Raw genomic sequence first — 57,671 nt, 5'->3', positions numbered from 1 at the left:
CATCTGCCAACACTGCTTTGAGTGCCAGCACATGATCGGATGTTTTACCATAACGCAATGACCCCTGACCGGAGGCATCGGTATTGATCATGCCACCTACAGTTGCGCGGTTACTGGTGGAAAGGTCGGGCGAAAAGAAAAAACCGTGGGGACGAAGTGCATCATTCAGCGCATCTTTCACCACCCCGGCCTGAACACGCACCCATCCTTCTTCAGTGTTGATCTCAAGGATATTGCGCATATGGCGGGACATATCGACAACAATATGCCGGGTCAGCGACTGGCCGTTAGTGCCAGTGCCGCCGCCACGTGCGGAGAATTTAATGTCAGCGAACGCTGCGTCTTTGCACACCTTCCCCAACAGGGAAATGTCTGAGGTTGAGGTTGGAAATACCACCGCCTGGGGAAGAAGCTGATAAACCGAGTTATCCGTTGCGACGGCAAGGCGGCTGGCGTAGAACGTTTCCATTTCTCCCTGGAAACCTTTCTCTTTTAATGCATCAAGAAACCGCCCGACAGTGGGGTCAAGCGTATGCTGGTGTGACAGTGCTGGTAACATCATGCTCCCTGAAGCCATGTTGGAGTCCGTTCTCCTTCTACCCAAATTACCTGAAAATGCAATATTCAGGTTGTTTGGGTATTTATACGGTCTCTGGCAATCTTATGAATGAACGACTGCCATCACTTTACCTCACTCAAAAGAAGCATCAAAGCGTTTCTAGGTGTTCTGAAGCCTAATAAAAACAACAACACAAACGTTTACGTGCTACCGGACAAATTGATGAAAAATCCGGGGTGTCACCACCAGCAACCACACCGAAATCGCCCAGACAGAGGCGCAATTCAATGCCACAATCACCCAGTTCACCGCATAACGTGACGACACATAATTTTCTGCGAGCACAATGGTCAGTATGCCACCAGCTGCAATCAGGAAAAACGTCAGCTTGTCAGAACGGTGAACAGCCGTCACGTAGTGTGGGAAAGCCTTAAGCCATAGCAAAGCACTGTAAACCCCCAAACAACACGCGGCCAGATAAACAATGTGGGGGTTATGAATTGCTATACCCACTGTTCCCGTAACCACAAACGCACCTAACCAGAATCGGGCAGATGTCAGCACTTTTTTCTGGTTGGCATACCGCCAATCATTTACCCGTTTCAACCCCAGACTGAAACCAATCCCAATAAGAGCACCAAACAGGATATCGGTGGGATAATGCTCCCCTTGCAACATCACTTTGGCACTGATAACTGAGATAAAGAGCCCTCCGACAAGAGTGAAGCGCTTGCGACCTTTAGGGTGCTTTTCTTTGTTCCAGTTAATCAGCAACCAGCAGAAGAAGAAAGTAATAAGGGCCACCATGGCACTCGGAAAGGTATAACCCAACGTATCCTGTTCTCCAAAAACCGGATCGATAAAGTATGGCCTTGGCACCACCAGTACTGTTGTCAGCACCAACACAAAAACCGAAATTGCCAACAATCCGGCACCATAAACCAGTGCCGCCCGATGCCCTTGATACGTCCGGATAACTACCAGAGTTAACAGGAAAAACACCGGAGAGACCAGGCTGCCGACAACAATGCTTCCGCTGGAAAACAAAGCCAGTAGTGGATTATCTGTTTTCCATTGATGTAAGGTCTGGAGCGCCGATAGCTGGGCCTGGTAAAAAGGTGTCAGAACTTTATCTTCCCCGGACGCCAACACAAACTGGCTCGGCGGTACATCTTTTATCCATTGCTGGAACCGCCACTTGTGCTCAGGAAAGCGGTAATTGTCCCGCACCACTTTGATATCCGGCAGCATCAATACACGCCTCACCTCTTTGCCGAAATGAGGCGCTGACCAAGCCATCAACACCTTACGTTTAAGCGAGTCGATAAAATACGGCACCGGTACGGCCAGTTGACAGGCAAATATGGCGGAGTTGTAGGTGCGGGCAATTTGCTGCCCCACAATCACATCAAGTCCCGTTTCCTCAAACACTTCACGTTTTGCCGCTTGCTCCGGGGTTTCACCCCCAATGATTGAACCTCCGGGAATCGAAAAGCGACCACTGATGGTCTCATCAACCATCAAAATATTTCTGTCATTGTCCACAATCAAGCAATCTGCTGCCTCAATCGGCAACGTACTATTGATGGCGTTGTCCTGGTTTGCCCATGTTCCAGATGAAACAAGGAAAAGCATCCCTAAAACGCATTGCGTTATGCTCACTGACTGGTTGTTCCCATGTTATTTGACTTCCCGTTCATCGACACCATACGGCAAATCACCGGTTGGTTTTATCTCCAACGACCCGAGGTTGCAGGGAGTTAGGTATAGAGACTATACAAAAATGAAAGACATCATTGTTGCATTAAGAGTGAGCCAATGACTGATAAAAATCCCGAATAATTGCCTCACTAAATAAGCAAAAACTCAAAATTAATACATACTTAAAAGAAATATCCAATCCCTATTCAGGTACTGATTGCACTGCCGTTAGTGTCAACAAAACGACGGTTATCACGGGAGATTAGGATGAGCGAACAATTACAACAGATAGTTTACATTAGCAGTGCTGAGCATCCCTTTACCGACGAAGAGTTTGCGGAAATGCTGGCTGCCATTCGTAAAAATAATGAACAAAACGGCGTTACCGGTATGCTGCTCTACAAAGATGGCGATTTTATCCAGGTCATCGAAGGTGAGGAGCCTGTGCTTACCCCTTTGTTCAAAAAAATCTGTCAGGACAAACGTCACTATTCCGTGGTTGAAATGATGCGAAAATCTATTGTGGAACGCCAGTTCAAAGAATGGAGTATGGGGTTTCACCACATCAACAGTGATGATCCCAGACTGGAAGGTTTCAACCGCTTCTTCGATGATGATACTGCTCACGAGATTGATCCAGGAGAAGCATTGAATCTCTTGCTGGTCTTCAGGGAATAGCCAGGTTTCTGTCTTGCTCAACCCCAGAGGGTGCTGATGCACCCTTTTTACATCTTGTTTGGCCTATTTGATGGCCACGCCGACATCCAAGCTTTCAAACCAATCGAGAAACTTACCCACGTTATCACCTGTAAAAACTCGCCCGTGCTGCGGACACATCATATCAATATCAAGCAATCTCACCCGTTTTACCCAGTCATTTTTGGCTTTGTTACAGGGCATCCATCGTTGGTGAAAACCTTTCATTTTAGGAATATGTTCATCAAAATTTTCGACTTCAAATGGTGCATCGTCAGCGTCCAATGCCGCTCCCACATCACCACTCATCAAAATTTTAGCCGCCGGATCATACACATGAAAATTGCCGGATGAATGGAGGTAATGGGCAGGAATAAACTGGATCTCTACACCGTTGAGTACAAGCGTTCCCCCATCATCGGCGATGGGTGCATACTCAATATGTTCCATCCCAAAGTGGCGTACAAAGCCTTCCCAGAGCCAAGGAGCATGAAGTTTGGCATCTGAAATCGCGGTGTCCCAAAGCCCCAGCGAAGAGATAATGTCTGGGTCCTGATGTGAAGCAAAGAGATGCTTGATCTGATTCACAGGTACCTGCTTGACCACAGCCGCCAACATCGCGGAAAAAATCTCAATGCCGCCCGGGTCCATCAACAACGCATTGCTGTGGGTACGAATCATATACTGGTTGGTGTCGATAATTTTTTCAGGCTTGGAGGGATCACGCCCAAACATGAACCATTGATGTGATTCTCCTGAATAGATTTCTTTTGTGATCATTCGATCAGTCTCCGGCATTGGTGTGCAGCCTGGTTATAATCCCCACAATCAAAGCTTGGGATGATCAATATTCTTCTGCTAAATCGCGGCACAACGACTGGGACATCATGACGTGCAACTGGATTTTTTCTGCCGCAGAAGAAACGTTGTCCGCGACAACGTTGAGCCCTTCTTCAAACTTCTTTCCTGACTGGGACGCTTCTACTCTCGACATGGCCGATAACACCGACGCAGTTTTGATTTCGCGGGCGAGGTTTTCCAGCAGTTCAGAAAGTGAGGCCACTTCCCGGTGGAATTGTCGCAGGATCATGAAATAATCGGCTTTTATCCCTTCAAGGGGTTCGCAAATACTGTCCTGAAAAGCGGCATCAGTGCTTTTATTGGACGCTTTTTGAAAACACTCAATCGAACGTGCTTTTCGCACAGCATTCGTCGCTAACCTGCTAATTGTGACCGCTTTAAGGTTAATCACGTCTGAAGTCTTCACGGTAGTTTCTGCCAACTGGTCAATAAAATCAGTAATAGCACGAAAGCCTGCTGCGCCTTGGCCAGCTCGCAATGCCAATGCCCGCGCATTGCTCGCTGTCAGTGAAATGTCATTGGCAATTTCCCTGGCTTTATGCAGTTCTGCTGCCACAACCGCGGCGGTAACAAAGTGACTTTCAGTATTTAATTCTGTCATGAATGTATCTGATTTAATGGCGTCTTCGATAAGTTTAGACAACAATCTCAGAGTGTTCACAAATGAGACATTTTTATTGAAAGCCTGTGACGTTGCCCCTTCACTGGAGATCGGGTGTCTGAGGATAAATGGAGAAAAAAGCCCATCAGTACGGTGCTATTACAGTTTAGATACCGAGTACATGATCTTGTTTAGGGCTTTTGAAAATGTATTTGGTGCCATCATAAATCAGGCTTTTCAACAGGCGCCGGCAATTGGCTTTACCTGGCTCATCAAACACCATGCCGTAGATCTGCCTGCCACGTTTTTTTCGCCCATTTTTTACTGAACCACTCAAGGCATAGATGTCACCATCGCTGCCATTTACCACTTCGAGCACAATTTTCTGGTCGATATCAAACTCCGGCGATATTGAATCAAAGCAAAAACCACAGCCCCCCGAGGAAACATCCGTTAATACCACTTCCAACTTCCGGTTTGAAAGCTGAATATCACCCGGCAGATTTAATTCATAACGCACTTCATTTCTCAACACGACAAGTTTGGCTTGTTGTGGAACAGGAAACACCAGAATCTGGATCGGGCGATAAATTACATGCTCAATGCGTGTCCTAAAACGCACGAGTGCTCCTTCCCCGTGTTCCGAGATACCTTCTATGTCGACATTAAACCCCTCAGTGAAAAACTCGTCATACTCTTTTTTAGTCAGCCGGGGCATGGTGAAGAAGATATGTTGTTGATCATCGAAACCAATGAAATTAGATTTGAAATTAAGGCGTTGTCCTAAAGGTGTCACGACTTCCAAAAACGCTTCACTGCCATGCTGAATAAAATCCATGGCCTGAAGACCCATGATAACGCGCTCTTTCTGGTTGGCTTGCGTTTTTTTTGCGTGAGCCGAATGTATGTTCATCTAACGTCCTCACCGGGAAGGCTTATGCTGAGAAAAAAAGCTCGTCGTGTTTATTGCTATCAACCATGCTTTTGAATATTGTCGGGTATTTTGACAACAACTTGCTAGGGTTGGTATCGGCAGATTGCATTATTAGTTTATAGGCAAAAGATGGCATAATTTCAAAGTGATAGTCAGGTTTTCTTTTCAACAAGAGTGCCCGTTTATCCTTAAGGGCTTTGATAAATGGATGACAAAGACACCGATATGAAAGCAGATCAAACCGCCTGAAGCACTTTTTTGGACAGCTTAGACGTGACAGGATAACTTCCTTGCCACAGCTCTTTTACGAATATGGATGGTTTTTCCGGGTCAGCAAATATCCAGCACTCATGCCTTGCCCGGGTCAGGGCCACATAAAACAAGCGCCTTTCCTCGGCGTGTTCCATTTCCCCATCCACTTTCAGCAGTGCCGCTTCAAGCCCTTCTGTCGCAGATCTGGCCGGGAACACGCCGTCATTGACATCCAGCAGCAGAGTGAAATCCGCCTCAAGGCCTTTACTGGCATGGGCAGTAACATACGTGACAGAAAGCGACGGATAACCTTGTTGCCATTCTTCTAACCGGGAAGGTTTATTGGCGTTGTTGCGGCCAATCAGCAACACACTCGCTCCTTTGTCGCCCGCACTCTTGGCAAGCTTTTCCAGCACGGTATCTATCGCCTCTGAAGGCATCAGGTGTACTGCCTTTTTCTTTTGGATACGCAAGCTGTTCAACGGTTTATTCAGTTGCTGCGGGTCAACCTGGATAAAACGGTTTGCCACTTCCCCAATCTGGGAGTTGAAGCGATACGTGGTATCAAGATAGCGGATAACCCCTGCTGGGAAGCGGTTCATAAACCCTGTGGTCAGGCTGACATCTGAACCGGCAAAACGGTAGATTGCCTGCCAGTCATCCCCTACCGCAAAGAGCGAGGGCGCGCGGTTGCGTTTACCACCACAAAGCGCTTCAAGCAGTGCCAGCCGAGCCGGAGAGATATCCTGATATTCATCCACCATGATGTGATCGTAACGGGCACCAAAGGTTTCGCTTTTCTTTGAAAGCAGCCTGGTCGCTTCGCGGATCAGTCCATTAAAGTCCTGCGCTTTCTGTTCTTTAAGTGCATTGAGATACGCTTTCAATATCGGCTGCACCAACGCAAATTCACTTTCAGCCTTTTCATCGCCTTTAATCGCCGCCCTGATGGCCGTCGCCGGCTGGCTTTGTTGCGCCAGCAAATCAAGCTGATGCCACAACCACGTTTGCAGTTTGCCGTCATGCGCCTGCTCTACCAGAGGCCGTTCGCTGGTCAGCCCCGGTACTGCCCATTGTTCGAGGTGTTTCAGCCAGCGCTTTTCAACTGCTGGCTGGCTCAGGTTTTCCGCCAGCCACAACGTCAGCCAGCTGTGTTTGGCTTCCTCATCCGTTGCCAACGGTGCGATTTTCGCGTCCTGACCGGATATTGCACGGATAACCTTGAGTGCAAACGCGTGAAAGGTCGAGGTTTCTACGCCATGCAGCCTGGCTTTTTCCAGACGCCCAGCCATTTCCTCACTGGCCTTTTTACCAAATGCCAGCATCAGGATACGGGAGGGCTCGGTTTGTTGGCTGGCGACCAGATACTGCGCTCTTGCCATCAGCACACTGGTTTTTCCTGAGCCCGCACCTGCAAGTAACAGGTTATGGTTGTCATCCATCAACACTGCCTGACGCTGGGATGCATTCAGGGGTGATGCCTCCACGCCATCAAACCAGCCTGACCAGCGCTCCAGTTCCCCGTCATGCCACTGGGCGTTTCTTGCCGCCCGCAGTGCTTCACCGTTTTGCAGCCAGCCATACAGCGCCTGATAAAGCGACGGATTGGCCGTTGCCATGACCTGCGGGTGAATACCACAACGTTCAAATACCTCCCGGGCTTTTTGTTGCCACGCTTTCAAATCTTCAACACGCAGGTAACCCCGGTGATCACGGAGTTCATCACGCAATGCCACCAGTTCATGTTCCACCAACATAAACTTGTTTTGCTGTTTGCCAAGCCAACGCTGATATTGCTCTGTGACTGTCTCGGCATAGGCATGCACTTTTCTCCACGGCAGGCCATAAACCGTGAGGGTTCTGGCTGGCTGGTCAACGGGCGAGACCACAAACGTCAACCTGCCCCAGAGTAACCCACGGGAAACTCGACATTGTCCATCCCAGATAGAAAAAGGAACGGTTTCCGTCATATGTTTGGATTCAAAAACCAGCTGTTCTTCATCCTGAGCGATACTGTAATGCGCGCCCTGAACAAACCACTGGGCCAGATTAGAGGCAGAGAGTTTCATGTGTGGATTCTGTATTCCTGTCTATATGTACAGCATATCAATTTGAGAGGTTATTGATAACATACAGACGCACGTGTTTGACTGAGTAGATGAAAAATAAAGCAAATGCTCATCCTTTTTAATCTCCTCCCTTGGAAGCAATCTTTATTCTGCTATCTTAGCTCCATTCCATCCCGCTTAGTGTCGTTATGATTTCAAAGAAAGCTTCTCTCACAATCCGGGAGTACTGGACCAATAGCCGCATCAATTACAGTGTCCGGGTCTTTATCGCGCTTATCGGTGTAGCCATCCCCTGTTGGTGGTATGGAACTTCTGAAGCCATCACACCGCTTATCCTTGGTATTATCGCGTCCGCACTGGCTGAAACCGACGACAACTTTTCCGGCAGGCTCTCCGCCCTGTTCACTACTCTTGTCTGTTTCGCGGTGGCGACCTTTTCCATCGAACTCCTTTTCGATTACCCGCTGCTGTTTGTTACCGGTCTCATGACCTCAACCTTCGGGTTTATCATGCTGGGGGCGATAGGGGCACGCTATACTAGCATTGCATTTGCGTCCATCCTGATTGCTGTTTACACCATGCTTGGCGCACATGAGTCGCAAAATCTCTGGTACCAACCTTCACTCTTGCTGGCTGGCGCCACACTTTACGGCGTGATCTCGTTGATTTGGCTGCTCCTTTGGCCGCATCAACCGATTCAGCAAAGCCTTGCCGCCCTGTTTAACACCCTGTCTGGATATTTTGACCAGAGATCGAGCCTGTTCCAGGCATGCCATCACTTAAACCCACAGCCACTGCGCCTGCAGGATGCCAGGGAAAACGCCAAAGTCGTTTCCGCACTGAATGCGGCAAAAAACGCCCTATTGAACCGGGTTCGAGGTGGCAGGCTCAGCGACAGCAAGCGTCAGTTTCTGAAAATCTATTTCCTCGCCCAGGACATTCACGAGCGTGCCAACTCCTCACACTACCGTTATCAAGAGCTGGCAGAAGCTTTCTTCCATAGCGATGTGATGTTCCGTATACAGCGCTTGCTCAAGCTTCAGTCCAAAGCGTGTCTTGACATCTCTCACAGCCTGACGTTAGGGCAACCCTATTCCCACAGCGAGGAAAGCGTCAAAGCATTCGATGAGCTGAATGAGTCATTGGCATATATCAAGGCACAGAAAAACCCCGCATGGATCCCACACCTACCGCAGCTTGATTATCTGTTCAGAAATCTGGCAACAGTTGAACGCCAGCTTGCCAACATCAGTACCCCCGATATCGCACAGGGTGATGAAGACAGAGAAATCGCAGACTACGATGCTCACAGTTTCCGCGAAATGGTTGCCCGTGTCCGTGCCCAGTTGACACCAAAATCCCTGCTATTCCGTCATGCGGTGAGATTGAGTCTAACACTGGCTGTCGGCTACGGTATTATCCAAGGTTTTGATCTCACACGTGGCTACTGGATTTTGCTCACTATTCTGTTTGTCTGCCAAACCAATTATTCGGCAACCCGCAGCAAAATGACCGAGCGTATTTCTGGCACCCTGATTGGTTTGTTGGTAGGTTTTCTACTGCTCACATTCTTAGATCTCGCCGGACAACGGGTGCTCATGGTGTTATTTGGCGTATTGTTCTTTGCCTTCCGCACAACGCATTACACCGCCGCAACAACGTTTATGACCCTTCTGGTGTTAATGTGCTTTAACCAGCAGGGTGAAGGCTACGCGGTGATCCTGCCGCGCCTTGGCGACACCCTGGTGGGTTGCGCCCTTGCCGTACTGGCCGTGCGTTTTGTCCTGCCAGACTGGCAGGCGCACCGCCTTCGCGGGATCATGAAAGATGCCGTTGCCGCCAACCGCGACTATCTGGCGCAAATCATTGGCCAATACCGTATTGGCAAGCGCGACAACATGGCCTATCGGGTTGCGCGCCGTGAAGCACACAACAACGATGCCCAGCTCACCACCGCCATCAGTAACATGCTGGCAGAGCCCGGCCGTTACCGCACCGCGACAGATGAAAGCTTCCGCTTTCTATGCTTGAGCCACGCCATGCTGAGCTATATTTCGGCGCTGGGGGCACACCGCATGCAAATGGACGATGACAGCATCCATGAGCTGGTCTCCAAAGCGCACCGTGGCATTCATCATGAGCTGAATTGTCTGGTGGCGAAACTGGCAGGTGAGCCTTTCGAAAATCCCCCGACGCACGACGAAGCACTGGGTAAGAACCTTGCGCGCTGGCGTGAAGAGGAAAGCAGCTCCGCTTGTATGGTGATACAGCAGTTGCACCTGATTCACCGAATCTTGCCGGAAATGCATATGCTGACCGACGAACTGGCGAAGAAAGCACTCAAAGGCTCGAAGTCATAATGACTCACATTTGCTTAGAAACGCACGGACGTTTTTCACCACCTTTGTGGTCGTGTCATGATACGACACGAATTACTTTACTGTTTCCGGAATGCGTAGTTTTAATAGACTGTTTACCCAATGATATTGAACAATTACACAATGTTAAAAGCGCAGAATCATGTGTCGACATAATAATGATTGCATTTTTATTATTGTTTTTAATTTCATTCACTATATCAAAAGCTTCATTAGATGGGAGGAAAGAAGTTGACTCATCAAGAAAAATAATATCAGGTTTCTTATTTAACGATAATTCAAGGAGAAGTTTTTGCTTTTCTCCATTTGAAAGCTGCAAATCTTCCACATCTTTCTCATCAAGATTTTCTCTGTTTATAGATAATTTCGGACAACATTTCTTAATGATTTTTACTATTTCATTATTATTAACAATTCCATAACACTTGAAATTGTCTATTAGTGTACCTTTAATAAAGCAACTGTTTGCAGAGTGATAAGACACTTTCCTTTGGAAAAAATCCTCACTCAATCTATTCACAGCGATATTATTAATCTTAATATCACCATTTGAACTATTCTCTAGGCCCGATAAGGTTTTAATCAGTGTCGTTTTACCACAACCACTTGGTCCATAAATACCGAGAAAGTCCCCAGGCTTCAATGAACGACTAAAATTACTTAATATTGTATTATCACCCGCTTTGACTGTTAACCCCTCTATTTCAATTGATTCTACTTTATCAACATTAAGACCAAAAGAAATGTAAGGTCTTCTGTCTTTAAAAAGAGCGGCTAGACTTTCTTTTAAATGGTAATTCTGTATTCTATACATATAACATCGATTTGTTACCCCGACTAAAGATGATGAAAGTCTCGAGTTTATAATCATAAGAGCAATAACAATAGCAGGGGAAACATCCCCATTACTTACAGAAAAATAGCATGCTGTATAGAGTACTACTATTGAAATAAATGTATTAGCCCTAATCAATTCAGACCAATGATGATTTTCAGTTTGTGATTCGAATTTACTTCTTTCATCTGAGCTACATTTTCTGAAATAAACATCTTTAAAATGGTTATCGTTTAAAAATTTCAGTTCATTTCTTTTATCTTCAATAGATATATTTGTACCTAATTTTTCATAATTAGTTGCATTATTTATCAAACTCCTTTTATAGTTTTTAAATCGAACATAAATTAAAAGTGTAACCAATAGCGTATAATAGGCTAACAAAATTATTGCATACTTACCTAACATGAAAGATAAACAAGTACAGAATAAAAATACCAAGCAAAAATCAATAACAATTTGAGGGAAAGACTCCCAGATATATGTTAGGGATGAATCAATGGCCCTTATTTTCATGGAAGATGATCTACATCTAGATATCTTCATGAAATCTAGCCAATACATACTACATAACATATTATTATTCTTAATCTGATTTGCTGATAATGTGTAAATTGATGATTTTAACACAGTCTCAATGACTAATATTATAATAAAAATAGAAGAGATAAAGAAAAATGAATATGATGAATCACTATACATTAATCTTGAGTTAAATATATTTGAGTAAAAAGGGCTCAATAAAGCAAAAAAGATCAATGGGATCCCCCACAGACCTTGTTTAGGAATCATGGTCCTAAAAACATGATATAAATCCGTATCCTCTTTAATGATTGGGTGTTTTTTGAAAAAGAAAATTTCTCTTCCTAACAATAGATCAGTTTCAATAGACTCATCTTTTGTTACATTAACATAACCGTGCTTATCCTTCCTGATCACAAAATATTTTTCATTTTTTATTTTACAGATAAAAAGATCAGGAGAGTGATCTGCATCGAAAATCATACTTTCATATGTATATTCGAACATCTTACTTTTAACATATTCGTTAATACATGTTTTGATTTCCGATGAGTCAACAGCAGAGAAGTCTTTTACTCTCTCACCACAAAGAGAAAAATATTTTTTTATTGCTACATCCATCATTTCTTCTCTACATAACACGTGTTAGTTGATGAATTTTTGAAAACAGGCGGTCTAAGTTCAACATTAGCATCTTTCACCGCCATTTTTATTCTTAAATAATTTAAAGTCGATATCTTTCTTGCGACATCTTCAGATAGATTGTTCCCATACTCACAATAAATCACAAGATTCTTACTATTACTATTTTTAATTTTTTTTAATTCTTGAAGTGAAAGAGATAATCCTGATGAACTAACATCATCTGTTTTAGCTACTTCTTCAGTTATATCTAGTTTATCAATCCTAACCGTCTTTGCCTCCTCTTCTTTATTTATCATTATTAAACCAAGGTTAATCAACAATGTTGCCATTATTAATATCATTACTGCAACAGCAGAAGATAAAGCAGATACAAAACCTAGCATTTTATCACCATACGTTAAAAACCATATTGTTTCCAACTAGAGCGGTTAAATAGTTCAATATAGATATTTTTTTACTAATTGCATAAGCATTAACTTGAATACCTTCATACTGCGCTGTTATTTCTTCTTGTTCTTCTGGAATAATCTCTACTTTATAATAACGATAACTATCATCTTTATTTTCATCTGAGAAAGAGTCAGCACTAATCTTTGATATTCTACCTGTCAAATACTTCTTAAATCCAGGTGAGTCAACTTGAATTTTTACCTTTCCATTAAGATATAAAAAAGGTCTATATTTCGCATCAAATTTTGCATCAACAATTCTTTTTCCTTGATTCTTTTTAATTGTAAGAACTGTTTGATTTGTTTCTATATACGAATTATTTATCAGGTTTTTCTCTATGCTTAATATTATGCCATGCACAGGAGATTCAACATTGTTCGCATTTAATTTATTTGTTAGTAATTCAATTTCACCTGACTTTTCAAGCTTCGTTTTCGTAAAATCAAAGAGCCTATCATTCACTTCTTCTATCTTTTCTATAAGTTTAGTTTCAAATTCATTAGTTCTTGTATTTATATCACTTTGGTATGTTAGAAAAGACATTTCCCCAGCATTTATTTGAGACTCTAAACGAGATATTTCTAACTTATTATTTAATCTCTCTACAACTGGCGCTTTGGAATTTTTTAATAAGTTCGATTTTTCATTAAGAATTTCTTTCTGTCCGTTAAGAACAACTTGCTCCTTTAGATAGTTTTTCTTCTTCTTTTCAAATATTTCACGCTCATTCTCCAAAGCTTCATATTCTTTATAAAACTTATATGATATTAATCCCTCAAATTTAAAATATCCTTTTTCTTGTACGAAAAATTTTTTAACTTCATCTATTTTTCCTTCCAGCAATAGATTTAATACCTCAAAATCTTTCTCCAAACTTTTTATCTTTTTATCACTGAATTCTAATAAATTCTTTAAAGATTTCTCTTGATAAAAAGCGTCTAAGTTTGTATATGAGAATAATATTTCACCAGGAAAGACCTCTTGTCCTGTTTTGATGTTAAAGTCTTTTATTAGTCCAGAACTTGGACTGACAATTTCAATTTTATCAGAAGCACCTGATATGATACCTTTACCAGGAGTTACGATATCTATTTTAAATACATAAAGCATAACAAATAACATTAATAATGATGTTAATGTTATTAATATATGTTTGCTAACTTTAGTATTCATTATTAATCAATGTACCGTTAAGCTGTAGCATTTCAATACTGTTTAGATATATACTTATTTTTTTATCTGCAATTTTTCTTTTAGTTGAAAATAGATCATATCTTGTATTCAACATCTCATAGTATGAAGATTGTGAAATATGATATTCATTATACTGGTTTGTTAATATATTTTCTGTTGTTTCCAACTGATCATACAGACTTTTCATTTCTTCGATATTAGACTGTCGTGTGTATGATGTTGTTTTTAATTTTGATTCTATTTCTTTGAATTTGTTTTCAGCTTTTTCTACTGCAGCTAAATATAGCTTTGATTTAGATTTAAGGTTCGAATAATTATCATAGTTAAATAAATTCAATCCCGCCTGTAAACCAATATGGGAATCATCCGCTCGTTCACCATCTGTAAACTTATACTCTGATATAAGTTTAAGATCTAATAGAGGATATTGCTGCCGTATCTCTTTTTTAGCAACATCTGCTTGAATACTGACAATCTGGTATTCTATATTCTTTTTCAGCCCTTCAGTGCTAGACTCGAAATTTTCGATATAATTTAAAAGCTTTTCATCAATTGTCACTTCATTTTCTGGATATTGAACACCCGTCGCTAATTCAATGTTTGACTTGAAGAGTTCTATTTCTCGGCTAATGCTCTCAATATCAGTCTGAATGCGTTCAACTAACAATTTACCTTGGTTACGATCACTCGACTTTGCCAAACCTAATTCATAATTTCGCTCAATTTGGTTGTAAATATCGATAGATTGTTGTTTTAAATCTTCTGCATCACTCAATAATTCACTATAGACTTTAATACTTATCACATTTTCTAACATCAACCTATAAAGATTTTCTTCTTCTTGCTTAAGTGAAAGACTACTCAAGTCTACCTGACTATCAGCAATATCTAAATTAACACCGGTTTCTGTTGTAAAAATCGTTGCATTGGCAGATATTTTGGCTTCAGTGCTTTCACCTTCAATGGTGTTTTTAGTAGTATAGTCAGCCCTTACTTTAGGCAAAAAGTAAAGTTTTGCCTGTGAACTTTTCTCAATCTCAGATTCTAACTCATACTTCTTTACTTTAATTTGAGACGAATTATCATATAGCTGGCTAAAAAATTCCATATGTGATATAGCATAAGACTTTGGACTCATAATTAAAATAATAACTGTAGTTATAAATGATTTATATTTCATAGATAGCCTCGATAGCTTTCTTCATTTTATCTTTAATACTAAGACTTTCTTTTTTGAAGTTTTCTTTCAAGGTTTCATTATTAATTTCCAGTCTATTGGAAAGTTCTAACATATTGTTATTGATACTATCTTGTACTTTTTCACCTTCAAGTATTAATAACTTAAATCCCTCATGTAAAGTAGATACTAACCTATCAACTCCTTTGATGTTTCTAGCTTCACTTTCCTTCAATAGCATTAGTATTTCTTCTAGGTTAGAAGCAACCTTTTCAATTTTTTCTAATGCATTTTTATTATCTTCATTAGAATTAGAAAGAATAAATATTTTTTCGTTTAACTCTACTGTAACTGCTGAAAGAGATTCCAATTTTTGATGAACTTCGTTGAGAGCTTCCGATGAATATGATGTGTTTGAATTATCTTTTCCCTTGTAATAGGAACACCAAAAATTAAGACTTATCAGTAGTAAAACTGATATCGCTACACCAAGAATTGATGTCAAGAATGCATACGACATTGCCGCCAACGCTGTAGATATTGACGCCATCATCGTATTGATCTTTTCCATCATGTCACCATCGCCACCTAATGATCCCGCAATTGCGGATACCATAGCGGTCAGTCCCTGGAATGTACCGATTAGGCCCAATGAAACGGATATAGATGCAGCAAGTTTTGTTTGTTTATCAATTACAGCAAGATCTTTTATTGTTTTTTTCTTACGCAGTATATGATAAATATGAATAAATAATGGTAAAATATATAGGAATAACATTCCTAAGCTAATTTCTGGTGCAAGTAATAGTGCTTCATCCACCATCTCAGAAATAGCTTTAATATGTAAATACGATAAAATAACGATAATGTATGCTAGTGTACCAAGAATAAACATTTACTCAACCTTCCAATAAATACATGAATTATTATCCTTGCAAATTTCTTCAGTTCCCATTTTCATTGATAATTTTTTTTTCACCTTGATTTTTGATTTAAAATATAAGAGGTTATACACCATCTTTTTATATCTATTTTTTATTCTTTCTGGCATAAATATATTCAACTCAATGCTGTCACCATTCATTGAATTTATTTTTTCTGACACATCATTTATTTGCATCGGACTTAAAAATAGCCCTTCATTGAAGCTCACCGTATTTTTATCAAGGTTTAATACTGACTCTTCAAACTTAAGAAAACTCCCTGTGATTTCCTCAAAAATTTTGGTGGTACTCGATATCATGAATACTGTCGATATCAATATCAATACACAAAGAGTCCCACTCAGGCCATCCACCATAGGGGCAAGCTCTTCATCGTTACTATATTCGTCTTCGTTCATACATATAAAATAATAATCCCAACCGAGTCGATGATTATATTTGATTTATTATTAGCCACAATATCAAGATCGGACCAAACATTATAAATTAAGCTCAATCCACTACTGACAATACAACCAACAGGATAAAAAATGAATTAATGTGAATTTCACAGTTATGACTCGATACGATATTAATAACCAATGTTCAATTTTGAATTTTTATAGTCAATGATGATTTTATATGGCATGAAATATAAATGATTTACGTTGCGCTTAAACCTTAAATGATTACATAATATTGTTGCGTTCCATGAAATAAGAATTTATCAATATGGCTTATCTTCCTATTTATTCAATTTAGAGTAATGAGAATATTACTTCCCTTTGCTCACGAGAAAGTTTATGAAGTAATTACAATATCCAAAAAAACACCGATGTATATCTATCCTGCTTCTATACTAGGATAGCCCCTATTATATCAACATGTTAAACATATTTTTGAATGGAGTATATGTGCTTGTATTTTACTCTTTGTTTATGAAAAGATGTGTCAAGTATGATAATTAGTAAAGACGTATTTGATGTATTCTACTTCTTACACTACATTTGTAGGTGATAAAACCATTTCCTGATATTTTAACTTCTTTCCATATAAATATGTACATAAAGGAATTTGAGTTGCATAAATTTATTGATCATTTATTATAAGATTAAAAAGGTTTATTTATGGAAATGTTCACTGATAGAATTAATAGTATTCAACAGAAAAATGTTTCATCATACACTTTAGACATGGATGTGAGAGGTTCTTATTTGATTTTAAATATAAATTGCGAGGTTAAACTATACAACGAGAGTAATGATGTTGCTAAATTTAAATCACCTTCATTAATCTGTATAACATCTAGCTATAAGAAAAAGATTAATATTATCACTCGCAACAACCATTGTGATATTTGGGCGTTAAAGATACCAGAGTTATTCTATTTATCCTCAGAATTCACCATCAAACTCAGTCGCTGGGTTTCCAAGTCTCATGATGAAGAAACCTTTTTAAGCTCACCAATAAAGCCTGGTTTTGTGGAAATTTTCCATGCCTTAAGAGATATTAATTCTTCGCCTGATTTCAATGCAGCATCTATCTCTACTGAATATAGCCACATGATGATGTATCTCCTTATCTGGTTTGCACAAGCAGGTAAGCAAGATATCTATATTGGAAAAACATCACTATCAGAAAAGATTTACTCAAAAATATATCAAGACATTGAAAAACCATGGAATTTGAGTTCATTGTCAAATGTGTTATTTATGAGTGAATCAACCATAAAACGGAAGTTAAAGAAAGAAGGCACGTCCTTTAGTCATATATATACTGCTGCTAGAATGTCTTATGCTAAAGAGTTGCTTTTACTTCCTGGAATGAGAGTCAGCACTGTAGCACAAAAATGTGGTTTTTCCCATGTGTCCTACTTTGTTTCCTGTTTTAAAAAGCAATATGGGATAACACCTGCCACATATAAACGTATTTCATGAAAAATAAAAGGCCCTACATTAATGTAGGGCCTTTTATTATCTGGCCATTAGGTATTCTTTGCCATTGTCTGACCTCTCACAGAGATTTTTAGATATCGTGTGAATCGTCTATATCTATCTCTGGACTATGCTCAACATAGATATTTATATCACGTTGCTCAGTCTCAGTTGATGTCGTCGATTCAGAATTACCTTCATCTTCAAGTTTTACTGTCGTCGAAGATACATTACCTACTTTATCCACCGCAGTGATCGTGTATCCTTTACCTTTGTCAAACTCGTCTTGTGGAATATTTACCGACCATCTACCGTTGTCAATAGTCGCATCATATTCCTTATTAACAACCGTAATCTTGATACTGGTAATATCAAGATCCGCAGAACCAATAAGTTTGATTTGATCACCGCCTACACACAGGTGCTCATCCACTTCCGGTGCATTAACTTCACGATCAAATGTTCCTTCCGTTGTCGTCGTATTACCTGCTTTATCGGTTGCTTCAATCACGAACTCTTGATTATGCTTGTAGAGCTCCTGGTCAATTTCCACAGACCAAATACCCTCTGTCACTACGGCTTCAAAGCATTCTTCACCAATGGTAATTTGAACAGATACTACGTCCTCGTCGATTTCTCCCATTAGCTGTACTTTATCCATGCCAACCAACATGGCGTTATCGATTTCAGGTTTATCCATCTGGTTATCGACGGTAAGTGAACCAAACGCAACGCTCTGGTTTCCTGCTTGGTCAGTCGTTACCAGACTGTAGTGGTGCTCCGTATTCGCCAGTTCATGTGTAACTTCGATTGACCAAACACCATCAGCATTTGCCTGTGCTGTATAGGTGTGGCCTCCAATAGTTAACTGCACTGTCGAAAGCGGCTCTGCATTACCCTCGAATCTAGGAGTCAAATCATTGATCAGCTTATTACCTGCCGTATCAATTTGTTCGTGTTCTGTGTCTTTCAGGGCAAGGTTTTCATCATTGATGCTGACCTCATGCATTACTGGTATTGTCAAATCAATGGTGAACTTGCCACTTTCCGTATTGGTGTTGCCCGCGTTATCGATAACTTTTACCGTAAAGTTATGGTCGCCTTCCTGGAGTACCTCTTTCACATTAAGCTTCCAGGCACCGTTGCTGTCCACCTCTGCCAGATAGTCCTTCTCACCAATCGTCACCACGACGATCGAACCCGGTTTGGTGTTACCACACAAGGTCGGTTTTTGGTTTGATGTTACAAAGTCATCTTTACCACCCGTGTTGGTGTCCACCTGCAGGCTTGCAGATGCCGAAGGCTTAGACACACTCACGGTTATTTCACCTTTCACGATAGTGTCACACTTATTACCCGCTTGGTCGACCACTTCGACAGTGTACTGATAATTATTGTCAGACAGTTTCTTATCTTCCGGAATTGTAAACTCCCAGTGACCATTCTCTTTCGCTTGGAAAGTGAATGTTTCATCACCTATTTTCAGAATCACTGTCGCATTTGGTTCTGTGACACCTTCAAATGTTGGACAATCAAATTTGGTGATATTGCTGCCCGCGATACCGGTTTCACTTTCATCTGTCAAACCAGCCTGGTTGACCAATGGTTTACCGGTATCCACCGTGACTGTACCCACGGCTTGTGATGTATTACCGGCTTTATCCGTTGTGGTGACGGTATAGACATAGGTCTTATCATCAAGAGCATTATTGATCGTGGCAGTCCAAGTGCCATCTTCCCCAACATTGGCTGTATATTCGACACCATTAATCTTGACAACCACCGTCGACCCAGGCTCTGCAGTACCTGTCAGCGTTGGGGTTTTGGTATTGGTCATATTGTCAGCCATCTGAGATCCCTCTTCATGCTCGACTCCGTTGATGGTCACTTTCGTTGAACTGTCTACTGTGAAACTGCCAGACAGCGCTGGACCTAAATTGCCCACATCGTCTTTCACCTGCACAGTATAGTCATACTTCGCATCCACTAACGGCCCTGGAATGTTCAACGTCCATTCACCTTGCTCGTTTGCTTTTGCTTCATATTGGTTACCTGCAATGGTGACAACCACCACAGCATTCGCCGGTGCTTTACCTACAAGCTGTGGCGACTTATTGTTGGTTACATTGTCATTATCCAAATCCATCTTATCCGACAAATCTGCTTCCGTGACTTGTTGGTTATTTGTCGCGGAAATGGTGACTTGACCTTTGAGAGGAGTCTCAATTTCATTGCCGGCTTTGTCCACAACCGTTACCGTGTATGAATACTCCTTCTCTTCTGATAGCGCATCCGTTACAGTGATCTGCCACCTGCCATCTTCGCCCGCAGTTGTCTCATACTCTTTATCATTGATCGTGAAGATGACTTCTGCACCCGGTTCTGTTTTACCTGTGAACACTGGATTCTTAACGTTAGTCACATCATCACCGTGTTTACCTGAATCTGTCGCCAGTTCACACGTGGTTTCAGGTGCATCATTGTCAATCACAAATGAGCCTTGGATGGTGTTGCTGTTACCAAACTTGTCAATTGCGGTCACCGTGTAGTTGAAAATACCATCTTCCAGCTCCGTCAGAGGCAACGTCCAGTTACCATGCTCATCAACGGTTGCTTCGTGTTGTTCGCCATTAATAGTAACCACCACTTTACAACCTACAGAGACAGTACCTTTCAAGGTATGTGTATTGCCTTTGTAATGGTTGTGGCCATTATTTAGCTCGGTGTTATCTGCAACCGAAATCGGGCTGTTACTCACTTCAAACGTAAAGTCTTTTTCCTTCGATGTATTTCCCGCTTTATCGGTATAGCTCACCTTAACAGTGTGTTGACCATTTTGTAGCTCAGGCAAGGTATAAGACCACTCACCCTTGTCGTTAGCTTTCACAGTGTAGGTTTGATTATTAATGGTGATCATCACTGTCGAACCGGGTTCCACCAGACCTTCAATCGTCGGTGTTTTGTTATTGGTTAAACTAGCGCTTTCACCTGTTATTGATGACTCCGCTAGCGACACCTCAAAATCCTCTTGTGTCGTCGTGTCATAAACCAGCTCGGTGTTAATCGTAGTAACGCTACCTGTCTTTCCATTTATCGCTTCAATGGTTATGTTGAAACGTTGCCCCTCTTCACCTTGTTCAGCACCGTTCAGTTGTGGCAGCTGAATACTCCATGTGCCGTCAGATTTAACTGTCGTCGTGATAACTTGGCTTCCCAAGGTAATTTTGATGGTATCACCCGCATCACCTTTACCAACCAGAACAGGTTTCAGGGTGTTAATGCTACATGCACCCTGGCTTTGAAGCCCCTCCTCAACACGTCCGTATTGTAATGCAGGCGCTCTACTGTCTACGATAATAGATGTCTCGTGAGGGACTTCATTACCTGCCTTATCGATACTGGTGATGGTCACCTTATGGGGCCCGTCACTTAAATTCGCATTGCTTAATGTAGCTTGCCAGTCTCCATTCTCATCCACAGTGGCATAGTAGGTTTTTCCGTCCACTACGATGATGATTTTCGATCCGGGTTCCCCTTTCCCTGTCAGCGTTGGGTTTACCTCTTTTGTGGTATTTTCAGCCGTACCTGTCGTTACAAGTTGTGCAGTGACTGACTCATTCTTGGTATCAATTGTGACGTCATTTGTCCAACTTGAAGTCACACCATTGAGCGACTCTGTCACTGTATATTCATAATGGCCATCCGCCAGCTCAGGCATCTCTACCGACCAAGTTCCGTCAGCATTAACCGTAGCCTCATAAATCTTATGACCGATCTCTACACGAACCACAGCGCCTGGCGTACAAGTACCGGTTAATTTAGGTGTGTTGTCATTAGTGAGCTTGTCACCCAATTCATTAGAGTCAGACGTTCCATCCAAGCTAGCTGACAAATTACTGATCGTCACTTTGCCTTGAGTGGTCGTGACATTACCCCACGAATCATAAACAGTTACCACATAATTAAGCTCACCTGCTGGCAATTCATCAGGAATCGAACAGTTCCACTTCCACGGTTGTCTGCTCGTATCAAAGGTTAATTGGTAATCTTTTCCATTAATCGTTAATGTACCGTGACTAATCGAACCGCCTCCATTAAGGGTAATATCCCCAGTGAATTTGGGTTTATTATTGGTAGTTGTCCAATCACCTTTATTATCTGTGTCTGTATCACTCGTTAAAGCACAAGTAATTTTGAAATCATGTTTCTTATGAACATGTATCGTTTGCTTTTTCTGTGTTGAATTACCTGCGGCGTCGGTCGCAGTAACCCACACATCTTTATACTGTTCTCTACCATTATCCAAAAAAACACCTGATGGTATTTCAAATTTCCAGTTACCGTTTTTATCTGCTGTCGTCGTCCACGTTAGATTACCATTCACCATAATGGTAATTGTTGAACCAGGTTCTGCTTTACCATGAATTTCTGGGGTTAAATCTATAGTCCATACTTTATCTTTTCTACCGGTATCTGACTCATCAGTTAAACCAGACAATGTTAAGTTTGGCGCTGAGTTATCTACAACCAGATTAATAGAACTTTCTGTTTTATTACCTGCCACATCTGTAATTGTTACTTTGTATTTATTGGTTGAGTTTTCTGCCATTTGCTCTCCCCATGGCAACCGCCAATTACCATGCGCATCTGTAGTCACTGTCCTAGTGACATTACCCAATGTAATAGCCACTTCACAATTTGGCTCACTCTTTCCGGTAAATACAGGCCAACGGTTCTGTGTAATGAAATCACCTATGGCGCCCGTATCACGGATCTCCTCAAGAGATAGATTAATCTCAGGTGCTCCAGTATCAATAAACACACTTGATGTTGCAGTACTATTTAAACCAGTTGATGGGTCTGTTACTGTCACAGTATATTCATTTAACCCTTCTTCTAAATCCGTTTGGAATTCAAAAGACCAGTTACCCTCACTATCTGCGATTGTAGTAAATTCCTGATCACCGATATTAATCACCACGGTTAGGCCAGGGGTTGCAGTACCATGCAATGTAGGACGTTTATCTGACGTAATATTGTCCCCCTGTTTACCTGTGTCACTGTTTTTATCCAATTCCACGGTAACATAAGGCGGTGTAACACCATCTGGTATATAGACAAATTTTGACTCGGTAGAGGTTGTATTACCTGCGGCATCGGTTGATGTTACCGTAAAGGCGTTATCACCAACGGTCGCATTAGTTGTCAGGGTCACTACCCACTTACCGTTTTCATCTGCCAGCGTCTCATACGTTTTTCCACCACACACAACAACAACTTTCGCACCTGGATCAGTCTGGCCGCTCAGGTTCGGGCGTACACTCGTGGTGGAATAATCGTTTGATGTGTTCGTCATCGCGAACGCAGGATCAAGCTTGGCACTTAGGGTGATTTGAGTATCTACTGTAAATTCAAATGATTCCGTTTTAATGTTTCCTGCTGCATCTGATACTTCAACCGTATAAGTATAAGTACCATCATCCAGCTCAGTCGGAATTTGATAATTCCAATTCCCTTCTTCGTCAGCTTTTACTTGAACAATACTACCATCTTTAAATGTGATCTTAACACTTGAGTGCGGTTCTGTTTGTCCAAACAGCATTGGCTTTTTATTCGATGTAATGCCATCACTGTTTGATTCCCCTGTATCAAATGATGCATTCAGACCACCATTAATATTAGGTGCCTGAGTGTCGATCACCAAATCTTTATCAATGACAGTTACATTGCCAAATGGATCAGTCACTTCAATATGAATCAGGTATGTGTTATCCGAAAGTTTTCCATCAAATTCAATCGAATACTTACCATCTTCAGACGGAGATAAATTATATTCTTTTCCTTGAATAGTGACCTTAATTTCACAGTCTTGTGGGATATTAATTGAAATAACAGGTTGTTGTTCGTTAGTGATCCAGTCACCGGCAACGCCTGAGTCACTGTCATTTTCTAATTCAACAGAAACCACTGGCGCTTCTGATTTAATAGTAACGTTACCTTGCTCTGTGGATGTATTACCTGCTACATCAGTGGCAGTAATGGTGTAGCTATAATCACTATCAGCAAGCGATTCGTCTAATTTGATTTGCCATGAGCCGTCTTCTTTCACGGTTGTGGTATAGGTTTTATCTGCGATAACCAGTGTAATAACACTACCCACTTCTGCTTTACCACCAAAGATAAGATTGCTTTGGTTGGTAACATATTTTCCGTCTTTTTCTGTACCATTAATCACCGATGCAGAAATTTCAGCATGATTATCTATCGTAAAGCTAAACTCCTCAGAAGATTTGTTACCCGCAGTATCTGAAACTTCAATTGTGTAAGTGTAAGTACCCTCCTCTAACTCGGTCGGGATTGAGTAACTCCACTTACCCATAGCATCCGCTTTTACTTCAATCACCTCTCCATTTTCAAACGTAATTTTAACGCTTGCATACGGCTCAGTTTGTCCAGATAGCGTAGGCATTTTGTTCGATGTAATGCCATCTTTGTCTGACACACCGGTATCAGACGACGCATCCATACCACCTTCAAACTCAGGAGCCAGGGTATCGATCACCAGATCTTTATTAACCACAGTGACGTTACCATATTCATCGGTCACTTCGATATGAATTGGATAGGTACCATCAACCAGAGCTTCGTTAATATTGAGCAGGTATTTACCGTCTTCTCCCTTCGATGCTTGGTACTCGTTGCCATTAATAGTGACCTTAATTTCGCAGTCTTGTGGGATATTAATTGAAATAACAGGCTGCTGTGCGTTAGTGACCCAGTCACCCGCGACACCTGAATCACTGCCATTTTCCAATTCAACAGAAACCACTGGTGCTTCTGATTTAATAGTAACGTTACCTTGCTCTGTAGATGTATTACCTGCTACATCAGTGGCAGTAATGGTGTAGCTATAATCACTATCAGCAAGCGCTTCGTCTAATTTGATTTGCCATGAGCCGTCTTCTTTCACGGTTGTGGTATAGGTTTTATCTGCGATAACCAGTGTAATAACACTACCCACTTCCGATTTTCCGTCAAAAATCAGTTTATTTTGGTTGGTAATATATTTTCCGTCTTTTTCTGTACCATTAACTAACGATGCAGACAGCGCTACATTACTGTCTACAGTAAAGTTAAATTGTTCGGAAGACTGGTTACCCGCTGCATCAACAACAGTCACAGTGTATGTGTAGTCACCATCTTTCAGTATTGCTGGCAGCTCTTGTGTCCAAGTACCTGAAGTATCGGACTTGATTGTCCACGTGTACTCACCAAATTGAATTGTAACTGTTGAGTTTGGTTCACATCGACCAGTGATCGTAGGCTGTGTATTGTTTGTAATGCCGTCGGCAGTACTGAAGCCTGTATCACTGTCTTTATCTAAGCCAGACTCAATGAAAGAGGCAGTGGTATCAATAGTGATACTTTGACTAACAGTAACCTCTTCACCAGTGGCTGGATCAGTCACTTGAAGTTCATAAGTATGTGTACCATCTTCCAGTGCTTCTGGTAATTCAAATGTCCATGCACCGTTTTCATCAATAGTGAGGTCATAGGTTTTACCATTAATGAGTAAAACGGCTTCCGCACCAGGGGGCGCTGAACCAGTGAATGTAGGTTTCTGGGTGCTGGTGATCGCATCACCGACTAGGCCGGTATCTTTTGATTTATCAAGATTACCCGAGATAAACAGGACAGACTGATTTGGATTAACGGGGATGGATTCTTTTACCTCTTCTTGGCTGCTTGAATTCGATGAGCTTGACGATGAATCAGGCTTATCTGCTGTCGGACTAGAGGCAGCTTCAACTTTTTGCTCATCTGGACGCAGCATCTGAGAAAGTTGTTCCGAAAGAACATTATCTTTGATTTCTTTTTGTTGTTGAACTTCTTCTTGTTCTTCAGAAGCTGAGTCTGAAGCCTCTTCAACCATCGCTTCTTTGACGAGTTCTTTGTAGCTTTCTATTTGAGCTTGAAGCTCTTCTAATACCTTTTCTAAATCTTCTTGTTCTTCTTGCCCTTGTTGCGCTTCTTTTTGTTCAATGTCTTTAGCATTTTCTTCGGCCTCAGATGGCTTATCACTGGTGATTAATTCTTCGAAAAATACACTATCCAGCCCCAAAGAAGCCCCATTGATCGAATTGATTACTTGATCGTGGGTAATCAGCTCTCCGGATGAGGACTCCAATTGCAGCTCCCCCATAAACAGGGATGAAAGCCCATCTTTGATTGTCTGTTTGTTTCCAGAAGCGTCAGTAATAATCAGGTCATAACCTGAAACTTCAACCGAGTTTGTTACTAATTTTTGCATAAAAATCCCACACATCGTAAAAGAGATTTTATGCTACCAATGGTCTGCACTAAAAAGCATCAGACTGATGAGGGATTGAGCCAATCCAGAAAAAAAATTACCCAATAGTCTAATTTTTACCGGACAAAAATACCAACATCCGAACCTTAATAGAAAAACCTCAAGTATTCTGGAAATTTCATGCAGACAAGCTGTATAGCCAGACTCTACCGTCGCAACGGAGGAAAAGGGGGGCTGTTGCGATGGTGATAAAGCTGTCGTCTTTCCCTGTCACAGCTACCCCCTGTTTTATCCGTGATGGATGGAGATCACTCTGTATTGAGCCACATCTAAGTGCTGTTTTTGAGATGTCGCTGATGCATTAATCCGACGAATGATCAAGCGCCGCCCAAATTACATCTAACATTCGCTGATGATTATTCTTTCTTGAAACCTCTCCGGCTCGTGACAAAGCGTGCCCTCTCCTTCTGAGCCAAGAATTTTTATGCCACGTTCGGTGCACTCGGCAAACGCACTGAACTGGGTCGTGCCTGGAATGTTTTGAAGTGTCACATTAGGAAGGTTAACGAGTGATTCGGCAGGCACCAGCGCGGGGGGGTGATTGGCAGAAAGCGAGATGACTGTGACGAGATTTTTTATCAACGTCTATTTCTTAGAGTGCCTGTCCTTAAAAATCCATAGGGAATTTTTGTTTCTGGTGGAGTACGCGCATGATACGGATGATATCGCCTTCTACCCAGTAAGATACGATCATAGAAATCTCAGGAATTATAAGTAACCGTCCGAGAATTCCATCTCTTTGTACTCCCATTAGAGGTTGCTCAAGCAAGTTTTCTACTTTTGCTTCAATGAGATCGTCAGTTTTCTCTGCCGCATCAGGGTTGAAGTCATAAAGAAACTCGAAGATCTTTTCACGATCATTCAGTGACTCTTCTTCCCATAAAATCATTGCTTACCTCGATTTCGGATTCTGGCTTTGCGCTCCTCCATTCGAAATTTAGCAGTTTGGTGCTCAACGAAAACGGATTTTCCTGAGTCAAACTTCTCAAATGCTAGGTTTACTTGTTCAGTTAGCCACGCATCGTGAGATAAAGCTTTTCTTTGTTGTTCAGCGAGTTGCTCTGTAAGTTCACGGCAAGCATCGCTCAGCGTGCGACCTTGGCTCTCAGCCATTTGTTGAGCTAGGCGTTTTGTTTCTTCATCAACACGAAATTGAATTCTAGTGTCCATGATGTATTCCTTTGTTGGCGTGTGCACAAATGTTAGCACTGGCCTTTGAGGTGGGCAATGAACAAGAAAGAATAAGTGTCGCACAGCCAACACGTTATTTGAGTGTTGGACAAGCCCGTTTGCTTAAATAGCTCGAATGGGCATAGTCAGATTCTGTGCGATTATCGAGTTAACCCAGCCAGAATTACATCCAAAATTTTCTGGTGACTGTCCTTTCTTGAAGCCTCTCTGGGCTCGTGACAAAGTGCTCCCTCGCCTTCTGAGGCGAGAATTTTTATGCCACGCTCGGAGCATTCTGCGAACGCACTAAACTGGTTCGCGCCTGGAATGTTTTGAAGTGTCACATTGGGAAGGTTAACGAGTGATTCGGTAGGCACCAGCGCGGGGTGTTGATTGGCAGAAAGCGAGACGACGGTGACGGGATTTTTTATCAATGTCAGCGTTTCGGGAACAAACGTTTCGGTCAGTTCAGGGCTGATGACGACGACAGATGTCAGAGTATCTTTTGTCTTAATTTGGCGGAATTTTTCATCTGGAATATTTGCAATATCAACGTTGCCTTTGCTTAACCAACGACAGTCGATATTGGTGTTGTTGTCGCATGATGCCCGGTATTTTTCCGGGCTTATTTGCGCACCGGAGAGCATCAGCATCGATGTGCCGCCCAGAAAAAAGCCAACACCGGATACCTGATCAAACTCCACGCCTGTAGCGAATGTCTCAACCGTATCAAGTTGAGACAACCCAAGCACCAAGTCACTGTGTAACCCTCCCCATTTTAGTGACAGTCTAAATTAGAGCTTTTCCTGCTTTCATACTTAGCCAGATATTCCCAAGGGGTTAGGTCATTGAGAGAGTCATGCGGTCTCTCGTTGTTGTATTCCTTCATCCAGTTTTCGGTGATTTCTCGGACTTCGGACAGCGTTTTAAAAACATACATGTCGAGAACTTCAGTTCGATAGGTTCGGTTAAAGCGTTCAATGTATGAATTTTCTGTTGGCTTGCCTGGTCGGATAAATTCAAGCTCAACGCGGTTCTCTTCCGCCCACTCGGCCAATGCCGTTGAGACAAACTCAGGGCCGTTGTCCATGCGTAGTTTTTGAGGCGCACCGCGCCAAGCAATAATACGCTCTAGGACTCGGATAACTCTCGGTGCGGGGAGATTCAAGTCCACTTCAATGGCCAACACTTCTCGATTGAAGTCATCAACAACGTTGAAGGTGCGAAAACGCCGGCCACAGACAAGGGCATCGCTCATAAAGTCGATAGACCAACAACTGTTCGCCCAATCAGGACAACAAAGCGGCGTTGGTTCTCGCTTAGGGAGGCGTTTCTTACCCTTTCGCCTCAAATTGAGTTTTAGCGAACAATACACGCGATATACTCGCTTGTGGTTCCATGCGTGCCCCCAACGTTTAAGGACTTTGAAGAGTTTTCCAAAACCATACGCAGGGTAACGTTCTACCGCTTCCTGCAGCTTGGCAATGACTTCATCATCACGATGCGGGTCAGGACGATACCGATACACTGAATCACTGATGCCAACCACGCGGCAGGCCATCCTTAAGCTGGCCTGAAAGTGTTGCCGAACGTATTCCACAAGTTCACGTTTAACCGCTGGCGTTACAGCTTTTTTTCTAAGATATCTTTGACAATACGATGCTCGAGGCTGAGATCTGCAAACATCTGTTTGAGCCTTCGATTTTCGTCCTCTAGCTCTTTCAGTCGTTTAACATCAGAAGCTTCCATGCCGCCGTACTTGGATTTCCAGTTGTAGTAAGTTGCATCGGAAATGCCGTATTCACGGCAGACTTCGTTCACTTTTCGACCCGCTTCCACTTCTTTGAGGATCTTGACGATTTGCGATTCCGTGTAGCGTGATTTTTTCATCAGACGTTCTCCGTTCGTTTCAGTGTAAACGGAAAAACTCTAATTGCTAATGACCCGCTTTTCGGGGAGGGTTACAACTGGTCCTGAATGTGATTTCATCGACCACCATGTCAGCCGTGATGTCATTTGGTGCAGGCGGCTTAGGCACAATGACCACGTAACCTTGTTGCGCCAGGTTTGATGCTATCCATCCCGTATGGGAAAAAGCTGACCGTGTTCCCCCTAAAGACAAAAGTACGGCTGAAAATTTTCCATCAGCTAACGGGGCATCTAACTGCGTTTCGACTGGCTTAAAAATCTTGCCATTGCCAAAGGTGAAGTTGGTTTTGTCGCTCTTGGTGGGATACCAGTAATACACGTCAACAGGCTTGCCTCTGTCATCGCTGAATGCCGTTTTTACGGTTAGCGCAGATTGGTATTTCGTCTCTTTGGCACTTACGCTGAAACACAATATCGCCAATACAAATGACATGAGTATTTTGGTTTGCATATTTCCCTCCACCTATCAAGGCGAGTTCATGAATATTTCGAAACAAACCATTCATGCTCTCGCCTTTGGAATCTAGCCAAGCTAATATCTAATAGTACCCCAAAAACCTTTAAATATCATAACGTAATTCACTTTATTATTACCATTCCAACTGACTTACATCAGAGATTTTTGATTAAAATAGTAGGAAGAAATACAAAAATCTAAAATTCTGTTCTTACAGTGCTAGCTTTTTTCCATTTATTAACCGTGCCATTTTCCTCATTAAAATCAGAAACCAAGCATCTGGCATTAGAAATATAGTCGTATCCACGACTAATGCCTAATCCGTGATACCCAAACACCCGAGATTGAGGGAAATACTTATTGGCTTCTGATTTTGCACTTTTAGCCAAAGGTTCCGTACCTCTTTTTCTTTCTGATATATCACCTGTTTTTTCAAAAGACTTTAATGTTTCTCTATCCGCACTTTCACACGCAGTTATTTTTATTTTTACATCTGGTTTGACCTTATTACCAATAATAGTATGCAAATCTTTCATCGCATCTGCTATTAATTTACTGCCACTATCACATTTGGTTGTTTCAAACAAATGTGGTCTTCCTGCTTCACCATGCCCTACCACATAAATATTTTCAATCACGTTATCTGGCAGTGATTTAGGATCAACCACTGTGAGTCTTTTAAGTGCTAGGTGCTCGCCAAGTATTTTTGTTTCCTTGGGTAATGCTTTATGAACATTCTCAACACCTACTGATTGAATATATGGTGTCATTTTTTTCTCATAAACTTCACCGTCTTTTAATCTTCCTTGAAGTTCTTTATTTTTAAATTCGTTTATGGTGGCCTTTAGAAGACCACGATTTAACATTGAGCAGATGATAGGTAACGGTTCTTTCCCCTTTAAAACCCGTGCTGTATTAATACCCATGGCTTGCATGACCATATCTTCATTACTAAATGGACAATATATAACGCCATTGGGTACGTTAGAAATACGTTTTATATTCACTGGAAAACAACTTACGCTTTTTTCAGTGACTTTTAACATATTTTTTTCTGGGGAAGGACAAGAAATCGTGGAAATTGTTCGCATAGATCATCTCCGTTAGGATAAACACCTGCTCAATGCAAAAAAATGCAGGTTTAAAAAACTGAAAATTATCCGCAGCTCTAAATGTTAAGGAGTCTGTAAGTTGTGGTGACGCAATATCAAACGAGTTATCAACGCAAATAACCTATATCAGTAACAAACTCTTTTCACTCACAAAATAATACAGCACTGCCCAAAAACAAATACACTATCCTTCATGAAAAAAAATAAATCTTGTGAAAAAAAATTAAAAAAAAATCAAATAAATTCATTCCTTCTCTTAAAGCAAGAACGCTGTTTTTATCGCCTCCTCCTAATTTGACGCCACATATTGAAGTCGTCACCCTATCCACGTTTGGAAAAATAACGTGCAGGAGACTCTCCGTAGACTTTTCGAAACATCGCAATAAAGTTGCTCGGCGTTGAATAACCCAGAGCAAATGAAACGTCACCGACAGAGTTCCCTCTCGCCAACATTTCTAATGCATGTATTAACAATATCTGTTGTCGCCACATGTTAAAACTCATAGTTAACTCAGCCCGGACCAATCGCCTGAGTGTTCTTGAAGACATGGCACCGACACTGGCCCAGTGTTCTACAGATTTTGTGTTACCGGGCTCATCCAACATCGACTGGGCTATCTTTTGTAGCCTCGGGTCTTTCGGCAACGGGAAATAGAGATTCTCTTGGGGTGCCCGGCCAATTTCATCAAGAATGACGCCGAGAATGCGTGATTGTTCTGGGGGTAAATCATCAGTTTTACTCCAGCTAACCGCCCGATGACCACTTTTCATTATTTAATGTCCATATCACGTTATCACGGTCGACTCGTTTTCTTTTAGCATTTTAAAAAGCCCACCGAATTCGTGTGACATGGAGTTTTTATGAATGAGTATTTGTTTATTTTCTATTATGTAGCAGCAGGCACGGGCATTGGGTTGCTAGCCGGGCTTGTCGGTGTTGGCGGCGGCGGAATGGCAGTCCCTATTTTTACTTTTCTATTTACAAAACAAGGAATAGGAAATGAAGACGTGGTTCACCTGGCACTGGGAACTTCCATGGCCGCGATGATTGTAACAACATTTGGCAGTATGAGAGCCCATTTAAAGAAAGGAAATGTTGATTCAAACATGACAATAAAAATGTCTGGCGCTGTGCTTGTCGGGACATTTTTAGCAACATTTACCGCCTCGCATCTACAGGGAATATACCTGGCCGGATTCTTTAGTCTGTTTATGCTTTTTGTGGCATATAAAATGTTCATAAAGAAAGAATACGGTATTAACCCTCACCCGCACGGGCCTGTTGCCAATACCTTTGCCGGGTTTGTAATAGGTTCAGTTTCATCACTGGTATCAATAAGCGGTGCGGGACTCACTATTCCCTATCTGGTTCAACAAAATTTCGAGATAAAACGGGCAATAGGCACATCGGCTGCCATTGGTTTTCCTATCGCGCTATCTGGCAGTTTGGGTTACCTAATTAACGGCTGGGGCAACACTGATCTGGACAGCATGATATTGGGCTATATTTACCTGCCCGCGATGATTGCCTTTTCAATAAGCAGTTATTTCACCACGCGAGTTGGCGTTCGTTTGGCTTGTTACTTTCCAAGTGAAACCCTCAAGAAAATCATCGGGGTGCTTTGCGTCATACTCAGTATCAAGATGTTTTTCCAGGTGATTGGCTGATGTTTTCCGGAAAATCTACCTTTTTTAATGTCTGGCCTTAAAAAACCAACCACAAAAGCCGCCCGTCGGCGGCCCCTGTCTTACGGAACATTGCTTACAAGAATCGTTACGGCTTAACCGTTTTCACGCATGGCACGCAGCATCCAGGCAGTTTTTTCGTGCTCACGCATGCGATCTGATACCAGTGATGCAGAAGATTCGTCGTCGGCATCCTGTGCCAGTTTCAGAACATCACGGGCTGTGCGGACAACCTGCTCATGGCCTTTGGTGAGAAAGTCCACCATCTCATCCGCCGTTGGCACGCCTTCTACTTCTTCAATGGCGCTCAGCTCAGTAAACGCTTTGTAAGTGCCCGGTGCAGCCACGCCCAGCGTACGGATCCGCTCTGCGATTTCATCTACCGCTAATGCCAGCGCATTGTACTGCTCTTCAAACATCGCGTGGAGTTCGCGGAACTGCTTACCGGTCACATTCCAGTGGAAGTTGTGGGTTTGCAGGTACAAGGTGTATGAATCCGCCAACAGACGTTTCAGGCCCTCTGCAATTGCAATCCTGTCTTGCTCTTGAATACCAATATTAATTGGTGTCATATCCGTCCCCTTATCTCTTGCACTGTGATTGGCGAGGTTCATGCCTCAACCGTTTATGGGACTATCTTATGACGTGCTAAGTGATAGGTATAATCGTTGATGCGTATAGATTCAATTTGTCATACCTATCACTTTTGTGGGGTTTTTAGCCGCTACGGTAACGGGATGGGAATTGGTGGCCGATGTCGGTAAATATGCCGTCTACCCCCCAGTTGAACAACTGGTTGGCACGCATCAGGTCATTGACGGTGTAAACATTCACGGCATAGCCCTGCTCTTTCATTTCCAACACCATTGTTTTGGTCAGGCCTTCGTTGGCAACATGAATGGCTTCTGCCTTACATGCTTGCAAGATGGAGAGCCACTCTTCCGGCAGTTGAGGTTCAAACAAGCAGGCGACCGGCACATCCGGACAACGGCGTTTAAATTCAGCCAAAGCCAGTGGGTTGAAGCTGGAAACCAACAGATCCAGGTTGTTGTCGAGCTTTTCCAACCCTTCAATCACTCCGTCGATCAGGCGTTCGGTGTTATCCCAGCCGGAGGTGCAGGATTTAATTTCTACATTCACGTTAAGCTGATGTTTGTTGGCCAGCGCAATGAACTGCTCAAAGGTGGGAAGCGGTTCTCCGATAAAATCGTCACTGAACCAGCTACCTGCATCAATGTCAGCCAGATCGTCAATGGTCTGGTCGTACAGGCTGCCTGTACGGTTGGTGCATCGGTCAAGGGTATCGTCGTGGCTGATGACAACGGTGCCGTCAGCAAGGATATCAACATCACACTCCACCCACTTCAGGCCATGTTCGGCACAAAGGGCAAAGGCAGAAAGTGTATTTTCCGGGGCCAGAGCAGACATTCCCCGGTGTGCGTATAGGGTTTTCATTGTTCTTGTCGTCACTTGTGATTGTCTAGATATAAACTACCTCAAGCTTATTGATTCATCGAGCAATAATCGTAAAAAAGCACCGCTTTCGCAGTGCTTTAGCAGGGTGAAACTGATTCGTTTAGTCCAACTTGAGTGTTTGGAGCTGCACCAGCTCCGTCAGGATTTGCGAAGGCGTGGCACTGTCTGTCAGACCAAGGTCCGTCAGGCCCATGCCATCAAGTACCACATCCTGAACCTTCATACTGCCTGGGGTCTGGGAGATATGCAGCGTCAGCCCGTCATCCGTTGTTTCTGGCGTAATGTAGCCCAGCAAGACATCAACACTGGTATTGCTGTCCACGGTGTCTGGCAGAAGCGCGGAAATATCCAGCTTGTCACCCGTGGTTTCGTTACCGACGTCGAAATCAGCAATGGTATCCACAGCAACCGTGCCGGTTTCAACGTCTGACCCTGACCAAGCAAAGGTGTCATCACCCGCCCCCCCTGTCAGGAGATCATCCCCTGCGCCACCGACCAGAATGTCATCGCCCAGGCCCCCCGCCAGCGTATCATCACCGTCCCCAGCGTAAATACGTTCACTATCGTCACCGGCTGTCAGTGTGTCATCTGCTTCCGTACCAAACTGGGTGGTGGGATCGAATACCACCAGTTGGCCGGACATCATCATGGATTCGAGGATTTCATCCTGTGTCAGCCCGGTTGCATCCATACCGAGCAACTCATTCAGCGTAACACCTTCGACAATGATGTTCTGAATCGGTGCGCTGGTATCGTCCAGCACCTGAATGCGGGTATTGCTTTCGACGGTTTGGATATCCAGACGGTTCGCCAAATCGGTGAATGTAATGATGCCGTTGGCATCAAACGCATCCGAGATATCAATCACGTCAATACCGGCTTCGAAGTCTTTGATGGTGTCGTTTGCGACATTGGCGGCATCACCAAAATCACCGGAGACCCATTTAAAGGTGTCAGCGTCGCCATCACCCGTGCCACCCACTTCACCGCCCCAGATATCGTCATCGCCTGCGCCGCCGACAAGGATGTCTTCACCCAGACCACCCACGACGACATCTTCACCCGCGCCGCCATGAACCTGTGCCGACGTATTACCATCGACAACCAGATTGTCCGCGCTGTTGTCAGCATCGTTCAATACGCCCGTGGTTTCTGTATCCACCACGTTGACATTGATGGTGAGTGTGGCTTCTTTTGGATTGCCATCCCCGACATCTGACAAAGCCGTTACTGTGATATCGCTGGGAGGCTGCGCACTGAAGCGCAAGTTGAGATCGCTCAGTGTCAGGGTTTCCAGCTCGGTTTGGCTGAGCGTCCAGGAGCCGTCACCATTATTGGTGCCGACCGGTGCGCCAGAGGCATCCACCAGATCTGCAGCGGTGCCAAGGCCACTAAAGATGAGCGAGAATTCATTGTCGATGGGGTCAACCAAGGTTGTCATCAAGCCAAGCAGTGGTACCAGCGCGCCGGTGGCTGCACGCATAGACGCCAGTTGCGACGCGGCAGTAAGCGCCGGTGTGTCTGACTTCGGTGCGATGACAATCGCCACGGTGTCACGGTCAAATTTCTGTCCACCGGAACCCGCATTGCTGCGATCACGGGTCGTCATGGTCAGGCTGTCTTCGCCAGACGTGTTTTCTCCGGCAAACTGGTATTCAACCCCTTCTTGCAGCAGGGCGTTGATGGCATCAATATCCCCTTCCAACCTGAGAAGATTGCTACCCTCACCAGAAATATTGATGTCTGCGTTTTCTCCCGACAGCGCCAGCGTGCTGCCTGCACCAACCGAAAGCTGAACGTTCACAATGCCTGCGCCTTCACGGGCATCTACATCCTCGACCTGAAGATCGGTGATAGTCAGAACGGTATCTTCTTCAGCGTCATAGCTGTCTGCCAGGATGTTAACCGGCGCATCGTTCACCGCACTGACATTCACCGTAATTTGCTTGTTCACGACATCGTCTGACACTGCGCCGTTATCCACGGTCTGAATTGCCAGATCCAGCGTGAACGTGCCATTAACATCCTGCGGCGGAACAAACGTCAGGCCATCGAGTTGGGTATCTGTTATTTCAACAACCACATTTCCACCGTCAGCGACCTCTGGAGTGACTGTCCCGGTTACGCCATCAGGCAACACAATTTGCCCGCCTTCCGGCACACCAACAATAGTGATCAACAAGGTTTCCGGTGCGTTTTCATTCACGCCCGGGCTTTCCTGCACAGCATCACGGTCATCCTTGGCGCGGATTTCAACATCCAGTGCCACCGCGGTATCTTCTGTGTTTGCCGCTGAGCCTGCGGCAAACACATTTGCGCCGTCGCCTACCGGATCGACGGTGACAGAGACCGACTGGCTGAACCCGTGTGGCTGGCTCAGACTGTCTTCCTGTGTGAAAACCGTGACGTTGAATGCGACGGTGCCACTGAAATCGCGCGGTGGCTGCACTGTAATCGCTGAGAGCGATGCTAAATCTGCTATCGCACCTGCCGGGATAACCCAACTGCCTGCGCCTGCATTCACCGCCGGTGCCGCCATAGTGAAGCCCTCTGGCAGATTTTGGATCAAAACTGAAACCAGATGTTCAGAGCCATCAATGTCGTTGAAAGATGCCCCGAGCTCTGCCAGAGAAATACCGCTATTGGCATCTTCTTCTACCTGAATTTCCGCCACGTCCCCATCAGACAGCTCGCTGCCGTTTTGAGTGAATGTCATCTCATCGTTCACGGCGGTAACATCGAAAGACAAGGTGGTGTTCACACCGCGGCTGTCTGTACCTGTCGTGGCAGTATCCGTGAGCATGATTTGGGCATCAATGTTCACCATGCCACTGAAATCTCCAGCCGGTCTGAATTTGATATCGCCCAGTTCAGCGCCTGTAAGCGTAATCGTGGAAACTTCAGTACCATCACTCAGCACAAAGACGCCTGCTGAAACGGGAACGGTCAGCACAGCACCGCTGATCGCTTCTTCCCCGTTGGCACCGTCAGTGTCCGCAAGTGTTGCACGAAGGCTCAGGGAAATCAGGCCATCTTCCAACGCCTGTCCCGGATACGCGCCTTCGGTTTCACCCGGTTCAAGCGGTTGAGGGGAGATTTCATCATTCAGACCAGTGGTGCCATTCACACCCAGTACGAATGACAGCTCACCGGAATTGTCACTCGGCTGCTCAGCCCCATCGGGCGGCGGAAGGTCAACCAGTGGTTTCACATTCAGTTGAACCGGGAACGTAGTGGTTTTGGTGTCACCACTGCGGCTGTCAATATTGACCACCGTTATTGGGATGAGCAATTCCCCGGCATAATCATCCGGCGGTGTCACTGTCAAGCCGGAGAGATCGAGCCCTTCGGGATAAGAATTACCATTGTCACGACGCCCCGGTATTTCATAGATGTAAGTGTCGTTATCAATATGGTAGCGTACGCCTTTAACCACTGTGCCGGGGGGAATATCAGCGCCATTAATCACGACGGTGATTTGGTCAAACGGTGACACGCCCTCGCCGCCCGCGGGGAATTCCAGTGCTTCGCCCACGGCCGCCAATGAAATTTCGTTGTCCTCATCCCCTTCAATAACAACCGTCTCTGTCGGTGGCGCTATCTGATAGGCTTCGTGCGGCGAGGATGTGGTGTTTTCATAATTCAGGGTGATCACCGCGCTTGATACGGGTGCCAGCGCACTGCTGTCACCCTCCCCAGCATCACCTAAATCCTGAATCATGGCTGAAATAGTAAACGTGGTTTGGCCGGAAGAGCCCGGAGGCGCAACAATGCTGAAATCATTGGGATCGTTCAGCACCCAGCCACCCTTACCATCACTTTCGGCGTTGTCGACGTAGAAACCGTCTTCCAGATTGGTGATCACAATACGGACAACCACTTCGTCGCTGGAATCATCCGGATGGGCGAAATTCACCCCTTCCTGAAGCACTATCCGCCCTTTGCTGCCCGTGGAAATTTCCGTCACCGGTGTTCCACCTTGCAGCAGTTGCAGCTCGCTGGCTTCGGTTTCCACCCGGGCTTCAATATTGATGTTAATGGTGCCTTCAACCACTTTCTCAGCCTGGTTGACACCTTCAAAATCTTCCTGCCTGACGGTGACAGACGTGGTCAATGTCAGGTCGGCATCGCTGTGTTCTTCACGTTTCACCTGCAGTTGGTAACCGCCCGCAATCTGCTCGTCGGTCAGGGTGATTTCTCCTCCTACCGGTATCAGGCTGACTGTCTCTGAACCATTAACCAGCTGCACGCTGTCGGTATCAGCAAAGCCGGAGATTGTCGCACCCACCACTTTTTCTACCACGCCTGGAGCATCGGAGTCCGGTGCTCCAGCAATAGACAGGTCTGGCTGCCAACCGACAGTGATCCAACGATCTTCAAACCCTGTGATTTCCGGGTTGGTATAACGGTCATCGGCATCAATCACTGGCGGGCCAATGATGACTTCCACTACCGTGTCAATCGCTTTGGTATCACCGTCATTTTCAGTGGCAATCAAACGCGTGACAATGTGCAGATCTTCGGTGGTATGTGGCGGCAACTTGATATACACATCCAGCCCTGCCAGTGCAGCAAGATCGACCGAGTAAGCCGGCACTGACATGCCGTTGTCATCGGTTTCCCACCCGGCAAACGCCAGTTCAGCCTCCGTCAGTGATCCGTCTGCATGCTTGACAACAAACCCGACGCCCTGTGGCGGATTGACAATGATCATTGAGAGTGACTCGGAGGTGTCATCCGGTGCCAGTGCTTTTTCACCGGAGATCACGGTAAAGTCGACAGCCACCAGACCGTCACCCTCGACACCGTCTTCAGGCACTGTCGTCGTGACCTTGCCCGTGACATCATCCACCAGCCATTGCCCCGGTTCAGTCCCCGGATTTTCAGCCTCAAATACTGGCGCGTCTGCCACACCCTTGACAATCACTGCCAGTGACATCGCAGGAATAATGCGCTCGTCAACAGGCGAATCCGGTGCAGTGTCTACGACGATGCCTTCCACTTGAACGGTGAAGTTTTCGTTGCTGTGGACAGGCGGGATAATTTCCAGTTTGTCGATGTCATCGACGGAAATGCGGTCTGCATCGGTCAGCGGTGTGAGGACACCGCCGTCATTGAGTTGCAATACCGCACCGTCTGGCAAATCAAACAACCTGACAAACAGTGACTCTGAACCATCGTTGTCCGAGCTCAGTGTGGTCAGTGAAATTTTGTCCGCCAGCAAGATGGCATCGCCTTCAGCAAGATTCGGATCTGGATTACCGGCATCTTCGTTGCCAAACACCCGCTGAACCGTCAGCCGTGCCTCATCAGCTTGGGGTTCCACGCGGAAGACAAACGAGGTTTCTGCTGACGCTTCTTCCTCGCTGGCCGGTGCGGATTCGCTAGAAACGGCTTTAACTGTCAGCGTCACATCACCGCTGAAATCCGGATCTGGCACAAAACGCACCTTGTCCAGTTGGGATGGGTCTGAGAGTACATAAGATCCGTTTCCGCCAGAAATAAACCCTCCCAGCAGCTCTCCCCTGTCCGGTGACAGAGTAAATTCGTATCGCAGGGTTTCAGAGCCATCCGAATCCTGCAGCTCCGCTGAGATAAGATCTGCCAAGACAAAATCATCCGCACCGAAACGCACATGGTCCTCATCCACTTCAAACACGCCGTCAGCGGCTTCTCCGATCAGACTCAGGTTTGGCACATCGGCCACACCTTCCACCGTGATGTCGAGGGTATCAGCAGACATCACCGGTGAGTGGCCATTGACTTCCAGTTCAACGTCAAACTGGATAAGGTTGGTGCCATCAAAAGAGGAATAATCCGGATCCGGCACAAAGGTGACGCCTGAAAGGTTAAAAATTAATGGTTCATCTGTACTGGCAGCCTCAAACATATCAGCACTCAGCACAATGTTGCCATCGGCATCCGGCAAGATTTCTACGCCGTTAAAGTAGAAGGTGCCCCCGATATCACCGGCTTCATCCCGGGTGGTCAGGGTCACCTCACCGTTCAGTATTAGCCGACCGCCATCTTCATAGGCTTCGCCTAAATCATTGTCACCCAGATTAAGCTGCATATTGATGGGAATGCCCGCACTGCCATCAACGCCGGCAGATTCGGTATTAGAGTCTGCCTGTCCCTGATCCTCACTACCCGTCACATCAGTAAATGATAAGGTAGGTATCTGATCGGTAATGGTGAGCGTGATTTCACCCTCTGCGGTATCACCATCAAAGTCGGTGATTTTGTATTGCAGACCTTGTTGCAGCACTTCCTCCGGATTTTCCAGATTAGGCTGCATCGTAAAGATGATTTCACCCACAGGTTCGTTGCGTGGATCAATGCTTACGGTACCTAGCGTTAGCGAAGGGTCGTCTGCAGAATAAATGTCGATTTCTGTTGGGCGTGTTGTAGAAACGTCGACCCACTCACTGCCATTAAAAATAGCAGTAATGAACGTTGTCGCATCCGCACCACTCAGATTTTCAATCCCCGGTACAGAGGCAGGATCTGTCAACGCAAAGACATCCACTGTTGCGGTAATGTCACCGGACGGCGCATCATCCAGCGCCATGTCGAGCGTACCCTGGGTATGTGGAACATCATCGGTCACCACAATCGGCACATTAATGCGGGGAGTTTCGTCGCCATCTGCATCAACCGCGTATCCTGACAGCGTGAAGGTCAGTTCATTGGCGCCATCACCTTGTTCGTGTACCAGTGCCGACAGGAGCTCAAAATCAAACGTACCGTCTTCATATAACTGGATCTGGAACACGTTGCGGGTATTGCCGCTGCCATCATCCGCCTGGCCCAAATACGTTTTTGGATAAGTATTACTCCCAGGATTTTCCTCGGCGAGAGTGACAGGCGAACCAATTTGATTCGCTCCGTCACCGGGATCAGCCACCGCCGTCAGTGGGATCATCTGGCCATCCGAATGCTTGACCAGTATGGGCTCATTGGTTCTCAGCCCAAAACCAGATACAGCATCACCAAATGCTTTATCTGAATTGAGTGTGAGAGCGCTGCCATCGTCACCGGCATCATCGAAATTCAGTGTGCCGCTGGCTTTCGAACCCGGATGGGCGCCCGTTCCATCATCAATGCCGCTTTCATCTACACGCACAGCATCACTGGCATTGAAATCAAAAAGGGTGGAATCATCATCCAGCACCGCAAAGGTGATCACCCGGGCAGATTCTGTATTGGGATCGTCTGGATCGACGAGTCTGTCGCCGTCGGTGTCTTCTATCTGCACCGGCACTTCAATCACAATTTGAGAACCATCCGCAGTTACCCGGCCAGACAGATTTTCGGTGTTGGGATCCTGCGGGTGGATAAGCGGTTGGTATTGGGTAAGGGTGGACTCAAGATCAACATCAAGGCCATTGGCCCCTTGCTTTGCTGACATGGAAAGTTCGAGTGCTGTTTCACCATGAATACTGGCAGTGATGGTAAACGTCGGGTTGCCTTCTGCATCTGTGGTTTCTGTGACGGTCACGTCGTCAACGTGCTCACCGGCGTTATTCTGTAACTCCAACAGTTCGGTTTTCAGCACCTCCATCTCTTCGATGGAGAGTGTGGCCGGATTCAGCCTGTCCGTTGTCGCCTCAATCGTAAACGTCTCTGACACACTGCTGGGGGTGGATTGGTCTTCCGGCGTTCCCTGTTCAAACAGCGCCACCACATCCAAGGCAAAGCCACCTTCGTCCGTTCGTTTACCTCCCTCTGCCACTTCACCATCAATCAGCTTGAATGACACCTCCGACTCGTTGCTGACATCGCCATCAGCATCCGTCACTGTGAAGGGGAAAGTAAACGTGGTGCTGTTGTCGTCATCATCTCCGTCACTGTCACTATGCTGATCAAACGGCTGGTATTGGGTAACGGAATATTCGGCAGGCTCGCCCGGTGTGTCGGACGGTTTCAGTGAAATTTCGAGGATTTTTTCCGGTGTATCGCCATTGTCAGTGTAAAGCGTGATCACACCGAGGACCGAGGTATCTACCGTGGTTGGCTGTCCATGGCTGGTGATACCAACAAACTGGGCCTCAGCAGCAGACGCATCAAAGTTGACGCTGGCTATCGAATCACTGCCGAGATCTACCCCCTCTGTCGAGGTTGCCGTATTCCCGACCAGTGACGCAGCCACTTCTGTCAGTTCTACGTTGGCATCAGCAAGGGCCGGTGCTGCGCCATCATTGCTTTCAAGCGTGAGTTGCGCCGGGTTTTGCATCAAATCGCCGCCGGTGTCTGCCACTTGCAGCGGCAGGTTGATGGTAATCCTTTCTCCATCCACATTGACGTAAGTACCGGCACCCGATGTATGGCCCAGTGGTCCGTTTTGAACCAATGTGGCGCTGACATTTAAGTCATTACCATTTTGAGTCGCGGTGATCACCAGCTCCACCACGACATCTCCATTCACTGTCCCTGTGAGGGTGAAAGTACCGACACCGCGAGCATCAACGTTGGTTTGGCGGGTAAAAACCACTGCGTCGCCATTGGCGGTGATCTGCGCCAGTTCTGCATCAACAATCGCCAAATCGCTTGGCGCAATCTGCAACGAGCCGGGAATAAGGGCTTCTATCCCTGCTTCAATCACAAAGTTGGTGGTGTCCGGCGTCCCGTAAGGGAGAAGATCCAAATCGCCTTCGGTGACAGAAAGTGCGGCACGCTGTCCGCCGACGGCATCGATATCTGGCCCAACGGGGAGATCCTCATCTTCTGCTTCTTCTGAGTCTTCATCGCTAATGATTGCGCCAAGGCGTTCGACATCATTATTCAGGCCGGCTTGCGGGCCTGTGGTATCAAACCCGGCTTCAGCCAGTGTTTCCGCATAACCATAATCCACCACAATAAAACCCGCATTGGCAGATCCCGCTCCTTCACCGGCAGCGGACGCTTCAAACACTTCTGTTGGGTCAACACCGTCAAGAATCAGTTGTTGGAGTTGGGCAACATCAAGGCCAAAAGGCACATCACTGTCGTTGAACGCATCAGGATTGAAGGTGGCACTATGCCCTGCAGTGTGAAGTGCAAATTCCGCATCGTTCATCGGCGTTAAACAAGATGCACACTTCCCATCAAAGACGAAACGTTGTTCGTTATTGCTGACAACGACAGAACTGTTGACGTTCGTCAACACAACCTGATTCGGTGAAATTTGCATCCCCGCACGGAGGTTGACGATACGGGCATCCTCTGACACCAGATATGCTTGCCCTTGCACCTTGTCGACGTTAAATCCAATATCGAACTCATGACCAATCATAACTTTTTCCCAACTTACGCTCGCAATTTTTCATGCGAATCCATGTCGTTACCTGTTGTGCACAGAGTTTAACCAGTGGTGTTGTCGCTGTCTTATCTCTACCCGGCTAGTTGTATGTAATGCTCAACATTGAGAATTTCTGAGACAGGTTTCTATCACGTTAACGCAACCTCATCTCGTTACTGACACAAATGACACTATTAATGGTAGGAAAATGAGGGAGAGTCGTACCAACTTTTCTCAATTGTTCTTTGGTTGTTCTCAGCATCCGGACAAAGCGACGCTGCTTTTCGCTGGAATTTGCAAGTAAGTACTTGAATATTGCGACCGATGCCCAGATATTAGTGTGAAGAACAATAAGGAATAAGAACGAAATATTTTCTGTTCGTTCCTAACGGAGTGATTATGGCCACACATGTCGGTATCATTGACCAAGATCCTGTCCGGTTGGTCACCGCCTTGCTGCACCGAAAGTCCAAGGCCGAAAAAGTGATTTTTATTGGCGTTGAATGTCAAATCCCCCAGTACGAACAGCTAAGCAAAGTGCTGTCGCCCAAAGGGGTTAAAACAGAATTATTCCTTATCCCCTCAGATATCAATATCCCGCTGATCAAAAGTAAGATTGAAGCGCTAGCGCGCCGTCTGAAAAATGAATGCAACGACGTCTTTTTCAATGCCAGTTGTGGGCTGCGTCACCGCCTTTTAACCGCTTATGAAATTTTCCGCACTTACCACTGGCCCATTTATGTGATTGAACCGTTTAGCGACGAGCTTTGTTGGCTGTACCCTGATGGCCAAAAACAAGAACAAGTAGAAGATCACATCAATATCAGTGATTATCTGACCATTTTTGGCGCCCGTTGCGAGCTGCCGGAAGAGGATATCCGCAGCGTGCTGGATACCACCATTGAGACTCTGGGGCACAAATGGGCCAGCAATGCGTACGAATTGGGCCCGGGCTTGGCAACACTGAACTACCTGGCAACCACCTGCCGCAAAGAACAAAGGCTGGACGTTGAGCTAAGCGAAAAACAACAGGGCTACCGTGAACTGGGTATATTGATTGATGATCTGAATGAAGCAGGCTTATCAACTTACCACAACGGCGTTTTGACATTTTCAAGCGAAGCTGCCCGACGCTTTGCCAATGGCGAATGGTTGGAGTGGTATGTTCACCACGTGGTGGAAGAAATCCAGCATGAGCTGCTCACCATTCAGGATTTATCGCTGGGCGTTCAGGTTTACCGGAAGATTGGCGACAAAGAAGTCCGGAACGAATTAGATGTGGCAACGGTTGTAAACAACAAACTTCACATTATTGAATGTAAGACTAAAGGCATGTCAAGCGATGGTGACGATACCCTTTATAAGCTTGAATCGATCCGTGACTTGTTAGGTGGCCTGCAAGCCAGGGCGATGTTGGTCAGTTTCCGCCCTTTGCGCCATCATGATATTACCCGTGCAACGGATTTAGGGCTGGCATTGATTGGGCCGGACCAGCTGGGTGACCTGAAAACCCACCTTTATGAGTGGTTCCTGCGCGCAGGTGGTCATGACAAAGGCCTGTTTAACTGATTGGCCTTTAAGACACCAACAGACATGAAAAAGCCGACGCAAATGCGTCGGTTTTTCTGTGAATGAAAGATTACGCAGTCAGCAGTTTACGTGCCGATTCAACGACCACTTTGATAGAGCGGGCTTCAGTGTCTGCCATCAACTCTGGACTTGGGATCTCTTTTTGTGTGCGGTTGACAATCACACCGGCAACACAACCTGCTTTCAGACCAGAGCTTGCACACATGGTCAACAATGTCGCAGATTCCATCTCAAAGTTCAGTACCCCCATCTCCTGCCATTCTTTCATTGAGCCTTGGAAGCGACGCACAACACGCCCACTGAAGGTATCGTAACGCTCCTGGCCTGGGTAGAAAGTATCACTCGATGCTGTGACACCTGTATGCACTGCCACACCTGATTCCTCAGCGGCTTGCTTCATTGCCGTTGTCACATCAAAGTCTGGTACTGCTGGAAATTCCATTGGCGCAAAGTGCAGGCTTGCCCCATCAAGACGGACAGAGCCTGTCGTTACAATGATGTCACCCACATTGATGTTTGGCTGAATCGCCCCCGTCGTACCAACACGCAGGAAAGTACGCACACCCAGTTGTGCCAGCTCTTCAACTGCAATCGAGGTTGAAGGGCCGCCAATGCCGGTTGAACAAACCACCACTGAGTGACCATCCAACTTACCCAGAAACAGGGTATATTCACGATGGCTTGCCAGAAATTTAGGTGTATCCATCAGTGCGGCAATTTTTTCAACACGGGCAGGATCGCCCGGAATGATCGCCATGGTTGCACCTTCAAGATCAGATTGGCTCACACCCAGGTGGAATACGGTTTGCTCAGACATTATTGACTCCTTCTAAGCCGGCATCTGTGCCAGCCCTCTCACGACAAAATACAACGGGTTCCCACCATACCAAGTGATCCAGAAATTAAAGTGATTAATCTCACTTTTAATGCATTTTAATTTCAATACATTTCACTTCATAATGATACAGATCACTTTGATTGATGCGAAAATGCGGCACCTTCATCATTATTTTATACCACTTTTTCTCTCAACCCCTTGTTTTTAAAGCGAAGTAGACGCAGGGCATTCAGGGTCACAATGGCTGTTGCGCCGCTGTCTGCCAGCACGGCAACCCAAAGGCCAGTGAGCCCCAACACACTGGTCACCAAAAAAATCGCTTTCAGGCCAATCGCCAACGCCACATTCTGTCTGACGTTCCGCATGGTTGCACGTGACAATGCAATAACAGAAGGTATGTGCTCTATCCGGTTCTGGCTCAGTGCAATGTCTGCGGTTTCCAGTGCAACATCCGTGCCGCCCCCCATGGCGATACCAATCGTTGCGGACTTCATCGCCGGTGCATCATTAATGCCATCGCCGACCATCGCCACCCGACTTGTCGCTGACATTTCACGAATGGCATCCACTTTACCTTCAGGCATTAAGCCGGCACGGAAATCCATACCAAGCAGGTGGGCAAGACCAGCCGCTGCATGCGGGTTATCGCCCGTCAACATCACGGATTTCACGCCAGCGCGGTTTAGTGCCGCAATGGTATCCTTAGCCGTAGCACGTAGTTCATCACGCCAGGCAAGTGCACCGATGGCGTTCCCATCCGCAAATACGATTGCCACCGTTTTACCTTCATCGGCCATTTGCTGTGCGGCCTGCTGTTGCTCCGCTTCTATCACCCGGTTGTCGGGCAGCTTGTCCAAGGCAATCATTTCAATAGACTGACCGTCTATCTCCCCTGCCACACCTTTTCCGGCAGTGGCATGGATGTTTTGTGCCACTCTGGGCGCAATACCTCGGGAAGTTGCCATGGCAACCACAGCTTTCGCAAGTGGATGGTGTGACCCTTGCTCAACGCCCGCTGCCAATGCTAACAGCTTGTTTTCATCACCTTCCCAACTCAACACATCAGTAACAACGGGTTTTCCTTCTGTCAGGGTGCCGGTTTTATCAAACGCTACCCACTCAACATTGCTGAGTGCTTCCAGTGCTGCGCCCCCTTTGATTAACGCGCCATACCGCGCCGCTGTTGCCAGACCGGATGTCATGGCCGCAGGGGTAGAGATCACCAGCGCACACGGGCAGGCAATCAATAGCAGGGCAAGGCCTCGATACACCCAGGTATCCCAACTCCCGCCCAACATCACCGGTGGAATCACCACTACCAAAGCAGCAACCAAGATCATCAATGGAGTGTACCAGCGGCTGAACCTGTCGATAAAACGCTCTACTGGCGCCCGGCGTGACTCCGCATCTTCAATCAAGGTCAAAATCCTGTCGATGGCGCTTTCGCCCTGTTTTGACACCACCTCTAGTGTGACAACGCGATCCACCGACATCGCACCAGCTGGCACTTTCTCGCCCTGCTCCTTCTCAACAGGAATAGACTCACCGGTCAGCGCACTCATATCAAAACTTGCTGTACCACTTTGGAGTACAGCGTCGGCGGGTAAACGTCCTCCCGGTGCTATCTCGATCACTTGACCAGGTTGCAATGACGAAACCGGAACAGATTCTCGACGACCATCTGGATAAACACGGATAGCCGATTCCGGCACCAGCGCCATTAATGCCTGAATGCCTGCACGCGCTTTCGCAGAGGCGTAACCTTCCAACCGCTCACCAATGAGAAACAGCACCAATACCATGGCCGCTTCTACGGTTTCGCCTAAATAGAGCGCGCCCAATGCCGCAACCGACATCAGAGTTTCAATGGAAAAGGGAGAACCGGAGCGCGCTAGCGTAATCGCTTTTTTCACGATGGGAAGCAGCCCCAATATCGTCGCCAGCATGAAAAGTATTGTTCCGGCTTGTGGTTGCCATTGGGAGAGAATCGCGGCCAGCGACATCACCGTCGTCAGTGACACCAACAAGGCGTCTTTTCTTAGTCTGGCAAACCCAGAAACTGCTTGTTCAGTACGTTGAGGGCCACCAAGGTTGACCAATGGAAAGCCGGTTTGAATGGCTTTATCTTCAATCGCTTGTCTCAGTGCCGGTGTATATGGCTTGTCTAATGTGACAATGAGTTTCTCGGTAGCAAAGCGCACCTGGGCAGATGCGACACCCTCCAGAGTGCCCAGCGCCGCTTCCAGCTTGGCAGCGCAGCTCGGGCAATCCATATGAGTGACTCGCCATGAAAGGCTGTCAGATGACGAAAGCGGGCTTTGTTCAGGTTCAGAGAACTCAGACTGGCTGTTGCAAGATGTGCTGCTGCAACAGCCCTGGGGCGCCGGATCGTCAGTTTCCCCGTCTGGTTTCTCTGTGGTTGTACAACATGTTGTACTGGTTGTTGTTGACACACAACATGCATCCGTTTTTGCGTCTGGTTGACGGATATGCTGTTCGGGATTTTGGCATTTTACTGATTGGCATGAATGGCACATAGGCTTCTCTCCTAGTCTGATATGCCATCAGTATAAACCTTGGAGACAACTCCAATGTCAAGCCCTCAAGTGTATATTTTATTTCAACCTGTCCAGCACTGTCTGGGTATCAAGCGCCTCGGCATACTCACGATAATCTAACCCGACATCGAAGACATAGTGAGTCACCAAACGCTTGGCTTCCTCCAGCAATATCTCCGCCTGCCAGGGCTTTTCAAAGTAGCGTTCAATACGGGCATGATTGATCGCTTCAATGGTATCAGCATGTGTTGCCTGCCCCGTCAACAGCACCTTGCGCGTGAAACGGAAGCGCGGGTCGAGCGAGACTTCTGTCAGCAGTTCTACCCCGGTTTTCTCAGGCATGACGTGATCCGAAATGATGAGGGCCACGTGCTCGCCTTCTGCATCCAGTTCATCGAACAGTGCCAGTGCTTCGTCAGCAGACTCACAATCTTCGATGTGAAACGCCACGGCAAGCGGGGAAAGATCTTTAAGTACCGCACTGAGCACTTCCCGTTGATCATCCACGCATACGATGTTCACTTTTTCCATCTGTTTTCCCTATTTATACCCAAACGATCTGAAGATACTTGGTATACCATTAAAAGAATTCCACCATCTGTAGAATCCAGACCATGACAAAGCTGAGGGCGACACTGACAACCCCCAGAATCACCCCAACTTTCGCCATCTGGTTGCTGCTGACATGCCCTGTTGCATGCGCCAATGCATTGGGTGGAGTACTGATGGGCAGCGACATACCGAGCGATGCCGCAAACGTGACCACCAAAATCAACGTTGTTTCGCCTCCCAGCGGCGACAAAGACGCCATGGAGCTCCCCAGTGCCGCCATGATTGGCATCAACAGGTTTGCCGTTGCGGTGTGCGACATAAAGTTAGCCATTACCAGGCAAAGCACCGCCGCGCCAAATAACACCATTTCCGGTGCATAATTTTCAAAAGGAATACTGTTCACCAGAAGTCTCGCCAAACCGGTTTTATCCAGAGCAAGACCAAGGGCAAAACCGCCAGATACCAACCAAAGCACATCCCATGAGACTTTTTTCAGATCTTCTTTATTGATAATACCGGTCATAGAAAACACCGCGACAGGGATCAAGGCTATGGTGTATGCGTTCATTCCATGGCTGGACCCCATCAGCCAAAGCAAGATGGTGACTGTAAATGTCACATATACAGTGATCGCTTTTGGCGTTTTCAGGAACTTACCTTTGATGGAAAGTGTGATCTCATTTTCATCAGAAGGGAACAGTAAGCAGAGCAGGAACCAGGCCAACAGCATCAGCACCACCACAAACGGCACTGCAAACGCCATCCATTCTCCGAAGCTAATCAGGTTGTCTCCCGTCAGGTATTTGAGGGCGATTGCATTCGGTGGCGTCCCGATAGGCGTACCAATCCCCCCAATATTTGCAGCGACAGGAATCGACAATGCAAACGCAATCTTTCCTGGATCATTGGGTTTAAACAACGCCAGAATTGGCGTCAGGATCGCCAGCATCATGGCAGTGGTGGCAGTGTTTGACATAAACATGGAGAAGATCGCGGTGATAAGCATTAACCCTGCCATCACCCTTTGCGGCTTTTTGCCAAATGGCTTTAACAGCACGCGTGCGAGGTTGATATCAAGCCGGTATTTGGTTGCCGCCATGGCCAGGAAAAATCCCCCCAGGAACAGCATAATAATGGGACTGGCAAAGGTTGCCATAATGGTGTTGTACTGCAAAAGCTCACCAAACTGTGTTGATCCGGCATCACTACGGAACCAGATCAACCCTTTGTCAGAAAGGAATAACAGTTCCAACACAATGACCACCACTGATGTGGCGTAAATGGGTATGGGTTCTAATACCCAACACAACGCCGCCAGCAAAAACAGTGCAATCGCGCGTTGCTGCATCACAGTGAGTGTATCGAATGGAAAGGCAGACGCCGGAAGAACCAACACCAATAACGGTATCAATATTGGAAATATATACTTTACCTGAATGCGCATAATCGCTTGTAGTCCCTTAAAAGCTAAACGCCCACGCATTTTTGCGGGCAACATGGTTATTCTGCGCGCAATACCATGATGAGTTACTGAATTAGATCAATAAAATGCAGTGAATAGTAGACAGTTTGGGGCACCTTTCCAATATCGCCCCCCGGATTACACAATGACACTGAGCCATTCCAGTAATGGTAAAGATGCTGTCAGGCAACGTCTGTTTCCCATTTACCGTAGGTGTGAAGTGCGAAACGGAGGTGCCTTTTCAAGCCGGTCCTTGTGCTCTTTAGCCGTAAGCTCATAACCGCTAGCCAACCCTGCTTCCGGCTCTGGGGAATGAAGCACTTTGTCACCGGCTTTCTTTTGATGGTCAGCAGCCAGTTGATTGATCAGACGCTGGACCAGACAGTAACCGGCCAGACCAAACAGCACGGAACCCACAGCCTGTCCAATTAACACCCCTTCAGCTCCCGCAAGCTCTCCGCCGATATACACAAATGGGATGGTGCCAATTGTCGCTTTTCCGACATTCAGCATGGTGGACCATGTAGGACGACTCAAGTTGTTGAAAGCAGCATTTGAGACAAACAAAGTGCCGTTGAAAATAAACGTGATCGCGATATAGGTACAAAAGAGTGTCACCATAGTGACGGCGTTGCCTTCCAGGCTGAAGGCGTCAATAACAAGACCCTGAGAAAAATACAGGAGGATGGCAACACTGATGCAGTATACCGCCACAAATTTAACCGAATCTGTCAGCGTGCGCCTTACGCGATCAAACCGCAACGCACCGTAGTTTTGCCCCAGGATTGGCCCTACTGCGCCGGAAAGGGAAAAAATCAATGCAAATGCCACTGGCTGTAATCGCCCCACAACCGCAAAACCAGCCACGTAATCGGCACCGAACTTGGCAATTTGTGCGGTGACAATCGCATTTCCAATCGGTGTTGCCGTGTTGGTGATAATAGCCGGACCTGCGATGTTAACAATCGCTTTTAGGTGTTTTTTCAGATCATCAATCTGCGGCATCACCACCAGATCGTGTTTACGATAAACGGCCTGGAAGGCGACGCCGAACATGACAAAGCGAGATATCAGTGACGCAATGGCTGCACCTTCCAACCCCATTGAGAGGCCAAAGATAAATAGCGGGTCAAGCACCGCATTCGTTGCGCCTGCCGCCAGTGTCGCCGCCATAGAACGTTTCGCATCTCCGACACCACGTAACGCAGCACCACCGGCCATTCCCATCGCAATCAGTGGCGAGCCGGGTAACAGGATACAAAGGAAATCACTGGCTTTTTCTGCCACCTCCCCTTCCGCGCCAATCGCGGTAAGGATCGGGTCGAGAAACGTCAGGATCACCCCAACAGTTACCATATTTACCAACGCGGCAAACACCATAACACTGCCAGTGATTTTACGCGCTTCCTCCCGGCGACCGGCCCCCAGAGCCCGGCTGACCAAGGCACCCATGGCAATGGATGTACCAATAGAAACAGACGTGGAGAAAAAAATAATCGTACCGGCAAACCCCACTGCAGCAGCAAGCTCAACCTGCCCCAATAGGCTGATAAAAAAGATATCCGCAAGGTCGACTAAAAACAGTGCCATGAGCCCGACCGCACCAGAGGTGGACATCACAGTGATATGCCGCATGATAGCGCCATTTACAAATTTGGCCTGGTGTTGATCTGACATCAAAGAACCTGCTTTATGTGGCATTCGATAGTGTTTAAAGCTGCGGGCTATCATGCCATGAAAAAAAGGTGCCTCAAGCACCTTCTTTGAAACAGCATATTCAGTTTTTATGAACAACTAGACAGGGTGGTGGAAACAATCATCTATTTGCGCAGCAATGGCACGCAATATATCGCGTCTCGAAATCACCCCTACCAGACGCTCGTCTTCATCTATCACAGGGTAAACTTTCGGTTTTGTCGGCATCATCTCTTCTGCAAGCCTGATAATGCTATCATCCGGCAGCACAGCCTTCACTTCACTTCTCATACAATCAGCAACGTTGTCGCTGTCCTGGCAGTGATAGCCGACTTTGAGCAGTTTATGAATGAGGTCTTGCTCAGAAAGGAATCCAACCACTTTATTTCTGTCATCAACAACCGGCCCACCGGTTTGGTTGGCACTGAGCATTTTCTCCAACGCGCTGGAAAGCGGCATGGAAACGGTGAAGGTAACAGGTCGTTTGTTCATGTAATCTTTCACTTTAATTGATTCCATGCATCCCCCTTAATTGTTATATGAGATGTTGTTAAAACAGGGATAAATCTCTGTGTTTACACCCAGACTACCTGAAGAGGCAGGATTTCAGATTGTTAGGATATATTCCTATCAGTGTTGACCAAGCCAACAAAATTACTAGTGATGACAGAAGTATTTTTATCCTTTGTCACAAATGAAAGGCGACTTGTACGAAAAGTTTCATGTAAAAAACAAAAACCGGTCACTTTGGACCGGCTCAGACTGCTGACAAAGCCCTGGCCATTTGGCTGGGGCTTTGATCTAATAAGGGATAAGCAAATCAATCATGGATGTGGTGACATGCTTAAAGACCCTGGCCCTCAGCAATATGAATTCGAGATGGTGACACTCGAACAGTTGGTTCCCAAAAACCATCTTGTTCGCAAAATCGATGCTGCCGTCGACTTTGAGTTTATCCGCGACGAAGTCGCCCATCTCTACTGCCACAACAATGGCCGTCCTGCGATAGACCCCGTTCGCCTGTTCAAAATCCTGCTCCTAGGCTTCCTCTTCGGTGTTAAAAGTGAACGCCAGCTCGTCAAAGACATCGAGGTCAATGTCGCTTACCGCTGGTTCCTTCGCATGTCACTCACTGAAAAGGTGATTGATGCGTCCACCTTGAGCCAGAATCGCCGCCGTCGCTTCAATGATACCGACGTGTTCGAACGCATCTTCATCCGTATCGTCGAACAGGCGATGAGCAAAGGTATGGTCGAGGGACGCGTCTTGTTTACCGACAGCACTCACCTGAAAGCCAATGCCAACAAGCGTAAATACCGTAACGAACTGGTGAAACAAAACGTCAGTGCTTATGCCGAGCTGTTAGATGAAGCGGTTGACGCTGACCGTGCAGCAGAAGGAAAACGCCCACTCAAACCGAAAGATGGTCACATTGAGAAAAACACCAAAGTCAGCACCACCGACCCAGACAGCGGGTTCATGACACGGGACCAAAAACCACAGGGCTTCTTCTACCTTGACCATCGCACCGTCGACGGCAAACACGGCATCATCCTCGACACCCATGTCACGCCAGGCAATGTGAATGACGCCCAACCGTATATCGCCCGTCTGGATACCACGTTAGCGCGCTTTACGCTCTCGCCTGTTGCCGCCGGGCTTGATGCCGGTTACTTCACCGCGACTATCTGCCATGAACTGGAGCAGCGCCAAATCCTGCCGGTGATGGGATACCGCCGGCCGCACCGTACGAAGAATCCTATCAAGAAAAAGCACTTTCATTACGACAAAGAGACGGACCGCTATCTCTGTCCTCAGGGACAGGAGCTGGTTTACAAGACCACCAACCGTCAGGCATACCGCGAGTATCACTCTGACCCACAGATATGCAAAACCTGTCCGCTGCGCGATGATTGCACCAAGAGCAAGAATCACAAACGGGTGATAACCCGGCACCTGTTCGAGAAATCGGTAGAGAATGCCAATGCCTTGAGGCTGACAGCCTGGGGAAAGAAAGTGTACCGACGACGGGCAGAGACGGTGGAGCGAAGCTTCGCAGATGCCAAACAACATCATGGCCATCGCTATGCGAGGTTCCGTGGTCTGTTGAAAGTACAAATCCAATGCTGGTTGGCGGCAGCAGCGCAAAACATCAAGAAGATAGCCTTACTGGAGGCTTATCTTCGCAAAATCGGGCTCAATACACGGCAAATAGTCCAGATAGTGACGCAATTTAGCGTCTATGGGCTAAAAGCAGCCTGAACATAACAATATGGAAAAATAGCGCGATCGCGGCCTTCGGCCGCTAACAAAAGAAAACCCCGCTTGAAAAAGCGGGGTTAGTCAGCAATCTGAACCGGTCACTTTGGACCGGCTTTGTTGTTTTTCATTATCACCTGTCGGTATGGTGTTTTACATAAACATCATCATCAACAGGACCAGAGGGATCCGCTCTCCACTTGGCGATACGGCTTCATCACCTTCAATTTTAGCTTCAAGGGTCACACCCTTTTCACTTTCGCTGATAAAACCATATGGCTCCAGATTATTCACGGACGCTGCTACGGCGGGTACGTCATGCACATACACCGCTGGCACATTCATAAACACATTGCCTTGCAGCTTCGACATCAACGCACCGATGTTTTGCGTCACGCTGCCCAGACCAGGCTCAATACTCAGTTCAAATTTGGCATCCACCTGACCTTCAGGCGTTTTAACTGCCAACGGCAACAATTCAAATGTCATGCCTTTTTCCACCAACCTGTCGAGCAACGTCATCAATGTCATTAACTCATCTTCTGTCGGCTCTGCGCTCATGGAATCCGCCACATTGACGAGGGACAACATGGTACTGTAATCAAGATCTTTGAAGTTAATACCCAGCGTGAAGTTGTCCAGCGTCAGGGTCTGAGGCACATCCAGCTTCTCGAACGAAAACGTGTTGTTATTGGAGATACGCAAATCAGATGCTACAGCCGTTGCCACATCGCCACCACTGGCTGAAATCAGGCTATTGTCAATATCCAGCATCAGGTTTGTCATGGTGGCCACCACGCCTGTGACATCGGTCAGGCTGGCACTGGCCGTATTGAACACCTGTTTGCCAACCCACATTTCATCCACCATCTTGCCTTGACCCTGCCCGGTGATGTTGCTGAAAGTCAATTTTTCACTCTCAACGCCAATCAGCTCAGCACTTGACATATCCAGCTGGTAGACAATGTTGCCCTCTCTATCCGCTGTCCCGGTAATGTCTATCGGTGAAGTCATCACTGTGATTTCATTGTCCCCACCATTAATGGCACGTACGGTCATGTGGTATTCAGTATCACCAAAAATCGATGTTTGGGTCTCCAAGACGAATGGTGATTCATCCGATGACCAGAATGCTTCACTCAGTGCTTTCACGTCAGGTGTCATTTCCAGTGAAGAGGTCGAACTCACACTCAAAAAGCCATGGTTGACCTGACTGACCACGGAGAACGTTGTCGGCAGGCCTTCCTCTTCATAATACGCCTTGGTTGCGCCAGTCAGTGAGAACCGGGTGATAACATCGGACGAGAGATAACCACGATCGTATTTGACGTTTTCTATGATGAGATAAGGTAGCTGGGCCTTTTCGATCTCGGCTTGGTATTGCGACTGCCCAATCTGGCCCGTTGCAAACGGCCAGACTGCAGCAACCGCCACAGCTCCCGCTATTGCCGCATATTTTCCAAATATCATTTCTACTCCAACTGACTCGGCATCTGTGATTTAGGTCTGAGTTTACCTCATTGGCTCACATAACCCTATGCAGTGAGGAGGATTTCAGAAGATATCTGCCAGTTTGCAGCCCTCTTCTCAACGTAAAGACGCCGGAAAAGATACACTCATAAAAAACAAACTTAGGGTAAGAGAATGAATGCCAATGTCATCCTTTGTCTGGACGACGACCCTTCCGTTTTAGCACGTATTAAACGTGAACTCTCGGTTTTCGCTGAAACCTTTGATGTCGTTTGTGCCGGCTCTGCCTACATTGCCAACAACACACTCGAACAGCTCCACCAAGCGGGGCGACATATCGCTTTGTTTATTTGCGATCATAGCCTGGGTGACAATGAAGGTATTAACCTGCTTATCAACATCGATAATCATCCTGCCTCCCGAGGCGCACGGACAGTTCTTTTGAACGATCAACCGGATTTGGGCAAAATCATGCAGGCAGTCAACGAAGGTCGCTTGAACTACTGCCTGACCAAACCCTGGGTGGAAAATGAAATCCGGGATCTAGCAAAAAAAGAATTGACGCAATATGTACTGGAATTCAATCAGGATGACTTACTCAAGTACTGCAACACGCTGGATCAACGCCGCCTGTTAGATGCCCATATAGAAAGGAAACTGGCCACCTACCGCAGCGGATTTATTGAATCGTCACTGGGGGTTTCTGATGAAGAGCTCTCCACACAATTGATCGATGGCATCGCCGATTACTTTAGTCAAAACAGCGGACACCATGTCAGCCGGCTCTACAGTGAAAACCACATCCTGACCCATGAAGGCAAGCCCAATTCTTTTCTCTGGTTTGTGGTGGAAGGTGAAGTTGCCCTATTAAAACGGGACGAAACCGGCGCTTCCCATGAAGTCGCCAGACTCAGTCAGGGCAGTTTAATTGGCGGCATGTCCTTTGTAACAGGCGATGTCTCTTTCTCCACGGGTATCACTCTCAAACCCACTAAAGTGTTAAAGCTTAACCGAGCCCTGTTTTCTCAGGTGATGCAAGCCAGAAACGACCTTTTGCCGCTTTTCTCAAATTACCTGCTCCGTCATTTCAATCGCCGATTGAAGCGCAGCATCACCACAGAAGTAAAACTACAACAGACACTACAATCACTCGAGCTTGCCCATAAACAGCTTATCGAGAAAGAAAAAATGGCCATGCTGGGCCAGTTAGTAGCTGGTGTTGCCCATGAGCTGAATAACCCCATATCAGCGATTTTACGAAACAGCGAGACACTGCGGGACAGTATTGGCGCCCTGATCAACGTCGAAATGCATTCACAGGCACGGGATAAAGCCAATACCATCATGGCAAATGCCCTGCTTTCTCGCCCTATGTCAACAGCAGATGCCAGAAAGCTTACAAAGGGCATAGAGCCCTTGCTCGGAAGCCGGAACCTTGCCCGCAAGGCCGTCAATATGGGGCTTGATGCCCCCGAAGACGTCACGTTTTGGATGAAAAAACTGGGCAAAGATTTCAATGAAACGCTTAGCCAGTGGGATATGTTTTACCAAGCAGGTAGCTTGCTGCGTTCCACCCATGTCTGCGCCCAACGGATCGCTGATATGGTAAAAAGCCTGAAAACTTATGCCCGCCAGGATGATGAAACCATGCATGTGGTAGATATCCATGAAGGCATTGAAGACACCCTGATCATGTTTGAAAACCAGATCAAACGTATCCGGTTGTTCAAAGAGTACGGCCAGGTTCAGCCTATCCGTTGCAAACCCATTGCGTTACAACAGGTTTGGACTAATCTCGTATCGAATGCACTCGATGCCGTTGGACAAAACGGTGAGATTCATGTCAGCACACGTGAAACGGTTTATCGCAGCAGGAAGGCGATAAAAGTGACAGTGCGCGATAACGGTGTCGGCATTCCTGACGCCATTAAAGACAAAGTGTTTGAACTGAATTACACCACCAAACGCGAAGGCCATTTTGGCCTTGGTATTGGGCTGTCGGTCTGTCGCCAGATTGTTGAACAACATGGCGGTA

General features: G+C 45.9%; 37 protein-coding genes (2 of these 37 cut by a window edge). 7 read left to right on the top strand and 30 right to left on the bottom strand.

Translation table 11 applies throughout. The features are described from left to right. On the bottom strand, positions 1-559 hold the 5' portion of the coding sequence (gene ydiJ, locus AC6IB1_RS08305; RefSeq protein WP_497569113.1) for a D-2-hydroxyglutarate dehydrogenase YdiJ. Its footprint begins 2,495 nt before the window's first position; the window shows 559 of its 3,054 coding nt (coding positions 1-559); the start codon lies at positions 557-559; its stop codon lies beyond the left edge, outside the window. A 207-nt stretch (positions 560-766) separates the two neighbouring features. Then, on the bottom strand, positions 767-2,194 hold the full coding sequence (locus AC6IB1_RS08300; RefSeq protein WP_497568615.1) for a phosphatase PAP2 family protein: 1,428 nt from the start codon (positions 2,192-2,194) through the stop codon (positions 767-769). Between the two features lie 333 nt (positions 2,195-2,527). Here AC6IB1_RS08300 and AC6IB1_RS08295 point away from each other — a divergent pair, with 333 nt between their 5' ends. After that, on the top strand, positions 2,528-2,938 hold the full coding sequence (locus AC6IB1_RS08295; protein ID WP_497568614.1) for a BLUF domain-containing protein: 411 nt from the start codon (positions 2,528-2,530) through the stop codon (positions 2,936-2,938). Positions 2,939-3,001: 63 nt separating this feature from the next. On the opposite strand, the gene AC6IB1_RS08290 is transcribed toward AC6IB1_RS08295, so the two are convergent. The 4 genes from AC6IB1_RS08290 to helD form a co-directional block, all read right to left on the bottom strand. Further along, a complete protein-coding gene (locus tag AC6IB1_RS08290) occupies positions 3,002-3,736 on the bottom strand; it encodes an oxygen-binding di-iron domain-containing protein (RefSeq protein ID WP_497568613.1) in 735 nt (244 codons plus the stop codon). Positions 3,737-3,800: 64 nt separating this feature from the next. After that, positions 3,801-4,418, bottom strand: coding sequence for a chemotaxis protein (locus AC6IB1_RS08285; RefSeq protein ID WP_497568612.1), 618 nt, complete (start codon positions 4,416-4,418; stop codon positions 3,801-3,803). Between the two features lie 166 nt (positions 4,419-4,584). Beyond that, the gene (locus AC6IB1_RS08280) at positions 4,585-5,331 is read right to left on the bottom strand and encodes a flagellar brake protein (protein ID WP_497568611.1); all 747 of its coding nucleotides are present in this window, start codon (positions 5,329-5,331) and stop codon (positions 4,585-4,587) included. Between the two features lie 257 nt (positions 5,332-5,588). Next, positions 5,589-7,673, bottom strand: coding sequence for a DNA helicase IV (helD, locus tag AC6IB1_RS08275; protein ID WP_497568610.1), 2,085 nt, complete (start codon positions 7,671-7,673; stop codon positions 5,589-5,591). Positions 7,674-7,861: 188 nt separating this feature from the next. Here helD and yccS point away from each other — a divergent pair, with 188 nt between their 5' ends. After that, positions 7,862-10,033, top strand: a complete 2,172-nt coding sequence (yccS, locus tag AC6IB1_RS08270) for a YccS family putative transporter (protein ID WP_497568609.1) — start codon at positions 7,862-7,864, stop codon at positions 10,031-10,033. A 55-nt stretch (positions 10,034-10,088) separates the two neighbouring features. Here yccS and AC6IB1_RS08265 read toward each other — a convergent pair whose 3' ends face one another. The 6 genes from AC6IB1_RS08265 to AC6IB1_RS08240 are packed head-to-tail and all read right to left on the bottom strand — an operon-like array spanning position 10,089 to position 16,216. Continuing rightward, on the bottom strand, positions 10,089-12,032 hold the full coding sequence (locus tag AC6IB1_RS08265; protein WP_497568608.1) for an ATP-binding cassette domain-containing protein: 1,944 nt from the start codon (positions 12,030-12,032) through the stop codon (positions 10,089-10,091). Continuing rightward, a complete protein-coding gene (locus AC6IB1_RS08260) occupies positions 12,029-12,436 on the bottom strand; it encodes a hypothetical protein (RefSeq protein WP_497568607.1) in 408 nt (135 codons plus the stop codon). The genes AC6IB1_RS08265 and AC6IB1_RS08260 overlap by 4 nt, the downstream gene beginning before the upstream one ends. A gap of 4 nt (positions 12,437-12,440) precedes the next feature. Then, entirely contained in the window at positions 12,441-13,676 is a 1,236-nt protein-coding gene (locus AC6IB1_RS08255; protein WP_497568606.1) for an HlyD family secretion protein, read from the bottom strand. Then, a complete protein-coding gene (locus tag AC6IB1_RS08250) occupies positions 13,666-14,877 on the bottom strand; it encodes a TolC family protein (RefSeq protein WP_497568605.1) in 1,212 nt (403 codons plus the stop codon). The genes AC6IB1_RS08255 and AC6IB1_RS08250 overlap by 11 nt, the downstream gene beginning before the upstream one ends. Continuing rightward, positions 14,867-15,769 carry a hypothetical protein gene (locus AC6IB1_RS08245; RefSeq protein WP_497568604.1) on the bottom strand — a complete coding sequence of 301 codons (903 nt, stop codon included), beginning with the start codon at positions 15,767-15,769 and terminating at the stop codon, positions 14,867-14,869. Before AC6IB1_RS08245 ends, AC6IB1_RS08250 begins: the two co-directional genes overlap by 11 nt. Then, entirely contained in the window at positions 15,770-16,216 is a 447-nt protein-coding gene (locus tag AC6IB1_RS08240; protein ID WP_497568603.1) for a hypothetical protein, read from the bottom strand. A 708-nt stretch (positions 16,217-16,924) separates the two neighbouring features. On the opposite strand from AC6IB1_RS08240, the gene AC6IB1_RS08235 reads away from it, so the two are divergent. After that, a complete protein-coding gene (locus tag AC6IB1_RS08235) occupies positions 16,925-17,734 on the top strand; it encodes a helix-turn-helix domain-containing protein (RefSeq protein ID WP_497568602.1) in 810 nt (269 codons plus the stop codon). Positions 17,735-17,822: 88 nt separating this feature from the next. Here the strand turns inward: AC6IB1_RS08235 and AC6IB1_RS08230 are convergent, their stop codons facing one another. The 8 genes from AC6IB1_RS08230 to AC6IB1_RS08195 form a co-directional block, all read right to left on the bottom strand. Continuing rightward, a complete protein-coding gene (locus AC6IB1_RS08230; protein ID WP_497568601.1) occupies positions 17,823-26,042 on the bottom strand; it encodes an Ig-like domain-containing protein in 8,220 nt (2,739 codons plus the stop codon). A 667-nt stretch (positions 26,043-26,709) separates the two neighbouring features. Next, entirely contained in the window at positions 26,710-26,991 is a 282-nt protein-coding gene (locus AC6IB1_RS08225; RefSeq protein ID WP_497568600.1) for a type II toxin-antitoxin system RelE/ParE family toxin, read from the bottom strand. Further along, a complete protein-coding gene (locus tag AC6IB1_RS08220) occupies positions 26,988-27,272 on the bottom strand; it encodes a type II toxin-antitoxin system TacA family antitoxin (RefSeq protein WP_497568599.1) in 285 nt (94 codons plus the stop codon). The genes AC6IB1_RS08225 and AC6IB1_RS08220 overlap by 4 nt, the downstream gene beginning before the upstream one ends. Before the next feature lie 161 nt (positions 27,273-27,433). After that, positions 27,434-28,015: an alpha/beta hydrolase family protein gene (locus AC6IB1_RS08215; RefSeq protein WP_497568598.1), complete on the bottom strand. Its 582-nt coding sequence runs from the start codon at positions 28,013-28,015 to the stop codon at positions 27,434-27,436. Positions 28,016-28,050: 35 nt separating this feature from the next. Continuing rightward, a protein-coding gene (locus AC6IB1_RS08210; protein ID WP_497566779.1) for an IS3 family transposase occupies positions 28,051-29,162 on the bottom strand; the annotation gives its coding sequence in 2 pieces (ribosomal slippage) (positions 28,051-28,910 and positions 28,910-29,162; 1,113 coding nt in all). Between the two features lie 46 nt (positions 29,163-29,208). Further along, the gene (locus tag AC6IB1_RS08205) at positions 29,209-29,652 is read right to left on the bottom strand and encodes an alpha/beta hydrolase (RefSeq protein ID WP_497568597.1); all 444 of its coding nucleotides are present in this window, start codon (positions 29,650-29,652) and stop codon (positions 29,209-29,211) included. A 203-nt stretch (positions 29,653-29,855) separates the two neighbouring features. Then, on the bottom strand, positions 29,856-30,749 hold the full coding sequence (locus AC6IB1_RS08200; RefSeq protein WP_497568596.1) for a hypothetical protein: 894 nt from the start codon (positions 30,747-30,749) through the stop codon (positions 29,856-29,858). A 342-nt stretch (positions 30,750-31,091) separates the two neighbouring features. Further along, the gene (locus AC6IB1_RS08195; protein WP_497568595.1) at positions 31,092-31,541 is read right to left on the bottom strand and encodes a helix-turn-helix domain-containing protein; all 450 of its coding nucleotides are present in this window, start codon (positions 31,539-31,541) and stop codon (positions 31,092-31,094) included. A 90-nt stretch (positions 31,542-31,631) separates the two neighbouring features. On the opposite strand from AC6IB1_RS08195, the gene AC6IB1_RS08190 reads away from it, so the two are divergent. Continuing rightward, on the top strand, positions 31,632-32,438 hold the full coding sequence (locus AC6IB1_RS08190; protein ID WP_497568594.1) for a sulfite exporter TauE/SafE family protein: 807 nt from the start codon (positions 31,632-31,634) through the stop codon (positions 32,436-32,438). A 113-nt stretch (positions 32,439-32,551) separates the two neighbouring features. Here AC6IB1_RS08190 and AC6IB1_RS08185 read toward each other — a convergent pair whose 3' ends face one another. The 3 genes from AC6IB1_RS08185 to AC6IB1_RS08175 form a co-directional block, all read right to left on the bottom strand. After that, positions 32,552-33,028, bottom strand: a complete 477-nt coding sequence (locus tag AC6IB1_RS08185) for a Dps family protein (RefSeq protein ID WP_497568593.1) — start codon at positions 33,026-33,028, stop codon at positions 32,552-32,554. Between the two features lie 145 nt (positions 33,029-33,173). Next, positions 33,174-33,911: a glycerophosphoryl diester phosphodiesterase gene (locus AC6IB1_RS08180; protein ID WP_005505897.1), complete on the bottom strand. Its 738-nt coding sequence runs from the start codon at positions 33,909-33,911 to the stop codon at positions 33,174-33,176. 121 nt (positions 33,912-34,032) lie between these two features. Continuing rightward, positions 34,033-43,206 carry a retention module-containing protein gene (locus AC6IB1_RS08175; protein WP_497568592.1) on the bottom strand — a complete coding sequence of 3,058 codons (9,174 nt, stop codon included), beginning with the start codon at positions 43,204-43,206 and terminating at the stop codon, positions 34,033-34,035. Positions 43,207-43,611: 405 nt separating this feature from the next. Between AC6IB1_RS08175 and AC6IB1_RS08170 the strand changes: the two genes are divergently transcribed. Next, positions 43,612-44,781, top strand: coding sequence for a Card1-like endonuclease domain-containing protein (locus tag AC6IB1_RS08170; protein ID WP_497568591.1), 1,170 nt, complete (start codon positions 43,612-43,614; stop codon positions 44,779-44,781). 70 nt (positions 44,782-44,851) lie between these two features. On the opposite strand, the gene udp is transcribed toward AC6IB1_RS08170, so the two are convergent. From udp to AC6IB1_RS08140, 6 genes are all read right to left on the bottom strand, one after another. Beyond that, complete coding sequence (gene udp, locus AC6IB1_RS08165; protein ID WP_497568590.1) at positions 44,852-45,619, bottom strand: uridine phosphorylase; 768 nt, start codon at positions 45,617-45,619, stop codon at positions 44,852-44,854. A 194-nt stretch (positions 45,620-45,813) separates the two neighbouring features. Next, positions 45,814-48,177: a zinc/cadmium/mercury/lead-transporting ATPase gene (locus AC6IB1_RS08160; protein ID WP_497568589.1), complete on the bottom strand. Its 2,364-nt coding sequence runs from the start codon at positions 48,175-48,177 to the stop codon at positions 45,814-45,816. A gap of 78 nt (positions 48,178-48,255) precedes the next feature. After that, a complete protein-coding gene (locus AC6IB1_RS08155; protein ID WP_497568588.1) occupies positions 48,256-48,729 on the bottom strand; it encodes a response regulator in 474 nt (157 codons plus the stop codon). A 49-nt stretch (positions 48,730-48,778) separates the two neighbouring features. Beyond that, positions 48,779-50,194 (bottom strand): DASS family sodium-coupled anion symporter, encoded by a 1,416-nt coding sequence (locus AC6IB1_RS08150; protein WP_497568587.1) that lies wholly within the window; start codon positions 50,192-50,194, stop codon positions 48,779-48,781. A gap of 222 nt (positions 50,195-50,416) precedes the next feature. Next, a complete protein-coding gene (locus AC6IB1_RS08145) occupies positions 50,417-51,889 on the bottom strand; it encodes an MATE family efflux transporter (RefSeq protein ID WP_497568586.1) in 1,473 nt (490 codons plus the stop codon). 117 nt (positions 51,890-52,006) lie between these two features. Further along, entirely contained in the window at positions 52,007-52,426 is a 420-nt protein-coding gene (locus AC6IB1_RS08140; protein WP_497568585.1) for a CBS domain-containing protein, read from the bottom strand. Positions 52,427-52,747: 321 nt separating this feature from the next. Between AC6IB1_RS08140 and AC6IB1_RS08135 the strand changes: the two genes are divergently transcribed. Continuing rightward, on the top strand, positions 52,748-54,169 hold the full coding sequence (locus AC6IB1_RS08135) for an IS1182 family transposase (protein ID WP_497567121.1): 1,422 nt from the start codon (positions 52,748-52,750) through the stop codon (positions 54,167-54,169). Positions 54,170-54,319: 150 nt separating this feature from the next. On the opposite strand, the gene AC6IB1_RS08130 is transcribed toward AC6IB1_RS08135, so the two are convergent. Further along, the gene (locus AC6IB1_RS08130; protein WP_497568584.1) at positions 54,320-55,636 is read right to left on the bottom strand and encodes a DUF945 family protein; all 1,317 of its coding nucleotides are present in this window, start codon (positions 55,634-55,636) and stop codon (positions 54,320-54,322) included. Between the two features lie 174 nt (positions 55,637-55,810). On the opposite strand from AC6IB1_RS08130, the gene AC6IB1_RS08125 reads away from it, so the two are divergent. Continuing rightward, positions 55,811-57,671 carry the 5' portion of an ATP-binding protein gene (locus AC6IB1_RS08125; RefSeq protein ID WP_497568583.1) on the top strand. The gene runs 95 nt beyond the window's last position, so 1,861 of the gene's 1,956 nt are visible here — the first part of the coding sequence; its start codon is at positions 55,811-55,813; the stop codon falls past the right edge of the window.

The organism is Grimontia sp. THUN1695, assembly GCF_059704325.2.
The sequence above is the reverse complement of the archived record's forward strand: the minus strand, read 5'-3'. Positions and strand labels throughout refer to the sequence as shown.

Coding starts and splice junctions, on each gene's coding strand:
- AC6IB1_RS08265 (WP_497568608.1), bottom strand. CDS start 12,032: ATGATGGATGTAGCAATAAAAAAATATTTTTCTCTTTGTGGTGAGAGA.
- AC6IB1_RS08235 (WP_497568602.1), top strand. CDS start 16,925: ATGGAAATGTTCACTGATAGAATTAATAGTATTCAACAGAAAAATGTT.
- AC6IB1_RS08145 (WP_497568586.1), bottom strand. CDS start 51,889: ATGTCAGATCAACACCAGGCCAAATTTGTAAATGGCGCTATCATGCGG.
- AC6IB1_RS08300 (WP_497568615.1), bottom strand. CDS start 2,194: ATGCTTTTCCTTGTTTCATCTGGAACATGGGCAAACCAGGACAACGCC.
- AC6IB1_RS08185 (WP_497568593.1), bottom strand. CDS start 33,028: ATGACACCAATTAATATTGGTATTCAAGAGCAAGACAGGATTGCAATT.
- AC6IB1_RS08250 (WP_497568605.1), bottom strand. CDS start 14,877: ATGAAATATAAATCATTTATAACTACAGTTATTATTTTAATTATGAGT.
- AC6IB1_RS08255 (WP_497568606.1), bottom strand. CDS start 13,676: ATGAATACTAAAGTTAGCAAACATATATTAATAACATTAACATCATTA.
- AC6IB1_RS08175 (WP_497568592.1), bottom strand. CDS start 43,206: ATGATTGGTCATGAGTTCGATATTGGATTTAACGTCGACAAGGTGCAA.
- AC6IB1_RS08135 (WP_497567121.1), top strand. CDS start 52,748: ATGCTTAAAGACCCTGGCCCTCAGCAATATGAATTCGAGATGGTGACA.
- AC6IB1_RS08230 (WP_497568601.1), bottom strand. CDS start 26,042: ATGCAAAAATTAGTAACAAACTCGGTTGAAGTTTCAGGTTATGACCTG.
- AC6IB1_RS08180 (WP_005505897.1), bottom strand. CDS start 33,911: ATGAAAACCCTATACGCACACCGGGGAATGTCTGCTCTGGCCCCGGAA.
- AC6IB1_RS08220 (WP_497568599.1), bottom strand. CDS start 27,272: ATGGACACTAGAATTCAATTTCGTGTTGATGAAGAAACAAAACGCCTA.
- AC6IB1_RS08150 (WP_497568587.1), bottom strand. CDS start 50,194: ATGCGCATTCAGGTAAAGTATATATTTCCAATATTGATACCGTTATTG.
- AC6IB1_RS08155 (WP_497568588.1), bottom strand. CDS start 48,729: ATGGAAAAAGTGAACATCGTATGCGTGGATGATCAACGGGAAGTGCTC.
- udp (WP_497568590.1), bottom strand. CDS start 45,619: ATGTCTGAGCAAACCGTATTCCACCTGGGTGTGAGCCAATCTGATCTT.
- AC6IB1_RS08290 (WP_497568613.1), bottom strand. CDS start 3,736: ATGATCACAAAAGAAATCTATTCAGGAGAATCACATCAATGGTTCATG.
- AC6IB1_RS08170 (WP_497568591.1), top strand. CDS start 43,612: ATGGCCACACATGTCGGTATCATTGACCAAGATCCTGTCCGGTTGGTC.
- AC6IB1_RS08205 (WP_497568597.1), bottom strand. CDS start 29,652: ATGCAAACCAAAATACTCATGTCATTTGTATTGGCGATATTGTGTTTC.
- AC6IB1_RS08285 (WP_497568612.1), bottom strand. CDS start 4,418: ATGACAGAATTAAATACTGAAAGTCACTTTGTTACCGCCGCGGTTGTG.
- AC6IB1_RS08260 (WP_497568607.1), bottom strand. CDS start 12,436: ATGCTAGGTTTTGTATCTGCTTTATCTTCTGCTGTTGCAGTAATGATA.
- AC6IB1_RS08140 (WP_497568585.1), bottom strand. CDS start 52,426: ATGGAATCAATTAAAGTGAAAGATTACATGAACAAACGACCTGTTACC.
- AC6IB1_RS08160 (WP_497568589.1), bottom strand. CDS start 48,177: ATGTGCCATTCATGCCAATCAGTAAAATGCCAAAATCCCGAACAGCAT.
- AC6IB1_RS08130 (WP_497568584.1), bottom strand. CDS start 55,636: ATGATATTTGGAAAATATGCGGCAATAGCGGGAGCTGTGGCGGTTGCT.
- AC6IB1_RS08240 (WP_497568603.1), bottom strand. CDS start 16,216: ATGAACGAAGACGAATATAGTAACGATGAAGAGCTTGCCCCTATGGTG.
- AC6IB1_RS08200 (WP_497568596.1), bottom strand. CDS start 30,749: ATGCGAACAATTTCCACGATTTCTTGTCCTTCCCCAGAAAAAAATATG.
- AC6IB1_RS08195 (WP_497568595.1), bottom strand. CDS start 31,541: ATGAAAAGTGGTCATCGGGCGGTTAGCTGGAGTAAAACTGATGATTTA.
- AC6IB1_RS08190 (WP_497568594.1), top strand. CDS start 31,632: ATGAATGAGTATTTGTTTATTTTCTATTATGTAGCAGCAGGCACGGGC.
- helD (WP_497568610.1), bottom strand. CDS start 7,673: ATGAAACTCTCTGCCTCTAATCTGGCCCAGTGGTTTGTTCAGGGCGCG.
- AC6IB1_RS08245 (WP_497568604.1), bottom strand. CDS start 15,769: ATGTTTATTCTTGGTACACTAGCATACATTATCGTTATTTTATCGTAT.
- AC6IB1_RS08295 (WP_497568614.1), top strand. CDS start 2,528: ATGAGCGAACAATTACAACAGATAGTTTACATTAGCAGTGCTGAGCAT.
- AC6IB1_RS08225 (WP_497568600.1), bottom strand. CDS start 26,991: ATGATTTTATGGGAAGAAGAGTCACTGAATGATCGTGAAAAGATCTTC.
- AC6IB1_RS08280 (WP_497568611.1), bottom strand. CDS start 5,331: ATGAACATACATTCGGCTCACGCAAAAAAAACGCAAGCCAACCAGAAA.
- yccS (WP_497568609.1), top strand. CDS start 7,862: ATGATTTCAAAGAAAGCTTCTCTCACAATCCGGGAGTACTGGACCAAT.